The organism is Streptomyces sp. NPDC016640, from assembly GCF_043076215.1.
Lineage (GTDB): Bacteria > Actinomycetota > Actinomycetes > Streptomycetales > Streptomycetaceae > Streptomyces.
On sequence record NZ_JBIBRG010000002.1, the window covers coordinates 1 to 57,671 of the forward strand.

Here is a 57,671-nt window from a genome sequence, read left to right on the forward strand (position 1 = left end):
GCGGTCAGCTTCGCCCGCGCGAAGGCGACGATGAAGTGCCGCCGCCCCCACAGCTGACGGACGTACTCGACGAGGGACGGGCGGGCGCCGCTGACCGTGAGGCCGTGGCGGGCGGCGAGGGCCGCGAGATCGTCCTCGCCGGGTGCGGGGGGTGCGGGGGGCGGTGTGTGGAGGACCTGACTCACATCCGCTGCTTTCGCTAGGGGGAGGGGGTGGCAACGGTTCTCCGCGCCGGAACGGGGGTTCCCCGCGCCGGAACGGTGTTTCACTACGTCGGAACGGGACCGTATCGTCGCAACGGGAGCGTAGGCGGAACGTACGTCGGAACGCAACCGTTTCGTCGTGACGACGGCGGCCTATGCTGTCCGCATGACGAACGCCGACGAGCCCCAGCCGCGTCCGCGCCGCCGGGCCCCCGCCGGGGCCGCCGTACTGCGGGAGGACGTGACGGAGGCCATCCGGGCGGCCGTCTTCGAGGAACTCGTCGCCGTCGGCTACGCGCGGATGTCGATCGAGGGGATCGCCCGCCGCGCGGGCGTCGGCAAGACCGCGGTGTACCGCCGCTGGCGCTCCAAACTGCACCTGGTCCTCGACCTGGTGTCCGTGATCGCCGTCCAGAACCTGCCCGCGCCGGACACCGGCTCGCTGGAGGGCGACCTGCGGCTGCTGTACGAGGTCACCTCCCGCGCCCTGCGCCATCCCGTCGCCTCGCAGATCCTCCCCGATCTGCAGGCCGAGGCCGCCCGTAACCCCGACATCGCCGAGGCGCTGCAGAAGGCCCTGCGCGAGGGCCAGGACGGGGTCGCCAAGGGCATCGTGACGGCGGCGGAGAACCGCGGTGAGATGCGCCCCGGCACCGACCACGCCCTGGCCCTGGACCTGATCTCGGGCCCCCTGTACTGGCGCTCGGTGGTCATCCGCCGCCCCAGGCTCCCCAAGGACTACCTGGCCGCCCTGGCCCGGGCGACGGCCCAGGCCCTGAAAGCGCTCTGAGGGCCGTCCGCGCAGGTCAGCCGCGTGCCGCCGCCGGGTGGAGGCGGAGCCAGCCCTGCCAGGCGGAGGTGATCATGTCGTCGATGCCGTGGCGGGCCTTCCAGCCGAGTTCGGCGGCTGCGCGGTCGGCGGAGGCCACGACCCGCGCCGGGTCGCCGGGACGGCGGGGGGTGGTCACGGGCGGGCGGGCGTGTCCGGTCAGGGCGTTGACGCGGTCGATCATCTCGCGGACCGAGACGCCCTCCCCGCGGCCGATGTTGAGGGTCAGGTGCCGGCCGGGCGAGGAGCGCAGCGCGCGGGCCGCCGCCACATGGGCCTCGGCCAGGTCGACGACGTGGATGTAGTCCCGGACGCAGGTGCCGTCGGGGGTCGGGTAGTCGTCGCCGAACACGCGCGGGGGCAGGTCCGCGGTCAGCTTCTCGAAGATCATGGGGACCAGGTTGGAGACGCCCGTGTCGGCGAGGTCCGGGCGGGCGGCGCCGGCCACGTTGAAGTAGCGCAGGCAGGCCGTGGACAGCCCGCCCGCCCGGCCCGCCGCGTGCACCAGCCACTCGCCGGCCAGCTTGGTCTCGCCGTAGGGCGACATGGGCGCGCAGGGGGTCTCCTCCGTCACGAGGTCCACGTCCGGCATGCCGTACACCGCCGCCGAGGACGAGAAGACGAAGGAGCGCACCCCGGCCGCCGTCACCGCGTCGAGCAGGACGCGCAGGCCCTCGACGTTCTCCCGGTAGTAGTGCAGGGGCCGTTCGACCGACTCGCCCACCTGCTTCTTCGCCGCCAGGTGGACCACTCCGGTGACCTGGTGGCCGGCGAGGGCGCGCGCCACCCGCTCCTCGTCCAGGGTCGAGCCCACCACCAGCGGCACCCCGTCCGGCACCCGGCCGGCGAGCCCGGTGGACAGGTCGTCGTACACCACCGTCCGTTCGCCCGCCTCGGTCATCGCCCGTACGACGTGCGCGCCGATGTAGCCGGCGCCGCCGGTGATCAACCAGGTCATGGAAGGCCGTCCCCTCGTCGTTGCCCCGCGTGTCCGCGCTCTCAGTGAAGCAGGCGCCACAGCCTTCCGCGCAGCACCGGGACGACACCGCGTACGCCGGTCGCCACGCGCAGGGCGAGCGAACCCGAGTGCGTGGCGTACGGCCGCACCAGCACCACGCCGTGCCGGGGGCTGGGCACCGCGCGGCGGCGCAGCAGGCCCGGACCGGTCGGCGCGTGGGCCGTGACCCGGCGGCTCGACCCGTCCCGGAAACGCACCCGCAGCCGCAGGTCCCAGGCGCCGGTGCCGAGCGTGGCCAGCCGGTCCGGCCGGACCGTCGTCTCCGCGGCCCAGGTGTCCGGGCCGGACGCCCGCAGCGGCACCGTGCGGCGCAGGGCCACGCCGTCCCGCTCCCGGTGCCGCCACTCCACCTCCACCGTCTCCGGTCCCGCCTGCGCCACCCGGCCGTACAGCTCGTGCAGGCGCAGCCGCAGCCGCAGACCGCGCGCGTGCGGGCGCGGCTCCGCGTCCACGGCGAGCGGCAGGAAGGGCACCGGACGGGTCAGCAGCGGCTCCAGGGTGATCCCGGGCAGGCCGGCCGACCAGCACGGCGTGCCGTCCCGCGCGCGGGCGTACGGCGGGCACAGCCGCGCCGGCCGGGCCGCCAGCTCCCGCAGGCGGGGCAGGTCGCACGGCTCGGGGGAGGCCAGCACGACCCGCCCGATCAGCCGGCCCGGCGCGAGCGGGTCGCGGGCCCAGTCGGCGGCGTCGTAGTCCGCGAGGAACGCCCGGGTGTGCGCCCACCAGCGGCGCCGGTAGTCCTCGTCGCGCAGCGGCAGCTCACGCGCGTACATGCGCAGCTCGTGGTCGAGGAACTTGGCCCGTGCCCTGCGCGCCAGCCGCTTCTGGCCGGCGCCCAGCAGGATGTCGTGGGCGGTGCGGCACGCGTGTGTGCGGGCGTGCCAGTTGTCGATGCCCGCGCGGTCCAGCGAGATCGACAGCCGCCGCGCGGACCGGCGCACGTGCCAGACGTACACCCGGTCCGGCACCAGGGCGACGCGCGGGGCGGCGGCCCACACGCGCGCGGTGAACACGAAGTCCTCGTAGGGGAACCGGCCGTCGGGGAAGCGGATGCCGTGCTCGCGCAGGAGGGCCGTGGCGTAGAGCTTGTTGACGCACAGGGTGTCGTGGACCAGGCGCGGGCGGTGCGCCGGGCGGTCGAGCACGGCGGGCGCGGCGTACAGACCCGGTTCCCAGGGCACCTCGCGCCCCGACGGCAGCTCGCGGCGCACACACAGGCCGGCGGCGACCTGCGCGTCCGCCCCGGTCGCGGCCGCGAGCAGGGCGTCCACCGCGCCGGGCGGCAGTACGTCGTCGCTGTCCAGGAACATCACGTACGGCGCGGTCACCGCGTCGAGCCCGGTGTTGCGCGGGGTACCGCAGCCGCCGCTGTTGACCGGGTGCCGGATCACCCGCACCCGCGGTTCGCCGGCGGCCAGCCGGTCCAGCAGGCCGGCGCTGCCGTCCGTCGAGCAGTCGTCGACGGCGACGACCTCGCGTACGGCGGGTCCCTGCCCGAGTGCCGAGCGCACCGCGTCGGTCACGTGGGCGGCGTCGTCGTGGCCGATGACGACGACGGCCACGGGGGAGTGGTGGGAGTGCATGGACGTCCTCGGGGCGCGGCACGGGCTGTCTTTACCCTTTGCCCGCATACAGGCGTTTTGTACACGTGATGCGCCCCGGGGTGTCGTCACGTCCCTTCCGCTGCCGCCGCCTTGTCCAGTGCCGTCGTCAGTTCCTGGAGCCGGGTGCTCAGGCCGCGGATCTCGCCGATCTCGAAGCCGGTCGCGGCCATGATCCGGCGCGGCACCTCCAGGGCCCGCCGCCGCAGCGCGACGCCCTCCTCGGTGGGCTGCACCTCCACCGACCGCTCGTCGCGCGCGCTGCGCTCCCGGCGCACCAGGCCGGCCGCCTCCAGCCGCTTGAGCAGCGGCGACAGTGTGCCGGAGTCCAGTCGCAGGTGTTCGCCGAGCTTCTTCACGGGCAGGGTGCCGTGCTCCCACAGCACCAGCATGACCAGGTACTGCGGGTAGGTGAGCCCGAGATCCCTGAGGACCACCCGGTAGACGCCGTTGAAGGCGCGGGAGGCGGCGTTCAGGGTGAAACAGATCTGCTGGTCGAGGCGGAGCCAGTCGTCCGCGGCGCCCGGCGGCGGGGCTGTCGCGGGGCTCGCCGGCGGTGGGGTGGGAGTCGCTGTCATGTCTCCAGGGTAGCTCTGGTGAACCATTAAGTTGTGGACAATTGAATTGTGTGCTCTAATCGTACTCGCACGGTGCCGGGGCCACCACGGGCCCGGCCAGGCCATGAATCGAGAGGGAAGGTCTTCCCATGGACGCGCTCTACACCGCTGTCGCCACCGCCACCCACGGCCGCGAGGGCCGCGCCGTCACCTCCGACGGCAAGCTGGACGTCGGCCTGAGCGCCCCGGCGGAGCTGGGCGGCGACGGCAAGGGCACCAACCCGGAGCAGCTCTTCGCCGCCGGTTACGCGGCCTGCTTCGGCAGCGCCCTCGGGCTGGTCGGCCGGGCGGCGAAGGTCGACGTCAGCGATGCCGCGGTGACCGCGGAGGTGGGCATCGGCAAGCAGGGCGAGGGCTTCGCACTCGCCGTGACGCTGCGCGTCGAGCTGCCCGACGGCGTGGACGAGGCGACCGGCCGCAAGCTGGTCGAGCAGGCCCACCAGGTCTGCCCCTACTCCAACGCCACCCGCGGTAACATCCCGGTCGACCTCGTCATCGAGTAGTCACGCGGGCCCACCCCCCCGATCCGCGCCAGCACCTCCCCCGTCCGCCGGCTCCACGCCACCACCACCGCCTCCTCGGGCACCTGCTGCCAGGGCGTCAGCAGCAGCCAGCGCGCGCGGTACCGGCGGACGATCGCGGACCGCTCGGCGCGGGTCGAACCCGGGTCGAGGTACGCGCGTACGTCGGCCCGCCGCCGCAGCCGCTCCCGTTCGTCCAGCGAGGCGTCCGGCCAGGCCGGCGCGGCGAGGTTCGGCCCGTACCCGGCGAGCGCGTGGACGGCGTGGTAGCCGTCGGTGATCACGACCTCGCCCGGGCCGATGTGCCGCGCGGCCCACGCGTACGTCGGCCAGTCGGGCGGCTGTTCGAAGCCGACCGGGTCCAGCGCCGGCGGCACCACCGCCCCGGCGTGCACGGTCAGAAACCCGGCGCAGGCGCCCGCCGCCGCGGCCCGGCCCAGCAGTCGCCGCCACACCGGCCACGGCCGGGGCGCCGCCAGTTCCACGGCCAGCGCGCACTGCAACGGCACCAGAGTGAGCCCGAGGATCCTGCCGTAGGTGTAGTGGCCGCTGATCCAGCCGTACGCCACCACCAGGCAGTCCAGCGTGAACATCAGCACGAGCGGATCGCGCCACGAGGTGCGCCGCGCCCGCAGCCACAGCGCCGGCAGCCCGAGCGACGCCAGCCCGAACTGTCCGGCGAGGTCCAGGTACAGCCGCCGGTGCATCGCGTCCACGCTGGCGTCCCCGGCCAGCGCGAACACGTCGAAGTACGGCCAGCACGCGGCCACCGTCAGCGCCACCGCCCCCGTCAGCGCCCACCGCCCGGCGACCGCCGGCCCCCAGCGCCGCTGCCACCCGGCGGCCAGGGCCACCGCCCCCAGCGCCGCCGCGACCGCGGTGATCGGGTGCACGAGCAGGACCAGCCCGTACAGCGCGCCCAGCGCCGCGTACCCGGCCGGCCGGCGCGGCCCGCCCGGCCCCGTGTCCCGCCGGGCCGCCCCCGTGTTCCGCCGGGCCGCCCCCGCGTCCCGGTCCCGTGCCCGCGCCCCCGTCAGTGCCCAGGCCCAGAAGGTGAGCCCGATCGCGCACGTCGAGGGGTAGGCCAGATTGCCCGTCAGCGACATCAGGTTGGTGTAGCCGCTCCACCAGGCCCGCTCCACGCCCCACAGCAACGCCGTCGCGGCGAGCGCCAGCACCGGCGCCCAGGGGCGCGGGGACAGCACGCGGACGAAGCGGCCGAGCCCGGTCAGCAGCACCAGCAGGTTCAGCGGCCCGCCGAGCCTCAGCACCTCCCAGCCGCCCAGCCCGGTCAGCCGGGCGACCGCGCCCTGCGCCACGGCGAACGGCGAGTAGTACGGGCTGCCCGCGCCCGGCAGGTCCGCCATCGGGTGCCGGGGCCGCAGCAGATCGTCCTCGAGGCGTTCGACGACCGCCGCGTGCTGTCCGGCGTCGCAGCACAGCGGCACCCTCCAGTACGCCAGGCACATCACGAGCCAGAACAGGAAGCCGAACAGCTGGTACGGGGTGGGACGCCAGGCCCCGCCGCCGCGCAGCGCGCCGGCACCGTCCACGGCCCGCCGGACGAGGACGCCGGCGCTCATCGGGCGGTGCGGAAGGGAAGCGTCTGAGGCATTTGCCGTATGTTCCCGGTGCCGTCTGTGCCATGGCCTCGCGTCACCTCATCGAGTGACTCACCGCGGCCCCCCGCGCCGGCACCGCCGTCCGCCGCACCACCGGTTCCAGCAGCAGCGGCACCCCCAGCACCGGCAGCAGCCAGGCCGACGTGATCAGCCGGTCGCCCCAGATGTTGATGTCCGGGTGCCCGGCCTGGTTGAGGATCCCCGTGAAGGCGGCGGCGACCAGGAACGCGCCGAACCCCGGCCGCCGCCGCGCCCCCAGCGCACCGGCGGCCAGGAACGCCGGGAACAGCGGCTCCCACAGCTGCCGCCGCAGCCACTCCGTCCAGAAGTTCCCCTGGAGCTGGAGGAACTCCTGCCACGGACGCTCCCGGTCGGGGCGGGCGAAGTGATCGGTGAGCAGGTCCTGCACGCTCTCCGACGCCGACGGGTAGTGCAGCAGCCGGGCCAGCAGCACCGTGCCGAGCGCGCCCGCGCACCCCGCCCCGGCGAGCGCCGCCACCCCGCGCACCCGCGGCAGGCCCCGCCACCGGCGCCGCAGGGCGACCACGGCGCCCGCGCCCGCCAGGCACACCCCGAGGAACAGCGCCTGCGCGTGCTTGACGGTGAACAGCGCGAGCAGTGCGGCGGCCACGACCGCCACGCCCTCCCGGGCGGGCCGTCCCCGAAGCACCAGCGCGCAGCCCCACAGGGCGGCCAGGGTGAGGGCCAGCAGCAGCCCTTCGGTCATCGGGCGCATCGCGGTCGTCCCGCACGGCAGGACGCAGAACAGCGCCTGCCCGGTGAGCGCGAGCGGCACGGACACCGACAGCGCGCGCAGCACCAGGAAGACGAGCACCCCGCCCGCGCAGGTGACCGCCACGCCCGCCGCCCACACGCCCCAGGTCACCCCGAGCACGCTCACGAACGGCACCAGGAACACCGGATAGCCGGGCCGCACCTCGAAGATCCGCATGAACCGCTCCGGCATGAACGGCACCGTGTGCCCGCCCCCTTGCCCGGCCGCCAGCCGCGCCTCCACCTGCCGCCACTCCCGCTCCCGGCACTCCCGCGCGACGGCCGGGGCGGGGTCCGGGGCGTGGAAGCGCACCACGTGCACGTTCTGCTCGCGGTGCGCGATCGCCGCCCGGCCCGCGCAGACGTAGTCGATCGTGGCGGCCGCCGCCTCCCGCTTGTCCGCGCCGCTCAGACTCAGGGCGTACGACAGGTAGTTCTTGCTGTCGGGGGTGTCCCGGCCGGTGACGTTGGCGAGTTGCAGCACCGCGAAGAGCACGGCCAGGAGCAGGACCCGGGTGCGCGGCCTCACGAGGGGATCAGCGCGTCACGGCTCACGGCCTGGGACGGCACCCCGGCCGGTCCGGCCGCCGGCTCGCGGTTCCCCTCGCCCAGCATCAGCGCGCGCACCACCCGCTCGGCGGCGCGGCCGTCGTCGAACTCGCAGTACCGCTCCCGGAAGGCGGACCGCAGCCGCGCCGCCTCCGCGTCCCGCCACGTCCCGGAGTCGAACAGCCACGCCAGTTCGAGGGGGGAGCGCGACACGTGACCGGGCGCCTCGGCCGTGATGTCGACGTAGGTGCCCCGGCTCGCCCGGTAGGCGTCCCAGTCGTCGGCGTGGATCACGATCGGCCGGTCCAGGAGGGCGTAGTCGAACATCAGGGACGAGTAGTCGGTGACCAGGGCGTCGGAGGCGAGCAGCAGGTCCTGCACGTCCGGCTCGTCGGTGGCGTCGACCAGCACGCCCCGCCGGTGCAGCTCCGACAGGCCGAGCCCGCGCGCGGGTCCGGTGGCCAGGGAGGGGTGCAGACGGACGACGAGGGTGCGGCCGGGGCCCAGGTCGGCGGCGAACCGGGCCAGGTCGATCCGCTCCACCAGCCCGTCCCTGCGGTAGTCGCGGCGGGTCGGCGCGTACAGCACCACCGTGTCGCCGTCCGGGATGCCGAGCCGCGCGCGGACCGCGCGGCCGCTGTCCGGGCCGGCGCCGACCAGGACGTCGTTGCGGGGGCTGCCGGTGCGCAGGGAGGTGAAGTGGCAGGGGAAGGCCCGCTCCCACACCAGCTCGGAGTGCCGGCTGGCGACCAGGCTGTAGTCCCAGCGGTCGGCCCTGCGCAGCATCCGCGGTACGTCGAGGCCGTGCCGGGCGCCGGGCCTGTCCAGCAGATCGGCGCCCGTGTACTTCAGCGGGGTGCCCCGGTGGGTGTGGATGTGCACGCTGCCGGGGCGTTTGACCAGTGCCCCGGGCCAGTTGACGTTGTTGACGAAGTACGTGGCCCGCTCGGTCACCCTGCGGTAGCCGGGCGAGTCCAGGAGCACGTACTCGGTGTCCGGCGGCAGCCCGGCGGCCCGGTCCTCACCGGCCAGCACCCATACGCCCCGGATGTGCGGGGCGAGCGCGCGGGCCGCGCGGTGGATCGCCGCGGGGTCGCCGAGCACGCCCCGGTGCGAGAACGCCGAGTACACGGCGAGGCCGGGATCCAGCGGCCGGCGCAGGTTCAGCGCGGACCGGCTCCGGGCCGCCCGCGCGGCCGTCGCGGTCCGTGCCTGCCGGGCCCGCCGGCCCAGCTCCCGGCCCGCCCGCCCGGCCCCCCGGCGCAGGACGTACCCGGCGTAGCCGCCCTCCAGCACCCGCAGTCCGGCCGGGACCGGGACGCCCTCGGGCCGGTGCGCCCGGAACATCTCGGCCGTGCGGCGGAAGAACTCGCCCCGGTCGGACGGGGGCAGACGGTCCGGCTTGGCGAGGACGTCGAGACAGTGCTCGCCCATCTTGGCGTGCAGGAAGGGACGCCAGTGCGCCAGCGCCGGGCGGGCGTCGACGAACCGGAACACCCGCGCGTACTGCTCGTGGATGTCGAAGTGCTTGCGGCTGGTGGTGGACAGGATGCTGCCCCGGCGGCGCTGCCGGTAGTACAGGCAGATCCGGTCCAGGGTGGCGATGCGCTCCGCGGCGAGCAGCACCGGGAAGGTCCAGGGCGTGTCCTCGTAGTAGCCCGGCGGGAAGGTGAAGCCCTCCCGCTCGACGAAGTCGCGGCGGTAGACCTTGTTCCACACCACCATCAGCAGGTCGAGGATCCCGGGCCGCTCGGCGGCCGTGAAGGCGGCGTCGGTCTCCGCCAGCAGCGGGGCCAGCGCGTTGCGGCGGGTGCCGCCCCACCAGTGGGTGCGGGCGTAGTCGAAGACCAGCACGTCCGGGTCGCCGGCCTCGTCGAGGCGGTCGGCGATCGCGCGCAGCGCGCCCGGGGTGAGGGTGTCGTCGCTGTCGAGGAAGAACAGGTAGTCGCCCCTCGCGTGCGGCATCCCGGCGTTGCGGGCCCGGCCCAGGCCCACGTTCTCCGGCAGGTGCAGCACCCGGAGGCGCTCGTCGCGGGCCGCGTACGCGTCGAGGATCGCCCCGCAGCCGTCGGGCGAGCGGTCGTCGACGGCGATCACCTCGATGTCGCGGTAGGACTGCCCGAGCACCGAGTCGAGGCAGGCGTGCAGGTAGGCCTGCACCTTGTGGACGGGGACGATGATGCTGAAGCGGGGCACTGCTTCGTCAGCTCCTCACCAGGGTGGCGGCGGCCGCGGGGGCGGGGACGCGCTCCGCGAGCGGGATCACGGGCGGCAGCGCCTCGGGGGGCTCGCCGAGCAGCACCCGGCGTACGACCCGTTCGGCGGCCCGGCCGTCGTCGAAGGCGCAGAACCGCTCCCGGAACCGGGCCCGCAGCGCGGCCGACCCGGCGTCCGCGTACGAGCCGTCGCGGAACACCCGGGCCAGTTCCCCGGGGGTGCGGGCCACCGGCCCCGGCGGCTGCGCCATCAGGTCGAAGCAGACGCCCCGGATCTCCCGGTAGACGTCCCAGTCGTCGGCGTACACGACGATCGGGCGGTCCAGGTTGGCGTAGTCGAACATGATCGACGAGTAGTCGGTGATCAGCGCGTCGGCGGCCAGGCACACGTCCTCCGAGGAGTGGTGCGCGGTGACGTCGATGACCCGGCCGCCCGCGCGCGGACCGCCCCGGTCGTAGAAGTAGTGGGCGCGCAGCAGGACCACGACGTCCTCGCCGGCCGCCGCGCAGAACGCCTCCAGGTCGAGGCCGGGCTCGAAACCGGTGTGGTGGTCGCGGTGGGTGGGGGCGTACAGCACGGCGGTCGCGCCCTCCGGTACGCCCAGCTCCGCGCGGATCCGCAGCACGTCGCCGGCACCGGCCGTGCAGTAGACGTCGTTGCGCGGATACCCGTACTCCAGCTGCTCGTAGGAACCGGGGAAGGCGCGCTCCCACACCCGGGTGGAGTGGGGATTGGAGGACAGGTTGTAGTCCCAGCGGTCGACCCGGCCCAGCAGCTTGGCGAAGCTGCCGGTCGCCGCGGCGACCACCGGGTACGTCGACTGGTCGACGCCCATGGTCTTCAGCGGGGTGCCGTGCTGCGTCTGGAGGTGGACGCTGCCGGGGCGTTTGACCACGCCCTCCGCGAAGTTGGCGTTGTTGACGAGGTACTTCGCGCGGGCCAGGACCTCCCAGTACCGGCGGCTGCCGATGACCGCGTGGTCGACGCCGTCCGGCACCGTGTGCGCCCGGTCGGCCTCCACCAGGAACACCGAGCGGATGTGCGGGGCGAGTTCGCGGGCCTTGGCGTGGATCGCGGCCGGGTTGCAGGCGTAGCCGCGGCCCCAGTACGCGCAGTACACGGCGAGGTGCGGATCCAGCGGGCGGCACAGGTGCGTCCGGTACAGCAGGCGGGTGCGCAGACCCCGGGGCCGCGGCACTGCCGCCACCGCCCGGGTCACCGCGCGGCGGGCGCCGCGCAGGGCGGCGAAGGCCGGGTAGGAGCCGGCCGCCAGCAGCCGGTGCTGCACACCGAGGCTGCCGCCCGGGGCGCGGTAACCGGCGGGGCGGTGACGGCGGTAGAGGACGCCCGCCCGGCGGAAGAACGCGCGGCGGCCCGACGGCAGCCGCCGGGGATGGGCGGCCGTCCTCAGGACGGCGGCGAAGAGCTGCTCGAACAGCGGCCCCGACCGTTCGGCGGACAGGCCCAGTTCGGCGGCCCGGACGAGCACCAGCTCGACCTGGTCCAGCAGTTCGGCGTGATGCTCCCCGGGCAGGTTCAGCCGGCTGCCCTGCCGGCGCGCCCGGTGCCGTACGACGACCGAGCGCAGCACCGCCACGCGCTCCGCGGCCGCCATCGCCGGTCCGCCCCAGCCGACGTCCGTGAAGTGGCCGGCGGGGAAGGCCAGGTGCCGCTCGGCGACGAAGGCGCGGCGCCAGGCCGCGCTCCACGCCGGGAGCAGTACGCCGGTGAGGTGCGGGGCGCGGTCGGGGGCGAAGGCGCCGTCCGGGGTCCGCGCCAGCAGGGCGGCGGCCGGGTTGGCGGGCTCGCCCTCCCACCAGGGGGCGCGCTCGTGCTCGAAGTGCAGCACGTCCACCGGGCCGGTCTCCGTCAGACGGGCGTCCAGGGCCGCCAGGGCGCCCGGCACCAGGACGTCGTCGCCGTCGAGGAACAGCAGGTACGTCCCCGTCGCCGCCCGCATCCCCGCGTTGCGTGCCCCGGCCAGCCCGTCCGACGGCGGCGCGTGCACCGGCGTCACCCGGGAGTCCCGTTCGGCGTGCCGGGCGGCGACGTCGGCCGCCGGGACCCCGGGCGCGTCGCAGACCGGGATCAGCTCGAATTCACCGAAGGACTGGGCGAGGACCGAGTCCAGCGCCCGGCCCAGCCGGCCGGCGACCCCGTGGGACGGGACGATGATGCTGAAGCGGGGCATTCTGCTCTTTCCGTGGAGGTGTCGTGGCGCCGGGCGGGGCGCCGGCCGGGTCGAGGCGGGAGGACAGGGGGACTCCCGAAGGGGAAACGGCGGTCAGACGGGGTCGGTGACGGTCGGATCGGTGACGGCCGGGAGGGGGCGGCCGGGCTGCTGCGCGGGCACCGTCGCGAGCGTCGACGGGGTGATCCCGGCGGCCGACGGCACCGGCCGGCGGTCGGCCGGCGGGATCGCCGGGGCAGGGGAGGTCTCCCCGAGCACGACGCGGCGGACGACCCGCTCGGCGGCACGCCCGTCGTCGTACGGGCAGAAGCGGGCCCGGAAGTCCGCCCGCAGCCGGGCGGAGCGGGCGTCGCACCAGTGACCGGTGGCGAAGAGGTCGATCAGTTCGTCCTCGCTGCCCGCGACCGCGCCCGGCGGGAAGACCCGCGGGTCGAAGTAGAGGCCGCGGGCCGCCTCGTAGGCCTCGAAGTCGTCGGCGTGCAGGACGACCGGCCGGTCCAGGGCCGCGTAGTCGAACATCAGCGGCGAGTAGTCGGTGACCAGGGCGTCCGAGGCCAGGCACAGCGACACGGCGTCCGGGTGGCCGGTGACGTCCACGACCCGGTCGGAGGCGGCCTCCGGCGGCCCGTCGTGCGGGGGGTGGGCGCGTGCCAGCACGACGAACCGGGGGCCGAGCCGGCGCGCCACGCGCTCCAGGTCGAGCGGGCGCCGCTGGGTGCGCCGGTAGTCGCGGTGGGCCGGGGCGTAGAGGATCGCCACCGACCCCTCGGGGACGCCCAGCGACTCCCGCAGCCGGGCCACGTCCGCCCCGGTCGCCGTGTGGAACCGGTCGGTGCGCGGCCGGCCGTACTCCAGGGTGGTGTAGCGGCCGGGGAACACCCGCTCCCAGGTCAGGGTGGAGTGACGGTTGCCGGAGACGACGTAGTCCCACCGGTCGACGCCCCCGAGGAGCCGCGCGAAATCGGTGTCCCGGGCGGCCGCCGGGCGCTCCAGCAGGTCCAGCCCGGTGTGCCCGAGGGGGGTGCCGCGCAGCGTCTGGACGACGGTCTGGCCCGTTCGCTTGACCAGCCCGGGAACGTCCTCGGCGTCGGTCACCAGGTACGCGGACCGGGCGAGCGCGGTCCAGTGGGCGGCCGTGCCCGGGGTGAGCCGGCGGATGCCCGGCGGGACGGTGTGCTGGTGCTCGGGCCGGGCCACCCAGGCGGTGCGGATGTGCGGGGCGAGGGCGCGCGTCGCCGCCTCCAGGGCGCCCGGGTCGCCGCCGTACCCGCGGTCCGCGTGCGCCGCGAAGACGGCGCGGTCGGTGCGCAGCGGAAGCAGCCGCTGGAGGCGGTAGTGCGCCCGCAGGGCGGCGTGGCGCAGGACCCGGGGCAGCCTCCCGGCGTGCCGGACAGTCCTGCGGCGCAGGCCCGCCGCCAGCCTCAGGGCCCGGTAGGTGCGGTGCAGGCCGAAGCGGACCAGCGTGTGGTGGACCCGGGCGCGCGCGGGGAGGGACGCGCCGGGCGTCCGGTGGCGCCGGTAGTGGGCGCGGGCCCGGCGCAGGAAGGCGGCGCGCGTACCGCGCGGCAGCCGGTCCCGCCGCGCGTACACCGTCACCAGGTGGTCGACCATGCGGCGGAACAGCACCGGACGCCAGTGCTCCAGTCCGGGCCGCCCGTCGAGGAACGCGAAGACCCGGTCGTACTGGTCGAAGATCTCGAAGTGGCGCTCACTGGTGGTGCGCAGGATGCCGCCGGCCCGGCGCTGCCGGTAGTGCACGCACACCCGGTCCAGGGTGGCGATCGTCTCCGCCGTCATCAGGACCGGGTACGTCCACGGGGTGTCCTCGTAGTAGCCGGGCGGGAAGGCGAAGCCCGCCCGCTCCACGAACTCCCGCCGGTACGCCTTGTTCCAGGCCACCATCAGCAGGTTCAGCAGCCCCGGCCGGTCCTCCAGGCGGAACGGCGCGGGACCGTCCTCGGTGAGTTCGGCGGCGGCCCGGTTGCGCACGGCCTCGCCCGACCAGTAGGTGCGCGCGTAGTCGTGGACCAGGACGTCCGGGTCGCCCGTCTCCTTCAGCCGGTCGGCGATCGCGAGCAGCGCGTCGGGGGTGAGGGTGTCGTCGCCGTCCAGGAAGACCAGGTAGTCGCCCCCCGCCCGCTCCATCCCGGCGTTGCGGGCCGGTCCGAGGCCGGTGTTCACCGGCAGGTGCACGGCCCGCACGCGCGGGTCGCGGGCCGCGAACTCGTCGATCACCGCACCGCAGGCGTCCGGCGAGCCGTCGTCGACGGCGATCAGTTCGAGATCGGGGTACGACTGGGACAGCACCGATTCCAGGCACTCGTGGAGATACGCCTGGACCTGGTACGCGGGGACAATGACACTGAACCTGGGCAAGGGGCATCCAACGGTCGGTGCGGGCGTTCGGCCCGGCAACGGCCGCTGGGCCGACTTGGTTACGCCGCCTGCGGCATCCGGGGGAACCCGGTCGCACGAGGGGGCGGACCCGGCCCGCCCCCTCGAACCCGTGCCCCGCGGGGCTCACTTCACCGCGCCCGCCATCACACCGGAGACGAACTGCCGCTGGAACGCGAAGAACACGACCAGCGGGATCACCATCGAGATGAACGCGCCGGGCGCCAGTACGTCGATGTTGTTGCCGAACTGCCGTACCTGCGTCTGCAGGGCGACCGTGATCGGCTGGTTCCCGGAGTCGGTGAAGATCAGCGCGACCAGCATGTCGTTCCACACCCACAGGAACTGGAAGATGCCCAGAGCCGCGACCGCCGGCCCGGCGAGCGGCATCACCACCCGCACGAACAGCCGCAGCTCGCCGGCACCGTCCAGCCGGGCCGCCTCCAGCAGCTCCTTGGGGATCTCCGCGAAGAAGTTCCGCAGCAGGAACACCGCGAACGGCAGACCGAAACCGACGTGGAAGAGGACCACCCCGGTCAGCGAGCCGAAGACGCCCAGCCTGCCGAAGAGTTCGGCGATCGGGATCAGCGCCACCTGCACCGGCACCACCAGCAGCCCCACCACGGCCAGGAACCACCAGTCGCGGCCCGGGAACTCCATCCAGGCGAAGGCGTAACCGGCCAGCGAGCCGATCACCACCACCAGCACGGTCGCCGGGACGGTGATGTACACCGTGTTCAGCAGGGAGCCCGTGATGTCGTCGTTCCCCAGCAGTGTCCGGTAGGCGCCGAAGGTGAGCTGCGACGGCTCGGTGAACACCGTCCACCAGCCGTCGGCGGCCATGTCCCGCGGGGTGCGCAGGCTGGCCAGCAGCAGGCCGATCGTCGGGACCAGCCAGAACAGGCCGACGACGACCAGGAAGACGCGCACCAGGCCGCCGCTCACCCAGCCGCCGAGCCGCGCGCCGAGCGACTGCTCCGCCCTGGCGGTGACGGGGGGCGCCGTGCCGCCCTTCGTGCCGACGCCGTCGACGTCCGTGCTCATCGCCGCACCTCCCGCCTCAAGCGACGCACGTTGAACCACATCACCGGGATCACCAGCAGCAGCAGGAACACCGCGATCGCGCTGGCGATGCCCGGCTGGTCCTCGGAGAAGCCCTTTCGGTACAGCTCCAGCGCGAGGACGTTCGCGTCGTCCTGGGTCGAGCCCGGGGCGATGATGAAGACCAGGTCGAACACCTTCAGCACGTTGATCATCAGGGTGACGGTGACGACCGCGAGGACGGGGGCCAGCAGGGGCACCGTGACCCGTCTGAACACCTGCCACTCGTTGGCGCCGTCCACCCGGGCGGCCTCCAGCAGCTCCCGGGGCATGCCCGCGAGCCCGGCCGCGATCAGCACCATCGCGAACCCCGCCCACATCCAGATGTACGAGCCGATGATCGCGGGCGTGACCAGCGACGGGCCGAGCCAGTCCAGGCCGTTGTACGGCTCCTTGAAGTTGTCCGCCGGGAGCCGCAGGTGCGCGCCGTCGGCCTTCGCCGACAGGGAGAAGGTGCCGTCGTCACCCGCCGTGGCCGTCTCCACCACCGTGCCGTCCCTGACGGCCTCGATCTTCATCCCGGGATAGCCCAGCTCGGCGGCGTCGACGCCGTTCAGCGTGCCGACGCCCCTGCCGCGGGTGAAGTCCTGCCAGGTGGTGCCGGTGATCCGGTCGCCCTCCGGCCTCGGTGCCGCCGCCGGTTCCGCCTCGTCCGGCATCAGGCCGGGGGCGACACCGACCAGCGGCAGCACGACCGTGTCACCGGCGCTCACCGTCGCCCTGGTGACGAAGGCGCCCCCGCCGGCCGGCTCCAGCGGCGACTCGCGGCCCGGGTGGGCCTTCGGGAACGCCGAGGACCGGGCGAAGGTGTCGTGCACGCCCACCCACACCGCGTTCGCCACGCCCTTGTCCGGGTCCTGGTCGTACACCAGGCGGAAGATGATGCCGGCCGCCAGCATCGAGATCGCCATCGGCATGAAGACGACCAGCTTGAACGCCGTACCCCAGCGCACCCGTTCGGTCAGCACCGCGAAGACCAGACCGAGCGCGGTCGCGACCGTGGGCGCGAACACCACCCAGATGATGTTGTTCTTCAGGGCGGTGCGGATGCCGTCGTCGGTGAACAGGGCCCGGTAGTTGTCGAATCCGGCGAAGCCGTCACCGGACTGGTCGTAGAAGCTGCGGACGACGGAGTACCCGATCGGGTAGACCACGAGCGCACCGAGCAGGACGAGCGCGGGCAGCAGGAACAGCGCCGCCACCGTCCCGCGCGTGCCGGTGACGCCCTTGCGCGACTTGGGAGGGGCAGGGGCCGTGTGCGGGGCCCCCGCCGCGGTGTCCGACGCCATCGCCGGCTCAGTCCCCGTACGCCGCGGCCGCGTCGGCCTCCAGCCTCGCCTGAGTACCGGCGATGTCCTGCGGGTTCTTCAGGAAGTCCTGGAGCGCCTTCCACTCGCCCTTGCCGGGCGTGCCGCCGAAGGCCTGCGGGGCCTGGTCGGACATGTCGAAGCGGAAGTCGTCCCCGGCGTCGACGAGCGCCTTGGCCATCTTCCGCTGGACCTCGTTGGGATAGGCGGAGTTCGGCACGTTCCTGTTCGGCGAGAGGTAGCCGCCCAGCTTCGCCTGGACGCCCGCCGCGTCCGGGGAGGCGAGGAAGGTCGCCAGCGCCTGCGCCGCCTCGGAGTCCTCGAGGATCACCGCCGCGTCGCCGCCGGACACCACGGGCGGGGCGTCACCGACCGCCGGGAACGGGAACACCTTCGCGTCCGTGCCCACCTCCGCGTCGGTCTCGCCGATGTTGACCTGCACGAAGTCGCCCTCGTAGACCATGCCGGCCTTGGGCTGGTCGCCGCCGGTGAAGGTCTGCGTCACGGACGCCGGGAACTCGGTCTGCAGCGCGCCGGACGCGCCGCCCGCGACGTAGTCCTTCGTGCCCCAGATCTCGGCCAGCGTGGTCAGCGCCTCCTTGACCGACGGATCCGTCCACTTGATCTCGTGCCGGGCCAGCTGGTCGTACTTCTCCGCACCCGCCTGGGACAGATAGACGTTCTCGAACCAGTCGGTCAGCGTCCAGCCGTCGGCGCCGCCGATCGAGAACGGGGTGACACCGGAGTCGTAGACCGTCCGCGCGGCGGTGAGCAGCTCGTCCCACGTCGTGGGCTCGGTCACGCCGGCGTTCTCGAAGACCTTGGTGTTGTACCAGATCAGCGACTTGTTGGCGGCCTTGTAGTAGACGCCGTACGGCTTGCCGTCGACCGTGCCGATGTCCTGCCAGCCCTGCGAGTAGTTCTCGGCGAGCTCCGCCCGCGCCTCGGCGCCCAGCGGCTTCGCCCACTTCCTGTTCACGGCCTGCTCGATGGCGCCCGGCTGCGGCAGCAGCGCCACGTCCGGCGGGGCGCCGCCCGCGATCTTCGAGCCGAGGAAGTTGATGATCGGGTCCTGGGCGGGGACGAAGGTCACCTCGGCGCCGGTGCGCTTCTCGAACTCCGCGAGGACCTTCTTGAAGTTGGCCTGTTCGGCGCCGGTCCACACGGCGGCGACCTCCAGGCTCGCGCCGTCCAGCCGGGGAAGGGTGACGGTGGTGCCGGTGCCGCCGGTCCCGCCGCCCTTGTCCTCGTCGCCGCCGCTGTCGTCGTCGCCCCCGCACGCGGTGAGCGAGACCGCGAGCACCCCCGCGGCGAGCGCCGCGGCGGCCCGTACGGCCGTGCGGGAGCGGGGAACCGTCATGTGGTGGTCGGGCGACCTGCGTGTCCGGATGGTCCTGATCGTCCTGCGCATCACTGCCCCGTTCTTCGTACCTCGTCGAACGTCGAGCACTGTCCCGTGCGCTCTGGTCTACGCCCGGGGGGTGGGGGTGGCAAGACCGCGTCCCGCGTCAACTCCGGTATTGTGACCGCGTCGTGACCATGCGTCACCGGCCGGGGTGATCGTGTCCACGGCGTGGCCGGCGCGGGCGGGGCCGGGCGGCGGCCGTCCCGCACCCCCGCTCCCCGTCCGGGGTGCGCGCGGTCCGCCGGGCTGCCCGGGGGCGTGCCCTCCTCATCCGCTCCGGGCACGTCCGGCCCGCCCTGGGAGCGGAACGGGGAACCGGACCCGGTGCCGGGGAGGCCGCTGACCGGGCCGCCTCCCCGGGGACACGTCAGAGCAGGGACGGCACCTCGGCCGCCGAGACCTGCCGCGCCGCCCGCTCCAGGGCGCTGGCGAGCAGGGCCAGGTCGGTGGGGCCGTTGCCGAGCTCGCGGACCTGGCGGCGGGCCGGGGGATCGCCCATGCGGTGCCATTCCAGCGGGACGACCGTGGGCCGCAGGGTCGCCGTCCGGGGGATGCGGCCGGTGACCCGGCCGCCCTGGAACGCCGTCACCCGGCCGTCCGGGCGGGTCAGCCGGCCCCGCCCCGGCGCCGGTTCGTCCGGGCCGCCGCCCGGCGCGGGTGCGTCGAGGGTGACGCGCAGGCCGGCCTGCCGTGCCGGTTCGGTCCGGGCCGTCCGGGCACAGGGGCCGGTGGCCGCCACCAGATGCACGCCCAGCCGCTCGCCGTCCCGTGCCACGGCCTCCAGCGCTCGCATCACCGACCCGGCGGCGGGCCGCCCCGGCGAGCCGAGCGCCGGGGAGACCAGCGCGTCCAGGTCGTCCACGACCACCACCAGCCGGGGCAGCGGCGGCGGCGCCCCCGTCTTGCGGCGGTCCGCTCCCGGCCGCAGCCGCAGCGTCGAGCCGGACAGGGTGTCGAGGTCGCCGTCGTGCTCCGGGCCGGTCGCCGCCGGCGCGCGTGACGCGGCCGTGCGCTGGGCGACCATGCGGTCCGACAGCTCGCGCCCGGTGTGCCACTCCGTGAAGTCCGAGCGGCCCAGCAGCTCCGCCCGCCGCTTCAGCTCGGCGCTCAGGGACTGGGCGAACTCCCGCATCCGCACCGGGTCGTTGGCGGACAGGTGCGTGGTGACATGCGGTACGTCCGTACACACCAGCAGGCCCTCGCCGTGCCCGGCGCCCGTCGTGGGCGTGCCCCGGCCGTCGACCAGCACGATGCCGAGCCGGTCGGGACGCTCGGCGGCGGCCAGCGAGGCGACGACCGCCCGCAGCAGTTCCGTACGCCCGCTGCCGGGCGGTCCCTCGGCCAGCAGGTGGGGGCCGTCGGCGGCGAGGTCGGCGGTGACCGGGCCGCGCGGTCCGGCGCCCAGTATGGCGGTGACGCGTCCGCCCAGCGCCTCCGTGTCGTCGGCCGCGTCCGCCCAGCGGGCCATCAGGGAGGCCGGGGTGGCCCGGGCCAGGCCCAGTTCGTCCAGGAGCCGCGCCGACTGGGGCAGCGGCGCCGACACGCGCGCGTGCCGTTCGGCGCCGCCGCCGTCCGTGCGCAGCGGTGCCAGGGCCCGTGCGAACCGCTCGGCCCAGGCGGGGGAGACCGCGTCGACGGTGGCGAGGGTGCCGTGTCCGACGGGGCCCGGGTGCGTCCCGGACCCGGTCGCGGCCACCCGCAGCAGCCGCAGGGCGGTCGCCACGTCCCCGCTGAGCAGGGCGACCGCCCCGCACCGGCGGAACGCCGGCGCCACCGCGCAGGCCGCCGCGTACGTCTCCGTCACCGGGGAGGCGGGGGAGGCGGCGGCCGTCTCGGCGAGGCACAGCAGGTGGATCCCGGCCCGCGGGCCCTCCAGGGCCAGCCGCGCCAGCGCCTCGTGCAGTTCGTCGCCCCCGGGATCGCCGTCCACGACGACCACGGTGTACGGCCCTTCGGCCGGCCCGGCGTCCGGTACCCGGGCGGCCGGCCCGGCCGGGTCCGGGTGGCCGTGCTCGTCCAGCCGGCGCAGCAGTTCCTCGGCGCGGGCCGTGGCCTGCTCCCGGTCGTGGGCGAGGAGCAGGCGGCAGTCCTGGGCGTGCCCGGGACGCACGTGCGGCAGCCAGCCCAGCCAGGACCACTCGGCGGTGCGCTCGGCCAGGGGGCGGGAGGGGTCCGCGGAGATCAGGACGATCTCCAGGCAGTCCGGCGAGTGCAGCGTGGCGAGCTGGGCCAGCACCGCGCGGGCCAGCCCGGCGAGCCGCTCGCGCGGCCCGGCCAGACCCAGTGCGCCCACCTCGCGCAGCCCCGCGGTCACCGGTACGGCGGGCAGCAGGGCGGAGCCGTCGGGGGTGGGCCGGTCCGCCGTGCCGAGCCGTACCGCGAGCGCCTCCGGGTGATCCGGACCGCGCTCCCACAGCCGGGGCCCGGGCCCCAGCGCGGTCAGCAGCAGCGTGGCGGGATCCGGCCAGGTCTCGGGCGCGACGGGGCCGGTCGCGCCCGCCGCGGACGGGATCCCGGGGCCCGCCGCGCCGTGGGCGGTGTGCGCGGCCTCCGGTTCCTGCCGCCCGCCGGTCAGCCGCCGTGCCCAGGCGGTGAGTCCGCCGCGCCTGCGGCCCGACGGGGGCTGAGGGAGATCGGTGCCGCGCAGGGGGGTGCCCTTGCGGGTGCCGGGGGGCGGGGCGGCGGGTGCGCCGGCGGGCATGTGGCCGGTGGCGGGGCCCGTGGTGGGGCCGGTGGGACGGCCGGGTGCGGTGCCGGGGACCCCCTCGGACGCCGGAACGGCCGTCCCGCCGGCCGCCGCTTCCCGGACCTCCTCGGGAGCCGGCGCGGCGGGGTGGTCGGCGGCGGGCTGTGCGCGGCGCGGGCCGGCTCCGGAGCGGCCCCCGTGCGTGTCGGCGCCGGAGGACGGCGGCTGCGGCGCGCGGTGGCTCCGGGGGAGGTGCGGCACGTCTCCCCGGGCGACCGTGTGCAGCGCGCGCCCTGCGGGACCGGCGCCGCGGCGCTCGCCCTCCGGCGCACCGGCCTGCCCGGTCACCCGCGGCGACGTCCGCGCGTGGCCGCCCCGCGTGTCCTGGGTGTCGCGGGCGCCCTGCGCGGCGTGCGCGTCCGCTGCGCCCTGGGCGGCCCGCGCACCCTGCGTGTCCGGTGTGCCCTGCGCGTCCCGCGCGGGGCCGGTGTCGTGGCCGGTCCGGGTGGTGTGCGTGTCCCGGACGGGCCCGGCGCCTCGGGTGTCCGGCGCGGCTCGTGCGTCCCGTGCGGGCCCGCCGCTCCCCGTGCCCTGCGCGTCCGGTGCGTCCGGTGCGCTCGGCGCGGGCCACGCGTCCCGTGGCTCCCGTGCCTCCCATGCGGGCGTGACCCAGTCGGCCGAACCGTAGGTGTGGTGGGTGGGCGCCAGCGGCGCCGGCCCGCGCGCGGGGGTGTTGTCGTCGGCGGCCGGCCCGCGCCGCGGCCCCGGCACCCGGACGTGCCCCTCGCCGTCCGGTGTCGTGGCCGCCCGCGCGTGCGGTCCCGCCGCCGGAGTCAGGCGCAGCGCCGACTCGCCGATGCGCAGCAGGGCGCCCGGGGCCAGCCGGACCGGGCGGGGGCCCACCCGCCGGCCGTCCAGCGTCGTGCCGTTGGTGGAGCCGAGGTCGGCGACCGAGACCCGGCCGTCGGAACCGACCGTCACCGCGCAGTGCAGCCGGGAGACGTCCGGGTCGTCGAGCGGCACGTCGGCGTCGGCGGAGCGGCCTATGCGGATCTCGCCGCCGTGCAGCAGGTGCACCCCGCCCGCGTCGGGACCGGCGACGACATGCAGCCGGGTCGGGGCCTCGTCCAGCTCGGGATGCGGCTCGGGCTCGCCCGGGGCGCCCACGGCCAGCACCGCGCCGTCGATCAGCGGCGGCTCGCCGAGCGTGCACCGCTGGGCGTCCAGCCGCTGGTCACCGGCGTACAGCACCGGCGTGCCCGAGGAGCCGGAGGCGGCGTCGCCGCCGGGGACCGCCGAGGCGAGCGCGGAGGCGACCGCTGCCAGGGCGGTGCCCGCGGGCGCCGTGACCAGCACGTCGCAGCTCGCGGCCCGCTCCCGTGCGGGGGAGGAGGGGCCGAGCGGGTCTACGACGGTCAGCCGGATCTGCATCGCCGTCAGCGGTCCCTTCTGCACGGGCGCCCGCGAGACGGGGGACGAAGCCGACCCGCGGTCCCCCACCGCGGACTTCCCCCACCGCCACACGCGCACGTACGGCCAGTACTGGGAGGCATCCTTGCACCTGCCGCTGACAACGCGCCCGCCTCCGGGCAGCAAATGATCTTGATTGGTCGGCTCTGCCCGCAAAAGTGCCTGACCGGTGATTGGCCGATGATCGTTCCGGTTCCACTTGAGATCGGTCACGTCCGTCATGCGGCAACCAACGGACCGGGTCGGGCGTCTTTCCCCCAAACCTCCGAACAGGGGCGGGAGCCGGTACGCGGGACCGGGGGAGGGACGACGCCGAAGTCGACCGGCCGGTATCCCGCGCGGCGGCACTACAGTGGGTCGGAACATCCGTAGCACGGTGGACCACGGTGTACGCCAAGCAATCAGCAGGGAGCGCATGACGTGCGGCCGGTAGGCAGCAAGTACCTGCTCGAGGAGCCGCTCGGACGCGGCGCCACGGGCACCGTCTGGCGAGCCCGCCAGCGCGAGACCGCGGGCGCCGAGGCGGCCGTGCCGGGACAGCCCGGCGAGACCGTCGCGATCAAGGTCCTCAAGGAGGAGCTCGCGAACGACGGCGACGTCGTGATGCGGTTCCTGCGCGAGCGCTCCGTCCTGCTGCGGCTCACCCACCCCAACATCGTCCGGGTGCGCGACCTGGTGGTCGAGGGCGATCTGCTGGCCCTGGTCATGGACCTCGTCGACGGCCCCGACCTGCACCGTCACCTGCGCGAGAACGGTCCCTTCACCCCCGTGGCCGCCGCGCTGCTGACCGCCCAGATCGCCGACGCGCTGGCCGCGAGCCACGCGGACGGCGTGGTGCACCGTGATCTGAAACCGGCCAACGTCCTGCTCAAGCAGGAGCACGGCGAGATGCACCCGATGCTGACCGACTTCGGCATCGCCCGCCTCGCCGACTCCCCGGGCCTGACCCGCACCCACGAGTTCGTCGGCACGCCCGCGTACATCGCCCCCGAGTCCGCCGAGGGCCGCCCGCAGACTTCCGCCGTCGACGTCTACGGCGCCGGCATCCTGCTGTACGAGCTGGTCACCGGTCGTCCGCCGTTCTCCGGGGAGTCCGCCCTCGAGGTGCTGCACCAGCACCTGAGCGCCGAACCGCGCCGCCCCTCCACGGTCCCCGACCCGCTGTGGACGGTCATCGAGCGCTGCCTGCGCAAGAACCCGGACGAGCGGCCCGGCGCCGGGAACCTCGCGCACGGCCTGCGCGTCGTCGCCGAGGGCATCGGCGTGCACGCGAACTCGGGGCAGATCGCCGCCGCCGAGAACGTCGGCGCGCTCCTCGCCCCCGACCCGGCGCCCGCGCCGGTGCCCGGCGCGACCGGCGACGCCGACCCGACGCAGGTGCTGCCGCACGGCGCGGGCGCCTACGACCCCAACGGCGCGACCAGTGTCCTGCCGCACACCGGCGGGCCGGCCGGCGCCGCCGACCCCACCGCCGTACTGCCGTCCGTCCCGCCGGGACAGCCCGGCGGGCCCGGGCCCGAGGACCCGCACCCCTGGCAGAACCAGCTGCGCGCGGCCCGCGACCGCAACGAGCAGACCCAGGTCCAGTACCTCGACCCGAGCCAGGACCCGCTGCGCCGCCGCCCCCAGCGACAGGTCGCGCGCCCGCAGCAGCAGCCGCAGCAGCGGCGCCCGCGGCCCCAGCCCCAGCCGCAGCCCGGCCAGGGGTACGGCCGTCCGCAGCAGCAGCCCCAGCCGTACGCCCCGCCCCCGCCGCAGCCCCAGCGGCCCCGGCAGCCGCAGCCCCAGCGCTACGCGCCGCCGCCGGAGCCGCAGCGTCCGGCCCGTGAGCCGAGGCAGCGGCAGCGCAGCGCCAACCCGATGCGGATCCCGGGTCTGGGCTGCCTGAAGGGGTGCCTGTTCACGATCCTGATCCTCTTCGTCGCGGGGTGGCTGATCTGGGAGCTGAGCCCGCTCCAGAGCTGGATCGGAACCGGCAAGGGCTACTGGGAGCAGCTCACCGACTGGTTCGGCGCGGCGACCGGCTGGATCGAGGACCTGGGCGGCTCCGGGGACTCCTCGGGGACCTCCGGTTCGAACTGAGCGGCTTGTTTGCCGCTTTGTCGACATCTGAGGGCTGATTTCCCCGTCCGCTGTGAAGCCCGGCTCCCGGGACGCGTAGCTTTGGCGACAACACGCGTCGGTAGGAGCAGCCTTGGCACGGAGAATCGGCAGCCGGTACACCGCCCATCAGATCCTCGGGCGGGGAAGCGCCGGCACGGTGTGGCTGGGCGACGGCCCCGAGGGGCCCGTCGCCATCAAGCTGCTGCGTGAGGATCTCTCCTCGGACCAGGAACTGGTCGGCCGCTTCGTGCAGGAGCGGACGGCACTGCTCGGTCTGGAGCACCCGCACGTCGTCTCCGTACGCGATCTCGTGGTCGACGGCAACGATCTCGCGCTGGTCATGGACCTCGTGCGCGGTACGGATCTGCGCACCCGCCTCGACCGGGAGCGCAGGCTGGCGCCGGAGGCCGCGGTGGCGATCGTCGCCGATGTCGCGGACGGGCTGGCGGCGGCGCACGCGGCGGGCGTCGTGCACCGGGACGTGAAGCCGGAGAACGTCCTGCTGGACATGCAGGGCCCGCTCGGCCCCGGCGGTTCGCACCGGGCCCTGCTCACGGACTTCGGTGTGGCGAAACTCATCGACGCCCCGCGCCGGACCCGGGCCACGAAGATCATCGGGACGCCGGACTACCTGGCCCCCGAGATCGTGGAGGGCCTGCCGCCGCGCGCGTCGGTCGACATCTACGCGCTGGCCACGGTGCTGTACGAGCTGCTGGCCGGCTTCACTCCGTTCGGCGGCGGCCACCCCGGCGCGGTCCTGCGCCGCCACGTCACCGAGAGCGTCGTCCCCCTCCCCGGCATCCCCGACGAGCTGTGGCAGCTCCTCGTCCAGTGCCTCGCCAAGGCCCCGGCGTCGCGGCTGCGCGCCTCCGAGCTGGGCGCGCGGCTGCGGGAGCTGCTGCCGATGCTGGCGGGGATGCCGCCGCTGGACGTGGACGAGCCGGACACCGGGCCGGCGGAGGACGCGGGGGAGGACCTCCCGCCCAGCGCGCCGCTCCCGGCCGGCGGGCGGCAGGTGCGGCGGCGCGGCGCGGTCCCGCTGGTGCCGGGCGCGAAACCGGCCGACTCCAACCGCGACACGCACACGTCGATGAGGGTGCCCACCCCCGACGAGCTCGCCGGCGGTGCCCGCGGCACGGCCCGCGCGCCCCGTGCGGCGGGCGCCCCCCGCCCCGGCTCCGCCCGCAACCGCGCGGTCACCCGTCGCCGCCGTCTGACCCTCGCCGTGGCGGCGGCGGTGCTGGCGGCGGCGGGCGTGGGCACCTGGCTCGCCGCCGCGGCGGACGACGACACCGCGCCCCCGCGGGACACGAACGACTCCGCCCCGGCCACCCCCTGACGCCCGGCCCCACCCCCTGCCCCCGCCCCTGCCCCGCCACCCCCGCCCGGAGCGCCGCCGTGTGCCGCGCCCGGTCCACGCCCTGCGTGGGCCGGGCGGCGGAGCCGTTACGCTGGAGGCGTGGCAGTCGTCGATGTATCCGAAGAGCTCAAGTCCCTCTCCTCGACCATGGAGTCGATCGAGGCCGTTCTGGACCTCGACAAGCTGAGGGCAGACATCGCCGTGCTCGAGGAGCAGGCGGCCGCGCCGTCCCTGTGGGACGACCCGGACGAGGCGCAGAAGATCACCAGCAAGCTCTCCCACCTCCAGGCCGAGGTGCGGAAGGCCGAGACGTTGCGCGGCCGGATCGACGATCTCGCCGTGCTCTTCGAGATGGCCGAGGAGGAGGACGACCCGGACACCCGCGCGGAGGCCGAGTCCGAGCTCACCGCGGTCCGCAAGGCGCTGGACGAGATGGAGGTCCGGACGCTGCTCAGCGGCGAGTACGACGCGCGTGAGGCGCTGGTCAACATCCGCGCCGAGGCCGGTGGCGTCGACGCCGCCGACTTCGCCGAGAAGCTCCAGCGCATGTACCTGCGCTGGGCCGAGCAGCACGGCTACAGGACCGAGCTGATCGAGACGTCGTACGCCGAGGAGGCCGGCATCAAGTCGACCACCTTCGCCGTCCAGGTGCCCTACGCCTACGGCACCCTCTCCGTCGAGCAGGGCACCCACCGCCTCGTGCGCATCTCGCCCTTCGACAACCAGGGCCGCCGTCAGACCTCCTTCGCGGGCGTCGAGGTGCTGCCCGTCGTCGAGCAGTCCGACCACGTCGAGATCGACGAGTCCGAGTTGCGCATCGACGTCTACCGCTCCTCCGGCCCCGGCGGCCAGGGCGTGAACACCACCGACTCCGCGGTGCGCATCACACACCTCCCCACCGGCATCGTGGTCTCCTGCCAGAACGAGCGCTCGCAGATCCAGAACAAGGCCACCGCGATGAACGTCCTCCAGGCCAAGCTGCTGGAGCGGCGCCGCCAGGAGGAGCGGGCCAAGATGGACGCCCTCAAGGGCGACGGCGGCAACTCCTGGGGCAACCAGATGCGTTCGTACGTGCTGCACCCGTACCAGATGGTCAAGGACCTGCGCACGGAGCACGAAGTGGGAAATCCCGAATCCGTGTTCAACGGTGAGATCGACGGCTTCCTGGAGGCCGGAATTCGCTGGCGCAAGCAGCAGGAGAAGTAACTCCCGGATCCGGACAGCGTTTTATCGACAAGGCAACCACCGCCCATGAGGCGGCGGTTGCCTTTTCGCGCCGGGGATGTCTGGGTTCTACATCACACTCACGTCTTCCATTTTCCGCAAAGCATGCGCAGTCGGACATCGCGCGCGCAACGGCCTTGACGTCCCTTTGAAAAATGGGAAGGGTGAAGGATGGCATGCGTATCTCCGGGGCGCATGTGAACCGGGGGGCTTCGCATCGCAGTTACCTCCGTTGATCACGGCTCCGGGCGCCGCCTCATTGACGATGAGCTACTGGGGGTAGCAACCACATGACCAAGAAGACGCGGATCCGTGTCGCTCGGATCGCGGCCGGCGCCGTGATCGCGGCCGGTGCCTCGCTGACGGCAGCCGGCGCGGCCTCCGCCCTCGACCTCACCGGAAGCGCCTCGGCGGGCGAAGGGGGTCTCGGCCTCGGTATCAGCGCGGAACTCGGTGACGACGAGCCCACCGACCCGCCGACCGAGATCCCCGAGGAGCCGGAGGAGCCGGAGGAGCCGACCGACCCGGAGCTCCCGACCGACCCGGAGCTCCCGACCGACCCGGAGCTTCCGACCGAGCCGGAGGAGCCCACCGAGCCGGAGGAGCCGGAGGAGCCCACCGAGCCGGAGGAGCCCACCGAGGAGCCCTCCGAGGAGCCGACCACCCCGGGCAACGGTGGCGGCAACGGCAACGGCAACGGCAACGGTGGCGGTGGCGGTAACGGCGGCGGCAACGCCGCCGACCCCGACGGTGGCGCCTCGATCCAGGAGCAGGGCTCCTCGGCCCTCACCGACACCGGTGAGGAGGTGCCCGCCACCTCGGCCCAGGGCAGCGGCGAGGAGCTCGCCGAGACCGGTGCCGCCGAGACCACCTTCCTGGTGATCGGCGCCGCCACGATGATCGCCGGCGGTATCGGCTTCCGGGTGCTGCCGCGCCTGATGGCCGGTCGCGGCGCCGCCGCCTGACGGTGGCGGTGCGTGTACGCACCGTACGCGTGACATAGGGTGCAGGGCCCGGAGCGCAACCGCGCTCCGGGCCCTGCGTCACGTCCTCGTGCCCGCCGTCAGGCGGTCTGGTGGGCGAGCAGCGCCAGCGCCGCGACCAGTACCGCCAGCAGGGCGATCAGCGCCATGGGGTTCAGCCCCGAGAAGAAGTTCTCCTGCTGCAGCCGCTCGCGGTTCGCACGGCACACCGGGCACCGGCCCTCGCTCACGGGCGCGGCGCAGTTCGCGCACACCAGCCGGTCGTACGTCATGCGCTCGCCCTCCTCGCACCGATTCCAGATGAAACAACGCCCGCGAGCCCGCGAACGTTCCCCTCCACTGTGCCAGGTTCGGCGGCGATCGGCGCGGCCCCCCGTACACTGCCCCCGGACCCTGCCCCGGCGGCGGGCCGGACCGGCCCGCCGAGGCGCCGTACATCCGTCACATAGGGCGCAACTGCCGCGCAACCCCGGACGGTGACTGCGGGCGTCCTCCCGCTTCGCGTATGGTCACGCTCATCTACCCCCGGCTACCCGTGGTGCATCCGTGATCCGATTCGACAACGTGTCCAAGGTCTACCCCAAGCAGACCCGCCCCGCACTCAGGGACGTCTCCCTGGAGGTCGAGAAGGGCGAGTTCGTGTTCCTCGTGGGGTCCTCCGGCTCCGGAAAGTCCACCTTCCTGCGGCTGGTCCTCCGCGAGGAGCGGGCCAGCCACGGGCAGGTGCACATCCTGGGCAAGGACCTCGCCCGCGTCTCCAACTGGAAGGTGCCGCAGATCCGGCGCCAGCTGGGGACGGTCTTCCAGGACTTCCGCCTGCTGCCGAACAAGACGGTCGCCGAGAACGTCGCCTTCGCGCAGGAGGTGATCGGCAAGTCGCGCGGCGAGATCCGCAAGTCCGTGCCGCAGGTGCTCGACCTCGTCGGGCTCGGCGGCAAGGAGGACCGGATGCCCGGTGAGCTCTCCGGCGGTGAGCAGCAGCGCGTCGCCATCGCGCGGGCTTTCGTCAACCGGCCCAAGCTGCTCATCTGCGACGAGCCCACCGGCAACCTCGACCCGCAGACCTCCGTCGGCATCATGAAACTGCTCGACCGCATCAACCGGACGGGCACCACCGTGGTGATGGCGACGCACGACCAGAACATCGTGGACCAGATGCGCAAGCGCGTCATCGAGCTGGAGCAGGGCCGTCTCGTCCGCGACCAGGCACGCGGCGTCTACGGCTACCAGCACTGACGCTCCACGGAAAGGCTTGATCAGACGCCATGCGCGCCCAGTTCGTCCTGTCGGAGATCGGCGTCGGTCTCCGCCGCAACCTGACGATGACCTTCGCGGTCGTCGTCTCCGTCGCCCTGTCGCTCGCCCTGTTCGGCGGGTCGCTCCTGATGAGCGACCAGGTCAGCAGCATGAAGGGCTACTGGTACGACAAGGTCAACGTCTCCATCTTCCTGTGCAACAAGAGTGACGCCGAGTCCGACCCCCACTGCGCCAAGGGCGCGGTGACCGACGACCAGAAGAGCCGGATCAAGACCGACCTGGAGAAGATGTCGGTCGTCGACACGGTGTCGTACGAGTCGCAGGACCAGGCGTACAAGCACTACAAGGAGCAGTTCGGCGACTCCCCGCTGGCCAGCTCCCTCACGCCGGACCAGATGCAGGAGTCGTACCGCATCAAGCTGAAGGACCCGGAGAAGTACCAGGTCATCGCGACCGCCTTCGACGGCCGGGACGGTGTGCAGTCGGTGCAGGACCAGAAGGGCGTCCTGGACAACCTCTTCGAACTGCTGAACGGCATGAACTGGGCCGCCCGCGCGGTGATGGCGCTGATGCTCGTGGTCGCCCTGATGCTGATCGTCAACACGGTGCGCGTCTCCGCGTTCAGCCGCCGGCGCGAAACCGGGATCATGCGGCTGGTCGGCGCCTCCGGCTTCTACATCCAGGCGCCGTTCATCATGGAGGCCGCGGTCGCCGGACTCATCGGCGGCACGCTCGCGTGCGGATTCCTGCTGATCGGGCGGTACTTCATCATCGACCACGGACTGGCCCTGTCCGAGAAGCTGAACCTCATCAACTTCATCGGCTGGGACGCCGTGCTGACGAAGCTGCCGCTCATCCTCGCGACCAGTCTGCTGATGCCCGCGTTGGCCGCTTTCTTCGCGTTGCGCAAGTATCTGAAGGTGTGACTCTTGCCAAGAGAGGCGTACGGCCAACCCGCCGTGCGCCCCTTCGCGTTGTCCTAGACTCACCGGCATGTCAGGTCGTGACCCGTTCTGTCAGCCCCGCCGCACCGGCCGCGGGGCCGCCCTGGCCCTGGTGTTCGCGAGCGTGCTCGTCGCCGGTGCCGCCACGGGCGGCCTCCCCGGGGCGGGCCGCGGGACCACGCCGGACGCCGCCCGTCCGGCCGCACCCGTCGGCCACGACGCGGACGTCGCCAGGGCGGCCGAGGAGGCCGCCGCCGACGGAGCGTCCCCCCTGGAGGCCGCCCGACGCGCCGTCAGCCGCAGCGGCGACCGCTGGGACGCCGTCTACTCCCCGGGCGAGTACCAGGAGTTCGAGGACGCCCTGGACGGCCGGTACACCGGCGTCGGCCTGTGGGCCCGCGAGCGGGACGGGCGGATCGAGGTGACCAGGGTGGGCGGCGGCACCCCCGCGGCCGGTGCCGGGATCCGGGCGGGCGACCGGCTGCGCAGCGTCGACGGCGAGCGGGTCGACGGGCGGCCCGTCACCGAGGTCGTCGCCCTGCTGCGCGGCGAGACCACCGGCGAGTCCGCCGGCACCACCGTCCGCCTCGGTCTGGAGCGCGGCACGCGCGCCTGGAGCGAGACCCTGCGCCGGGCCCGGCTGTCCCGGGACACGGTGACCGTCCGCGCCCTCGGCTCCCGTGTCTCCGTCATCAGGGTCGGTGCCTTCACCAAGGGCTCCGGCGAAGAGGTCCGCACCGCCGTCCGGCGGACCCCGGCCGGCTCCGGAATCGTCCTCGACCTGCGGGGCAACCCCGGGGGACTGGTCGCCGAGGCGGTCACCGCGGCCTCCGCCTTCCTGGACGGCGGCCTGGTCGCCACCTACGACGTCGACGGCGAACAGCGCGCCCTGCACGCCGAGCCCGGCGGCGACACCGCCAGACCCCTGGTCGCGCTGGTCGACGGCGGCACGATGAGCGCGGCCGAGCTGCTCACCGGGGCCCTGCGGGACCGGGGGCGGGCGGTCGTCGTGGGCTCCCGCACCTTCGGCAAGGGCTCGGTCCAGATGCCGACCCCGCTGCCCGACGGCTCCGTCGCCGAACTGACCGTCGGCCATTACCGCACCCCCTCCGGCCGGGGTGTCGACGGCCGCGGCCTCACCCCCGACCTCGAGGCCGGCGAACAGGCCCTGCAGCGGGCCGGGACGGTCCTGAGCGGACTGGGACGGTCCTGAGCGGACTGGGCCCGCGGACGCCCCGACCCGTGCCCGGCCGCCCCGCCCGGTCGAAAACGGCTTCCCGCGGACCCCTCGTGCAGTGCGAAAATGGGCGGCACTATGGCTAAGGAAAAAGGGCGCAAGCTGATCGCGCAGAACAAGAAGGCGCGGCACGACTACCTCATCATCGACACCTACGAGGCGGGTCTGGTCCTCACCGGCACCGAGGTGAAGTCCCTGCGCCAGGGCCGGGCGTCGCTGGCGGACGGCTTCGTCCAGCTGGACGACCACGAGGCGTGGCTGCACAACGTGCACGTCCCCGAGTACAGCCAGGGCACCTGGACCAACCACAGCGCCCGGCGCAAGCGCAAGCTGCTGCTGCACCGCGCGGAGATCGACAAGCTGGAGTCCAAGTCCCAGGAGACGGGGCACACCATCGTGCCGCTCGCCCTGTACTTCAAGGACGGCCGCGCGAAGGTCGAGATCGCGCTGGCCAAGGGCAAGAAGGAGTACGACAAGCGCCAGACGCTGCGGGAGAAGCAGGACCGGCGCGAGACCGAGCGGGCGGTCTCGGCGGTGCGCAGGAAGCAGCGGGCGTAGGTCCCCTCGGGACCGCGGGAATACGCTGGCACCGACCCGCGTTGGTCACGTACGATGGCGGCAGCACCTCACAGCGGGTGCGTGCCCTCCTCCGGGGGGTTGAAAAAACAACATGGGGATGATCGGTTTCGACAGCGGCTGTCGAAGCAGGGGAAGCGTGTCGAGGAAGCGGCCATGATCTCGTAAACCACAGGCCGAAAAAATAATCGCCAATTCCAAGCGATCCATCTCCCAGGGCGAGCTCGCCCTCGCTGCCTGATCTTCAGGTAGCGAGCAGCGGCTCCCCTACTTAAGGGAGTGTCAGCCCGGGGGTGTTCCCGACCCGGATCCTGGCATCATCTAGGGAACTAAACCTTGATCCTGGTCACGGGGTGAAGAGGGAAAACACACAGTGACTGAGCCCGTCGGAGACTTGTCGGCGTGATCTCCGGGGCCGAGAAAAGCACAGCCGACTGCACACGGAGAAGCCCTGATTCCGCACCGTTGGACGCGGGTTCGATTCCCGCCATCTCCACTCACCCCATGTGGGCACAGGCCCCGTCGCCTCGAGCGTCGGGGCCTTTGTCATGCCGGACCACACTTTCGGGTGGCGCGATGTGGTGGCCGCACCCCTGTCGAGGGGTGGTGCACGCTCCTGCCTTCCCTCCCCCCGCCACGGACCCGGGCCGCGACCCCGCTCACCGTCCTCGCGGCACTGCTCGCCCCGGCCCCGGCCGCCGGGGCCGGCGACACGGTCGCCGGGCATCCGCGCCGGGTCTTCCCGGGGGCCGGGCGGGGCGGCGGGTGCGTCCTTCCCGGACGTGAACCCGCGCGCCGCGTACCGGCCGGGCAGGCCCGGGGACCGGGGAACCGGGACCGGTCGTCACACCCCGCGCGGTGCCGTGCTGGCCCGTTCCGTCAGCCGGGGCGGCAGCAGGGTGGCCCCCGGTACGGCGGCCCCCGACAGCTTCCGCAGCAGCAGGTGCACCGCGCGGGTGCCCAGTTCCGCCGACGGCACGGCGACCGAGGTGACCGGGACGCGGGCCGACGCGGCCACCGGGGCCGGACAGACGGCGGTGAGGGACAGATCGCCGGGGATGCGCAGCCCGAGGTGCTCGAAGGCGTCGATCAGCGGGTCGAGGAGCGGCTCGTTGTGCACGACCACCCCGGTCAGCGCGGGCAGCTCGCGCACCAGCCGCTCGGCGACCGTGCGGGCGGCGCCGGGGCCGGTCCCGCACGGGTGCACGGTGGAGGCGAGCCCGTGCCGGGCGGCGGCCGCCGTGAAACCCTCGACGAGCCGCCGCGCGAACGCGGTCCGCCGCACGTACACCTCCGGCGGGGAGCCGACCAGCGCGACCACCCGGTGCCCGAGCCGCGCCAGATGGTCCACGCACAGCTCACCGGCCGCCCGGAAGTCCAGATCGACGCAGGTCAGCCCGTCCGGCTCGGCGGGCAGGCCGATCAGCACGGACGGTAAGGAGCGGCTGCGCAGCAACGGCAGCCGGGGGTCCTCCAGCTGCACGTCCATCACGATCACCGCGTCCGCCAGCCCCGTGTCCGCGACCCGCCCGATCCCCTCCTCGCCCTCCCCCTGGGTGAGCAGCAGCACGTCGTGGTCGTGGGCGCGGGCGGCGGCGACCACCGACACCGCGAACTGCGTCACCACCGGCACGTGGATGCCGGAGCGGATCGGGACCGCCAGGGCCAGCACCTTCGATCTGCGGCCCGCCGCCGCCCGGCCGGCGGCGTCCGGGAGGTAGCCGAGCTCGCGCACGGCCGCCTGCACCCGGCGCCGGGTCGCGTCGGAGATCGGGCGCTTGCCGCTGAGCGCGTACGAGACCGTGCTGGGGGAGACCCCGGCACGCCGGGCCACGTCCGTGATCTTCACCATCGGGGTCCTCGTCCGGCACTGTCCGCGGGAAGTGGAAAGCGGTTTCGAAGCGCTTCGACGGGTGAAGGTATGCGCGGGGCGTGGGGCCGTCAATGGGGTGCGCGGGAATCGGTGGGGCGGTTCGACGACCCGAACGGCGCGAGGGTGATCAGCGCGACGAGGAGGGCGGTCGCGGCCGCCGCCACGGGGACGCCGAACCCGGCCGCCGCCGAGACGTGCTCCACCGTCCAGCCGCCGGCCGCGCTGCCGCAGGCGATCCCGCCGAGCAGGCCGGTCACCGCGAGCGTCATGCCCTCGTTCAGCCGGCCCCCGGGAGTGCGGTGCTGGACCAGCGTCATGGTGGTGACCATGGTGGGGGCGGTCGCCATCCCGGCGACCAGCAACGCTCCCGCCAGCATCGGGAGCGAGCCGGTGAGCCCGGCCGCGAGCAGCGGCAGGGTCATCAGCGCGGCCATCGCGGCCAGGCACCACGGCAGCCGGGAGCGCGCGGACCCCGCCGGGCGCATCGCCCCGTACAGCAGCCCCGCCGCGCAGGAACCGGCCGCCTGCAGCGCGAGCACCGCGCCGGCCGCCGAGCGGTGCCCCCGCGCGTCCGCGAACGCGATGGTCACCACCTCCAGTGAGCCGAATACCGCTCCCGTCGCCAGACAGACGGCCAGCAGCGGGCGCATGCCGGGCGCCCGGAAGGGGGCCCGTGCGGAGGAACGCCGCTCGACCGGCGGCTCGGTGGACCGCTGGGCGGTGAACAGCAGCACCCCCGTCAGCAGCAGCACGGCCGCCACGAGGGTGCCCGCCTCCGGGAAGAACGCCGTGCACAGGAAGGCCGCGAGTACCGGGCCGAGCATGAAGCACAGCTCGTCCGCGGCCTGTTCGAAGGAGTTGGCGGTGTGCAGGGCCCCGGCGTCCCCCTTCAGCAGGTGCGCCCAGCGGGCCCGGGACATCCCGCCGGTGTTGGGGGTCGTGGCGGTGGCGGCGTAGGAGGCGAACAGGGTCCAGGCGGGGGCGCCGTGACGTACGCAGAGCAGCAGCGCCAGGGAGCCGAGCACGGCGATCACCGTGGCCGGCAGGGCGACGCGGGCCTGCCCGTACCGGTCCACCAGGCGCGCGGTCCACGGGGCGACCACCGCGGTCGCCGCCAGGCCCGTCGCGGTGACGGCGCCGGCGAGGGCGTACGACCCCCGGGTCCCGGCGATCATCACGACCGCGCTCACGCCGAACATGCCCATCGGCAGCCGGGCGACGAGGTTCCCGGCGGTGAACGCGCGGGCGCCGGGCAGCGCGAGGAGACGGCGGTAGGGGCCCTTCGCGCGGGGCTCGCCCCGCGTGCGCGGGCCGAAGTCGACGGCGACCAGGGTGTCGGCGGTGACCGTGAACAGGGGAGTGTCCCGGGAGCGGGGGGTCGGCTGAGGCATGGCCCCACCGTCGCCCGGGGCCGCCCGGCCGGTCCAACACCTTCCCGGTGCGGATTCACGCACCGGCGTTGTAGGTTCGCGGGATGCCCACCCCAGCCCACCTCGAACCCCGGCTGCTGCGCGCCTTCGTGACCGTCGCCGAGGAACTGCACTTCACCCGTGCCGCCGTGCGCCTCTACGTCGCCCAGCAGGCGCTCAGCCGGGACGTACGGCGGCTGGAACGGGAGTTGGGCAGCGAGCTGTTCGTCCGCACCACCCGGCAGGTGACGCTCACCGCCGACGGCGAGCGCCTGCTGCCGTACGCGCGCGCGGTGCTCCAGGCGCAGGACGACCTGCTCGCCGCCGCCGGGCGGACGCGGCCCCTGCTGGTGGACCTCAACTCCCCGGGCCTGGAGACCCCGCGCCGGGTGCTGCACCGGGCCCGCGAGCTCGCTCCCGGCCAGGAGCTGATGGCCCGCTACGAGAGCGGGCTGACCTGGGCGGCGGGGGAGGTGCTCGCGGGCCGGCTCGACGCGTCGTTCGGACGGTTCGCGGGGCTCGCCCCCGCGCTGCGGGCCGGGCTCGACCAGCAGCCCGTGCGGTACGAACCGATGGCGGTCGTGCTGCCCGGGGACCACCGGCTGGCCTCCCTGGCCGAGGTGCCGCTGGCCGCGCTGGCCGGCGAGACGGTCTACGCCGGGGCCGGGAATCCCCGCACGCCGGAGTGGACGGACCTCGCCCGGCTGCTGTTCGCGGACCGGGGGATCACGCTCGCGCCGCCCGCGCCACTGGCCGTCGGCGAGGAGGAGTTCCAGCGGGTGATGGCCCGGACGCGTCACCCGATCCTCGTCGTCGTCGACTTCCCGCCGCTGCCCTCGACGGTGCTGCGGCCCCTCGTGGAGCCGGTTCCGCTGTCGCCGGTGTCACTGGTGTGGCGAAGGGGCCTGATCCACCCCGCCCTGGACGCGCTCAGGAGGGCCGCGGCGGCCGTCGCGGCCGATGAGGGCTGGCTGCGGGCACCGGAGGAGGGGTGGATTCCAGCCAGTGATTCCGTGGTGATGGCATCCCGGTGATGTCCCACGACGGGAACAGACGGGCACACAGCCGACACCGAACCTCCTCATGCGCTACATTCGACGCTCGAGTACGGCGTGATAGACGGGGTGCTCGGAGCGGGTGGGGGCCTGGTCCGGCGGCGAGTGCTCGGATCGAACGCGCACCCGAAACCGTTCCGTGGGGGGGAAGAGCGTGCGCGTGGGGAAATGGCGAGAAGACGCCCAACCGGAACGGCCCTCGGCCGTGGGGGCGATCGATCCGCTCGCGGAGGACGACGAGGACCGGGGCCTGCCCTCCACGCGCGTCCTTCCGCTGAGCGCGAGGTCCGCCGGGTCCGGCGCGCGGGACGGGGCGGAACCGCGCGGGACGTCGTCCGGTGACGGCCGCCGCGCCCGCTCGGCGCCGGGCCGGGCGGACGCCGCCCGGGACGCCGGCTGGGACGCCGAGCGCACCGCGGCTCTGCGGATCCCCCGTCCGCCGGCCGGTACCCCGAGTGCCCGGGGCGCCGGCCCCGTCGCCGGCGCGGTTGGGGCGCGTCCGCCGAGGGACCGCTTCCCGGCAGTCGGTCCCCCGAGGGACACGGCCCGGGTGGCGGGTTCCTCCCCGGCCGCCCCCGGTGAAGCCCGCGCGGAGGCGACGCGGTCCCGCACCCCCGTCCGTGACCCCTGGCAGGAGGAGGCCGGCGGGCCCGTCGCGGCCACCCACGACCCGCACGAGGTGACGGTCCAGCTCGACGCCGTGCGGATAGGGGACGGCGGCCTCCTGCACCGGTCTCCGGCCCGGGCGGGCGGTGCGCACGACGCCTCCGGCGGGCCCGTGTTCGTCGACGAGTCGGGGCGGCGCAGCCGGCTCTACCGCCGTATCGGCCTGGCTGTCGGCCTCGCCTGCGCGGGGTACGCCGTCGTGATGGCCGCCACCCTGCTGTCCGGCAACTCCGACGCTCCCTGGATGCCCGTCCCCGGCCAGGAGCAGAAGCCCGCGGGGAAGGTCGGGACCACCCGGCAGCCCGCGGACACGGACGGCACCCCCGCCTCCGGCACCACCCCCGCCCCCGCCGGCACCCCGACCACCGGCGCCCCCACGCCGCCCGCCCCCGGGGCCACCGCCCCGGCGACCGGCGCCACCGGCACCGCGGACCAGCCGGTCCTCACCGACCCGGCGCCGACGCCGACCGGGGACGGCACGGCGCCGGCCACCGGCGACGACGGGACCACCCCCGCCGTCCCGGACGAGACCCTCGGCACGCCGCTCCCCGACCCCGAGGTCACCGGCAGCCCGGACCCCGTGACCACCGCCCCCACGGACGGCGGTGACGTCGTGGACACCGACGACGTCGCCGGTGCTCCCGCCGGCCCGGCGGTGCTCGCCGAGGACTCCGGCGAGCAGCCGGAGCCGTCCACCACCCCCGCCGCACAGCCCCCGGAGAACGTCGTCTGATGGCATCCCGCACCCACCGCCGGCGGGCCGCCCGGCCGGCCCGCGGCGGCTCCCCGCGCCGGCGCGTGCCCCTGCGCCTGCTGCTTCCGCTGCTCGTCCTCGTGGCCCTGGCGGCGATGCTCATGCTGCGCGGCTACGTGCACAGCGAGATCCTCGCCGACCACCGCGTCCAGAAGCCCGCCCCCACCACCCGGGTGCCCGAGGAGATCCTCGAGGGCGGCCCGGTCATCGACGCCCGCGCCGGGAACGCCAAGAGCCTGCGGGTGCCCGACCACCGGCTGGTCCTCACCTTCGACGACGGCCCGGACCCCGTCTGGACGCCGAAGGTGCTCGACGTGCTGAAGAGGCACGACGCGCACGCCGTCTTCTTCGTCACCGGCACCATGGCCTCCCGCTACCCGGACCTCGTCCGGCGCATGGTCGACGAGGGCCACGAGATCGGCCTGCACACCTTCAACCACCCCGACCTCGCCCTCCAGTCCACCGAGCGCATCGACTGGGAGCTGTCGCAGAACCAGTTGGCGATCACCGGCGCGGCGGGCATCCGCACCTCGCTCTTCCGCCCGCCCTACTCCTCCTTCGCCGACGCGATGGACAACGAGACGTGGCCGGTCACCCGGTACATCGGCAGCCGCGGCTACCTCACCGTCGTCAACGACACCGACAGCGAGGACTGGAAGCGGCCCGGCGCCGACGAGATCATCCGCCGGGCCACGCCGGAGGGCGGCGAGGGCGCCATCGTCCTGATGCACGACTCCGGCGGCGACCGCAGCCAGACCGTCGCGGCACTGGACAGGTTCCTGCCCGGCCTGAAGGAGAAGGGCTACGCGTTCGACAACCTCACCGAGGCCCTGGACGCGCCCGGCGCGCACAGCCGGGTCACCGGTGTCGACCTGTGGAAGGGCAAGGCGTGGATCTTCCTGGTCCAGGCCGCGGAGAAGATCACCGACGTCCTGGTGGTGGGCCTGGCGGTCATCGGCACCCTGGTCATCGGCCGCTTCCTGCTGATGCTCCTCCTCTCCGGCGCCCACGCCCGGCGCGTCCGCCGCACGGGGTTCCGCTGGGGCCCGCCGGTCACCGGACCGGTGACGGTGCTGGTGCCGGCGTACAACGAGGCCAAGTGCATCGAGAACACCGTCCGTTCCCTGATGGCGAGCGACCACCCGATCGAGATCCTCGTCATCGACGACGGCTCCACCGACGGCACCGCCCGTATCGTCGAGGCGATGGGCCTGCCCAACGTGCGGGTGATCCGCCAGCTCAACGCCGGCAAGCCGGCCGCGCTCAACCGGGGCCTGGCGAACGCCCGGTACGACATCGTCGTGATGATGGACGGCGACACGGTCTTCGAACCCTCCACCGTCCGTGAGCTCGTCCAGCCCTTCGGCGACCCGAGGGTCGGCGCCGTGGCGGGCAACGCCAAGGTCGGCAACAAGGACAGCCTCATCGGCGCCTGGCAGCACATCGAGTACGTGATGGGCTTCAACCTGGACCGCCGGATGTACGACGTCCTCGGCTGCATGCCGACCATCCCGGGCGCGGTCGGCGCGTTCCGCCGCTCCGCCCTGGAGCCCATCGGCGGCATGAGCGACGACACGCTCGCCGAGGACACCGACGTCACCATGGCGCTGCACCGCGCCGGCTGGCGCGTGGTCTACGCCGAGAACGCCCGCGCCTGGACCGAGGCCCCGGAGACCGTCCAGCAGCTGTGGTCCCAGCGCTACCGCTGGTCGTACGGCACCATGCAGGCCATCTGGAAGCACCGCCGTGCCGTGATCGAGAAGGGCCCCTCGGGCCGCTTCGGCCGCGTGGGCCTGCCCTTCGTCTCCCTGTTCATGGTCCTGGCCCCGCTGCTGGCCCCGCTGATCGACCTCTTCCTGCTCTACGGCATCGTCTTCGGCCCGACCGGGAAGACGATCGTGGCGTGGCTGGGCGTGCTGGCCATCCAGGCGGTCTGCGCGGCGTACGCCTTCCGCCTCGACCGCGAACGCATGACCCACCTCATCTCGCTGCCGCTGCAGCAGATCCTCTACCGCCAGCTCATGTACGTCGTGCTGCTCCAGTCCTGGATCACCGCCCTCACCGGCGGCCGCCTGCGCTGGCAGAAACTGCGGCGCACCGGCGTCGTCGAAGCACCCGTCGGCGGCTCGGTGCCGCCTCGGCGCGCGCGGCGCGGCGAGGACCGGAGGCCCGTGGCATGACCCACGGACACACGACCGGTGCGGGGACGAGCCCGGAGCCGGCCGGCCCGTACGGAACGCCGTACCCGGGCAACGCCGGCGGGGTTCCGGAGACGCCGTACCCGGTCTCCCGGCAGCGCACGACCGGGCTCGCGTTCGGGCCCGGCTTCGAGCCCGTACCCGAGGCCGCGCCCGCTCCGGCGCCCAAGGAGGCGGGGCGCGACCGGTACCTGGACCTGCTGCGCTCCATCGCCCTGGTCCGCGTCGTGGCCTACCACCTCTTCGGCTGGGCCTGGCTGTCGGTGCTGTTCCCGTCGATGGGCGTGATGTTCGCGCTGGCGGGCTCGCTGATGGCGCGTTCGCTGAAGCGTCCGGCGCCGAGCGTGATCCGCGGGCGGGTCCGCCGGCTCCTGCCGCCCCTGTGGGTGTTCGCGGCAGTGGTGCTGACGCTGCTGTTCGCGGGCGGCTGGGATCCGTCGGAGGACCCGGACCACGGCGGCACCTGGGGCTGGATCGAGCTGGTCGGCTACATCGTCCCGATCGGGGCGCCGCCCTACCCCCAGGACACCGGCGCCCCGCTCGGCTGGCTGGAGGGGTCCTGGGCGGAACAGGCAGCGGGACCGCTCTGGTACCTGCGCGCCTACCTGTGGTTCGTCCTCGCCTCCCCGCTGCTGCTCCGGCTGTTCCGCCGGGCGCCCTGGCCGACGCTGCTGGCCCCGCTGGGCCTGACGGCGATCGTCGGCACGGGGCTGGTGACCGTCCCCGGTGAGACGGGCAACGCGCTCACCGACTTCGCGGTCTACGGTTCCTGCTGGGTGCTGGGCTTCGCGCATCACGAGGGCCTGCTGAAGCAGATCCCGCGCTATGTCTCCGTCTCCTGGGCGTCCCTGGTGATGGCCTTCGGCCTGTGGTGGGCCTCGGGCCACCCGGGCCCCTCGGGCTGGGATCTGAACGACATTCCGCTGGCCCAGGCCACCTGGTCGTTCGGGTACGTGGTGATCCTGCTCCAGTACTCCCCGTCCTGGCGGGAACTCCCCGGCCGCCTGGCGAAGTGGGACCGGCTGGTCACGCTCTCCAACAACCGTGCGGTCACCATCTACCTGTGGCACAACCTGCTCATCATGGCGACGGTGCCGATCTGCGACCTGCTGTACCGGCTCCCGTTCATGCAGAGCGACCGCGCGGTGAACGCTCTCGACAGCACGAGCATGTTCTGGTCGTTCGCCCTGGTCTGGCCGCTCATCGGGCTGGTGGTCCTCGCGGTCGGCTGGGTCGAGGACCTCGCGGCGAAGCGGAAGCCGCGCCTGTGGCCGGACGGAAGCAGGAGCAAGCGGCCCCAGCCGAGTGGCGGGGCGCACCGGGGCTGACGGGCGGGTGTCCGGCCCGTCTCCACGGGACACTTCGCGGCCCGCCGCTTTCCTGTTCCTGGGGGTGGTCACGGCCCTCGTGCCGGGAGGCGAACGGCTTGGCCGTCCGCGCCACGTCGTGGGGCGTGGCTCTTCGCCGCAGTGCCGGGAGGCATGTGGTGTTCTGAAAAGCGGGAGCATCTCAGCCTGCGGTGTTCACGATCCGCTCATATGAGTGCGTAAGGTGCATGTGTCCACCGGATGCTCACCGTTTTCGGCAAGGTGAGGGGACATGGGCCCCCGGAGAGATCGTGTCCTGCCGGGTGGTGCAGCCGGTTGCGTACGTGAAAGGTGCGGGTCACCGCCGCATCGGCGCGGTTCAGGGGCCGCCGGCAGCGCTGGCGGCAGGCCGGCCGCGCGCGATGCCGGGGGCGCTCACCCCCCGGAGCGGGACACGCTCCGGGGCGCAGCCACCCACTCGGCGCGCCCCGACCACCGACCGCTCGCCGCTGAGTTCTCCCGGCGTGCAGGCGGGGCGCGGACGCGCCGCGAACCCCGTCGGCCAGCGCGGCGTCGGGGCAGGCGCAGGCGTGTGCCATGGAGTGGATCCGGTCGGCGCCGACGGGCGTGCGGCCCGTCCCGATCATGCTGATGCGTGCCTGGTTGACGCCGAGCAGCTCACCGGCGCCGTTCAGCGGCGACGACTCCGTCCCGCTCGCTCCCGCCGATGCCGGCACCGCATCCGGGCGTGGGCTGCGTCTCGTCCAGGAGTACGCCGGTTCCTGGGGAGGGTGGGCCCTCGGCGACGGCATGCTGGGGCGAGGAGCCGGAGAGCTGCTGTGGTTCGACGTGGGCGGGCGTGCCACACTGCCCCTGTTGCGGAAGTGAACGGTGTGGCCAGGGGGGGCGGGGGCGGATGAGCAAGCGGCAGACGCGGAAGATGCTGCAACTGATGGCGAGCGGGGAGCCGGTCGAGCTCACCAGTGCGATGGCATCCGTGAAGAAGCTCGCCCGACTCGCCTTCGTCGCCCAGCAGTTCGGGTACGAGTACGCGGACGTACGGCAGGGCGGCGGGAACAACAGCCGGCTGAGGATGCTGATCGTGCCCGACCCGAGCCCGCACGCCCGCGCCCGCGCCGCGCAGAACTGGGCGCAGTACCCGAACGCCGGCGACGGGGTGTCCCTGCCGCCGCTCGTGCCGGACGCCTTCGAACTCCTCAAGGCCCGCATCAACTTCGACCTCACCGGCAAGAGCGCCGAGAAGCGGATGGGCTACGGGGCGATCGGCGTCTCCGTCGGCGCCGTGGTCATGGCCTACCAGGCCGGGGGCAGATCCTCCGACTTCGTCATCGCGGCCGTGGTGTGGCTGGCCCTCATGGCGGTCCTCGGCATCGGCTTCGTCGTCACCCGCAAGCGCAACGCCAAGTTCGCCGCCCGGTTGCGGGCGGCCGGTTTCGCCCCGGTGACGGACGGGACCGGCCGGGTCCGCTACCTGCCCCCGGGCGGGCAGATACCGGGCCACGGCAACCCCTTCGGCGGCGGCCCGTACGGGGCCCCGGGCGCGGCCCCCGGCTACGGTCACCAGCCGCAGCAGCCCCCGATGCCGTACTCCCCGCCGGCCCCCGGTCCGTACGTCCCCCAGGCCCCGGCCGGCTACGGCACCCCGCCCGGCCCCTACGGCACCCCGCCCCGGGCGCCCGGGGTCCACGCCCAGCCGCAGGCCCCGTACGGGCAGCCCGCCCAGCCGCCCCACCCCCAGCAGAACCCCCACTGGCAGCCCCCGCAGCGCTAGGGGCTCACGGCGTCGCGTCCGGCCGGTGCCGGACACCTCTCACCCCGGCCCGGCCGGAGGTGAGAGCAACGTTCCCTGGCGGTCACTGTGCGCCACAGACCGGAAACGCCCCCTCCCTACCTTCGGGACCAGCCCCTCGCGGCACCGTCCGCACCCCGGAGAACAGTGGAGGCGTCATGACAGCCAGCCCGGCCCCCGCACCGCCGACGACCAGGGGCGGCCGATGGATCCAGCACTGGGATCCGGAGGACGAGACCTTCTGGCAGCAGTCCGGCGAGAAGACCGCCCGCCGCAATCTCCTCTTCTCCGTGCTGTCCGAGCACATCGGCTTCTCGGTGTGGACCATGTGGTCCGTGCTGGTGCTGTTCATGGGCCCGGAGTACGGGCTCACCCCGGCCGACAAGTTCCTGCTGACCTCGATGGTGACGCTGGTCGGCGCCGTGGTCCGGGTCCCGTACACCTTCGCGGTCGCCCTCTTCGGCGGGCGGAACTGGACGATCGTCTCCGCCGGGCTGCTGCTCGTCCCCACCGTCGCCGCGTTCGCCGTGATGGAGCCGGGGACGTCCTTCTCCACCTTCCTGCTGGTCGGCCTGCTGGCCGGCATCGGCGGCGGCAACTTCGCCTCCTCCATGACCAACATCAACGCCTTCTTCCCGCTCCGCAAGAAGGGCTGGGCGCTCGGTCTGAACGCCGGCGGCGGCAACATCGGCGTCCCGGTGATCCAGCTCGCCGCCCTCGCGATCATCGGCGCGGGCGGCGGACCGCGGGTGCTGCTCGGCATCTACATCCCGCTGATCGTCGTCGCCGCCGTGCTCGCCGCGCTGTACATGGACAACCTGGCCTCGGTGAAGAACGACACCGGCGCCGCCCGGGACGCCGCCCGCGACGCGCACACCTGGATCATGTCGTTCCTCTACATCGGCACCTTCGGCTCGTTCATCGGCTACAGCTTCGCCTTCGGGCAGGTGCTGCAGAACCAGTTCGACCGCACCCCGCTGGAGGCCGCGTACGTCACCTTCGTCGGCCCGCTGCTCGGCTCCCTGATCCGCCCGGTGGGCGGCCGGCTCGCCGACCACTACGGCGGCTCGCTGATCACGCTGTGGAACTTCGTCGGCATGGGCGCGGCGACCGCGGTGCTGATCGCCGCCTCCATGGCGGAGTCGCTGGCGCTGTTCACCGTGGCCTTCGTGGTGCTGTTCGTGCTGACCGGGCTCGGCAACGGCTCGACGTACAAGATGATCCCCGGCATCTTCCAGGCGAAGGCGCTGGCCAAGGGGTTCGAGGGCGAGGAGGCGGCCGCGTACGGGCGGCGGCTGTCCGGTGCCTCGATGGGGCTGATCGGCGCGGTGGGCGCGCTCGGCGGGGTCGGCATCAACCTGGCCTTCCGCCAGTCCTTCCTCTCCCACGGCTCCGGCACCGGGGCGTTCGTCGCCTTCCTCGCCTGCTACGCCGTCTGTTTCGCGGTCACCTGGGCGGTATACCTTCGCCGTCCCGCGGCCGGGCGGGCGGACACCGCCGCGGCCCCGGAGGAGAAGCCGCAGCTCAGCTACGCCAGGGTGTGACGTAACACTGGTGACATGAAGCCGAACCGAGCCTGTCACGGATCGTTGACAGGCTCGATCGGCATGAAGGCGGAGCCGCGCCTTCGTGCAGGACGCCGACTCGAGTGCGGGACGAGAGCCATGGACGACGAACGACAGCTACCCGACCACGGGCCACTCGCCGGTTTCACCGTGGGGGTGACCGCGGCGCGCCGTGCCGACGAGCTGGGCGCGCTGCTGGAGCGGCGCGGAGCCGTCGTGCAGCACGCCCCGGCCCTGCGGATCGTGCCGCTCGCCGACGACAGCGAGCTGCTGGCCGCCACCGAGGACATCATCGGGCAGGCCCCGGACATCGCGGTCGCCACCACCGCCATCGGTTTCCGCGGCTGGGTGGAGGCCGCCGACGGCTGGGGGCTGGGCGAGGACCTGCTGGCGAAGCTGCGCGGGGTGCGGATCCTGGCGCGCGGGCCCAAGGTGAAGGGCGCGATCCGGGCCGCCGGGCTGACGGAGGAGTGGTCGCCGGCCTCCGAATCGCTGGCCGAGGTGCTCGACCGGCTCCTCGAGGAGGGCGTCGACGGGCTGCGCATCGCCGTACAGCTGCACGGCGAGCCGCTGCCCGGGTTCGTCGAGTCGCTCCGGGCCGCCGGAGCGGAGGTGGTGGGGGTGCCGGTCTACCGGTGGCTGCCGCCGGAGGACATCGGCCCCGTCGACCGCCTCCTCGACGCGACCGTCGCCCGGACGCTGGACGCGGTCACCTTCACCAGCGCGCCCGCCGCCGCGTCCCTGCTGTCGCGCGCCGAGGAACGCGGACTGCTCGACGACGTGCTCGCCGCCCTGGGCCACGACGTGCTGTCCGCCTGCGTCGGCCCGGTCACCGCGCTGCCGCTGCAGGCCCGCGGCATCGGCACGGTGCAGCCGGAGCGCTTCCGGCTCGGCCCGCTCGTCCAGCTGCTCTGCCGGGAACTGCCCGCCCGCGCCCGCTCGTTGCCGGTCGCCGGGCACCGGGTGGAGATCCGGGGACACGCGGTCCTGGTGGACGGCGCGCTCCGGCCCGTACCGCCGGCCGGGATGTCCCTGCTGCGGGCGCTGTCCCGGCGGCCCGGCTGGGTCGTCGCCCGCGCCGAACTGCTGCGCGCCCTGCCGGGGGCGGGACGCGACGAGCACGCGGTGGAGACCGCCATGGCCCGCCTCCGCTCCGCCCTCGGCGCCCCCAAACTGATCCAGACCGTCGTCAAACGCGGCTACCGCCTCGCCCTCGACCCGGTGGCCGAGTCGAAGTACGCCGCCGACTGACCGGGGCGGCCGCGCGGCGGGCGGGCGCGGCGCGAGGGGTTCCGGGGGCCGTGACGGGCAGGCACTGTGGGAGGGCAACGGTTTCCCGGATCGCTCACCGGCCCCACCGCGGGGCCAACCTAGGCGGTGGCAGGAACATGGCACTGGGTACGGTCACGGCTTCCTGCGAGCTGCGGTTCGACACCGGGCGGGTCTGCCTGGACCTGCTCGCGACCACCCATCCCGAGGAACGGCTCGACTCCGTGGCGGTGCTGCGCGCCTGGATCACCGGCTCCGGGCTCGTGCCCGCGGACACCGCGCTGGCCCACGCCGGCACCTCCTGGCTGGTGGCCTTCCGCGAACTGCGCGGGCAGCTCGTCCCGTTGGTGCGCGGCAGGCCGTCGCCCGGCGTCCCCGCCTACGACCGCGCGCTCGCCCGGGTCAACGAACTCGCCCGTGCCGCGCCCCCCGCGCCCCGCGCGGTCCCCGGGAAGGACGGCGCGCTGGTGCGGCGGCTGGACGGCCCGCCCGGCGGGGCCGCGCTGCTCGCGGTGGTCGCCCGGGACGCGGTGGACCTGCTCACCGACCCCGTCGCGCGGGCGGGCCTGAGGCAGTGCGCGGGGCACAACTGCCCGATCGTGTACGTCGACACCTCCCGGGGGCGCCGGCGGCGCTGGTGCTCCAGCGAGGTCTGCGGCAACCGCGAACGCGTGGCCCGCCACCGCCGCCGCGCGGCCCTCGCCCGCGCCTGAGCGCGTGAAGTGACCTGCCTCGCAAGCCGTTTGCCGTTCGCCTCCCCGGGCGGCGCGACCGCTCCCGCCCCCGTGTCGGACACGTGAAGGAGTTGCGGTGGGAATGTGACCTCATGTCCCGGTCGTCACCTCACTCCGCAGAAAACTGCCACCTCGCTTTGAACACCCCGCCCCCTCCGTCCGTACCGGTTGTCGAGCGACCGACGGGGGGATCCCCCGGACACCGGAGGTGGGCGTGCGCAAGGATGCGGCCGTGGCCAATGAACGTGGGGCGAGGGCCCGACATCGCATGTCCTCACAGCCCTCGGGGCCCGACGAGGAGCTGATGCGCGCGCTGTACCGCGAGCACGCCGGCCCCCTGCTGGCCTACGTCCTGCGGCTGGTCGCCGGAGACCGGCAGCGCGCCGAGGACGTCGTGCAGGAGACGCTCATCCGTGCCTGGAAGAACGCCGGTCAGCTCAATCGGGCGACCGGTTCGGTACGCCCCTGGCTGGTGACGGTCGCCCGGCGCATCGTCATCGACGGCCATCGCAGCCGGCAGGCCCGGCCGCAGGAGGTCGATCCGTCGCCGCTGGAGGTCATCCCCGCGGAGGACGAGATCGACAAGGCGCTGTGGCTGATGACGCTGTCGGACGCGCTCGACGACCTGACCCCGGCCCACCGGGAGGTCCTCGTCGAGACGTACTTCAAGGGGCGTACCGTCAATGAGGCGGCGCAGACACTCGGCATACCCAGCGGCACCGTCCGCTCCCGGGTGTTCTACGCCCTGCGGTCGATGAAACTGGCTCTGGAGGAGCGGGGGGTGACGGCGTGATGAGTGTGTACGGGGGAAATCAGGGATTCGGTACGGGCGGTACGGGTATGTCTGGAGCCATGCAGGGATCACCGGTGCCGAACGAACACGAGACCGTCGGTGCCTACGCCCTCGGCATCCTCGACGACGCCGAGGCGACCGCCTTCGAGGCACACCTCGCCTCCTGCGAGTGGTGCGCCCAGCAACTCGACGAACTCGCCGGGATGGAACCGATGCTGGCCGCGCTCGCGGACCTGCCCGGCACCGGCACGCCCGCGCTGGGCGAGTCGCTGTCCGCCAGGCCCTCCCCGCGCGTGGTGGAGAAGCTGGTCGACGAGGTCGCCGAGCGCCGCGCGCGCAAGCGCCGCCGCAACTTCTACATGGTGGCCGCCGCGGGCGCGCTGATCGTCAGCGGTCCGTTCGTCGCCGTGGCGGCGAGCGGCGGGGGCGACGAGAGCGGGCGCGGGAGCGGCACCGGGCAGACGCTCGCCGCGAACCCGGCCAAGGAGGCCTTCGACGGGGCCTCCGACAAGATCTCGGCCACCGACCCCGGCACCGGGGTCACCGCGACCGTGGCGCTGGAGGAGAAGACCTGGGGCACCGGGACGGTCCTCGAACTGAAGAACGTCACGGGTCCGCAGAAGTGTTCGCTGGTCGCCGTCGGCAAGAACGGCGAGCGGGAGACCGTCACCTCCTGGTCCGTCCCGGACTGGGGCTACGGACTGCCGGACGCCAAGACGGACAAGGCCAGGCAGCCGCTGTACATTCAGGGCGGTGCCGCGTTCGAGCCGAACGACATCGACCATTTCCAGGTGATGACCTTCGACGGCGAGCTGCTCGTCGAGGTCGACGCGTAGCCGCCGTAGCTTTGCCGGGTCCCCTTCGCGTACGGTTGACGGCTGCCCAGCACGTCAGAAGGGGGCCCGGTGGCCGCTCAGGCTCAGCAAACCGCGGTCGACCCGGTTCACGACTCCGTTCGTGACCGGGAGATCAGCGTGGAACAGGAACACCTGGACCGGGTGTACCGGCGCCTCGAGGAGAAGATCCACGAGGCGGAGTTCCTCATGCGCGACGCCGCCCGGCGTGGCCAGGTCGGCACGCCCGGCGCCCTCGCCGAACGGGACGCGCAGGTCTTCCGGGCCGGCATCCACCTCAACCGGCTGCACCACGAGTACGAGGACTTCCTCTTCGGCCGCATCGACCTGCTGCCCGGCAAGGACGGCAAGAAGGGACCGGACGGCGCCTACACCGCCGTCGAGCCCGCCGAGGGGGCCGTCCGTCCCGACAACACCGCCGACATCGCCGAGACGCTGCACATCGGCCGGATGGGCGTCCTGGACGCGGACTACGCCCCGCTGGTCATCGACTGGCGGGCCCCGGCCGCCGCCCCCTTCTACCGCTCCACCCCGGTCGATCCCGGCCGGGTCGTGCGCCGTCGCGTCATCCGCTCCAAGGGCCGCCGGGTCCTCGGCGTCGAGGACGACCTGATGCGACCCGAGCTGACGGCGTCCCTGGACGGCCACGAGCTGCCGGTGATCGGCGACGGCGCCCTGATGGCCGCGCTCGGCCAGGCCCGTACGCACACCATGCGCGACATCGTCGCCTCCATCCAGGCCGAGCAGGACCTGGTGATCCGCGCCCCCGCCGCCTCCGTGACCTACGTGGAGGGCGGCCCCGGCACCGGCAAGACGGCCGTCGCCCTGCACCGCGCGGCCTACCTGCTCTACCAGGACCGGCGCCGGTACGCGGGCGGCATCCTGATCGTCTCGCCCACCCCGCTCCTCGTCGCCTACACCGAGGGCGTGCTGCCCTCCCTCGGCGAGGAGGGCCAGGTCGCCGTCCGCGCCATCGGCTCCCTGGTCGACGGCGCCGAGGCCACGCTCTACGACTCCCCGTCGGTGGCCCGCGCCAAGGGTTCGTACCGCATGCTCAAGGTGGTGCGGAAGGCCGCGCGCGGCGCGCTGGAGACGAACGGCTCACCGGCCCGGCTGCGGGTCGTCGCCTTCGGCCGGCGGCTGGAGCTGGAGGCAGGGGAGCTGGCGGAGATCCGCCGCACCGCCCTCGGCGGCACCGCCCCGGTCAACCTGCTGCGCCCCCGCGCCCGCAGGCTGCTGCTCGACGCGCTGTGGGAGCGCTCCGGCGCCGGCCGCCGCCACACCGACCCGGAACTCGCCGCGGAGCTGCGCTCCTCCTTCGACGAGGACATCACCGCCGAGGACGACTTCATCGCCTTCCTCGACGCCTGGTGGCCCGAGCTGACCCCGGCCGCCGTCCTGGACGCCATGGCCGACGAGAGGCGCCTGGGCCGCTGGGCCCGCCGCGTCCTCAACCCGGGCGAGATCCGCAAGGTCGCCCGCTCGCTGAAGCGGGACGGCCGCTCCGTGCACGACATCGCGCTCCTGGACGAACTCCAGGCGATCCTCGGCGTCCCGGCCCGTCCCCGCAGGCCGCGCGAGATCGACCCGCTGGACCAGCTCACCGGCCTGCAGGAGCTGATGCCGGTGCGCGAGGAGACGCAGCGCGAGCGGGCCGAGCGGCTCGCCCAGGAGCGCGTCGAGTACGCCCACGTCATCGTCGACGAGGCCCAGGACCTCACCCCGATGCAGTGGCGCATGGTCGGCCGGCGCGGGCGGCACGCCACCTGGACGGTCGTCGGCGACCCGGCCCAGTCCTCCTGGTCCGACCCCGACGAGGCGGCCCAGGCCCGTGACGAGGCCCTCGGCACCCGCCCCCGCCGGCGCTTCGAACTCACCGTGAACTACCGCAACCCGGCGGAGATCGCCGAGCTGGCGTCGAGGGTGCTCGCCCTCGCCATGCCCGGCTCGGAGTCGCCGAGGGCGGTGCGCTCCACCGGCGTGGAGCCGCGGTTCCCGGTCGTGACGGACTCGCTGGGCGGGACCGTACGCGCGGAGGCGGCACGGCTGCTGGACCGCGTGGACGGCACCGTCGGTGTGGTCGTCGCCATGCAGCGCCGTGAGGAGGCCCGGCGCTGGCTCGACGGGCTCGGCGACCGGGTGGTGGCGCTGGGCAGCCTGGAGGCCAAGGGCCTGGAGTACGACGCCACGGTCGTCGTCTCCCCGGCGGAGATCGCCGACGAGTCCCCGGCCGGCCTGCGGGTGCTGTACGTCGCGCTGACCCGGGCGACCCAGCAGCTGACCGTGGTCTCCCAGGAGCGCGACGAGCCGGACGCGGCGGGGGTGCCGGATCTGCTGAGGGACTGACGCGGCAGGGACCGCGCGGGGCGGAAAAGCAGGTGCGCCGCGGGAATGGCCTTACGCGATCCGTTTGTTAGCCTGGGTGACGGCACCGGCCCGATCCAAGCCCCCGGGCCCAACCTTAGTCGCTACGAGCGACCACTTGCCGCGAGGCGAGCATGGCGGGTCGGTGCCGCCACACCTCGGAGGGGCCCACGTCACGTGAAGTGACGTGGGCCCCTCCGTCATGGGTCCGCCGTGGGCCCCTGCCCGGGCCCGGCCGTCTCTCGTATGATGGAATTCCTATTCCGGAGATCATGTGGGCGCTCGTGCTTACCCGTCCTCGACGCGAACAAAACGTTCTCAATCCGGGGCGGCTACCGCGTACTCGGCGGTAGGTGCGACGATCGGACGGCACAGCGCTGTGACACACAGCGACGCAGCGACACGGTGAAAGCAGAGGAAGTCGGCCATGGCAACGGCGCCCAGCGTCTCCTACTCGATGACCATCCGGCTGGAGGTGCCCGCCGGTGGAACCGCGGTCTCCCAGCTCACCGGGGCCGTCGAGTCCCACGGCGGCTCGGTGACCGGCCTCGACGTCACGGCGTCCGGCCACGAGAAGCTCCGCATAGACGTCACCATCGCGGCCACCTCCACCGCCCACGCCGACGAGATCGTCGAGCAGCTGCGCGGCATCGAGGGCGTCACCCTGGGCAAGGTCTCCGACCGTACGTTCCTGATGCACCTCGGCGGCAAGATCGAGATGGCGTCGAAGCACCCCATCCGCAACCGTGACGACCTCTCCATGATCTACACGCCGGGTGTGGCCCGGGTCTGCATGGCGATCGCCGAGAACCCCGAGGACGCCCGCCGCCTCACCATCAAGCGCAACTCCGTCGCGGTCGTGACGGACGGCTCCGCCGTGCTGGGCCTGGGCAACATCGGCCCCAAGGCCGCGCTGCCGGTCATGGAGGGCAAGGCGGCCCTGTTCAAGCGGTTCGCCGGCATCGACGCCTGGCCGCTCTGCCTGGACACCCAGGACACCGACGCGATCGTCGACATCGTCAAGGCCATCGCCCCGGGCTTCGCCGGCATCAACCTGGAGGACATCTCCGCGCCGCGCTGCTTCGAGATCGAGGCCCGGCTGCGCGAGGCCCTCGACATCCCCGTCTTCCACGACGACCAGCACGGCACCGCCATCGTCGTCCTGGCGGCCCTCACCAACGCCCTGCGTGTCACCGGCAAGGCGATCGAGAACATCCGCGTCGTGATGTCCGGTGCCGGCGCGGCGGGTACGGCCATCCTGAAGCTGCTGATCGCCGCGGGCGTGAAGAACGCCGTGGTGGCCGACATCCAGGGCGTGGTGCACGCGGACCGCGAGGACCTGGTGAACGCCGCCCCCGGTTCCGCCCTGCGCTGGATCGCCGACAACACCAACCCCGAGGGACTGACCGGCACGCTGAAGGAGGCGGTGCGCGGCGCGGACGTCTTCATCGGCGTCTCCGCCCCCAACGTCCTCGACGGCGACGACGTCGCCGCCATGGCCGAGGGCGCGATCGTGTTCGCGCTCGCGAACCCCGACCCCGAGGTGGAGCCGGTGATCGCCCGGCAGACGGCGGCCGTCGTGGCCACCGGCCGCTCCGACTTCCCCAACCAGATCAACAACGTGCTGGTGTTCCCGGGCGTGTTCCGCGGTCTGCTGGACGCCCAGTCCCGCACCGTCGACACCGGGATGATGCTGGCCGCCGCGCAGGCCCTGGCCGACGTGGTGACCGAGGACGAGCTGAACCCGAACTACATCATCCCGAGCGTGTTCAACGACAAGGTCGCGGGCGCGGTCGCCGGAGCGGTGCGGGACGCGGCCAAGGCGGCGGGCGCGTCGGCCTCGTGACCGCCCGGACGCCACGGGGGCTGTGAGGATCGCCACGGGCGATTGGAACCGGCGCGTCGTGGAACCCGTACGTCCTGGCAGCCCTCTAGGGTGGCGGCCAGACCCGGGCTCGGGCCCCTGCTGTCTGCTGCCGGAAGCGGACGGAGCGTCACCGCGTCGGAGGCCGTGGCGCTCGTCGTGTGACTCCCTCGGGTGCTCTCACGGACTCCTGCGGGTTCCGGATTGGCTTTACCGCCGCAGGTAGAGGCAGGATGCGTCTCTGGGCGCGAGGGTCTGACGACGGACCCGGGTCCGGGGACTCACCGAGGAACCTGGCAGCATCGGCTTCGCCGTGCCCGACACGCGGCCTGGCCGCGTGGCACGCCGCAATGGCAAGAAGAACACGGGAGTAACAACATGAACCGCAGTGAGCTGGTGGCCGCGCTGGCCGACCGCGCCGAGGTGACCCGTAAGGACGCCGACGCCGTGCTGGCCGCGTTCGCCGATGTCGTCGGCGACATCGTCTCCAAGGGCGACGAGAAGGTCACCGTCCCCGGCTTCCTGACCTTCGAGCGCACGCACCGTGCCGCTCGCACCGCGCGCAACCCGCAGACCGGTGAGCCGATCCAGATCCCGGCCGGCTACAGCGTCAAGGTCTCCGCGGGCTCCAAGCTGAAGGAAGCCGCCAAGGGCAAGTGATCCTGCTCTTCGCGCACCCCGGGAGGGCGCGCGAGGCACGATGACAGCGAAAGGGGCGGCCACCCCGGTGGGGGTGGCCGCCCCTTTCGGCGCTTCCGGCACCCCGCGTCAGGCCAGGGCCCTGCCGGGGAGTTCCACCTTCGCGCCGAGCTTCATCAGCTTCTCCATGAAGTTCTCGTAGCCGCGGTTGATCAGGCCGATGCCGTGCACCCGGGACGTGCCCTGGGCGGCGAGGGCGGCGATGAGGTAGGAGAAGCCGCCGCGCAGGTCGGGGATGACCAGGTCGGCGCCCTGCAGCCGGGTGGGTCCGGAGACGACCGCCGAGTGGAGGAAGTTGCGCTGGCCGAAGCGGCAGTCGGAGCCGCCCAGGCACTCGCGGTACAGCTGGATGTGCGCGCCCATCTGGTTGAGCGCGGAGGTGAAGCCGAGACGGGACTCGTAGACCGTCTCGTGGATGATGGACAGGCCCGTCGCCTGGGTCAGCGCGACCACCAGCGGCTGCTGCCAGTCCGTCTGGAAGCCGGGGTGGACGTCCGTCTCCAGCGCGATGGACTTCAGCTGCCCGCCGGGGTGCCAGAAACGGATGCCCTCGTCGTCGATCTCGAACGCGCCGCCGACCTTGCGGTAGGTGTTCAGGAACGTCATCATCGAACGCTGCTGGGCGCCGTGGACGTAGATGTTGCCCTCGGTCGCCAGCGCCGCGGACGCCCAGGAGGCGGCCTCGAGGCGGTCCGGGAGGGCGCGGTGGGTGTAGCCGCCGAGCTTGTCCACACCGGTGATGCGGATGGTCCGGTCGGTGTCCATCGCGATGATCGCGCCCATTTTCTGCAGGACGCAGATCAGGTCCTCGATCTCCGGCTCCACCGCCGCGTTGGACAGCTCGGTGACGCCCTCCGCGAGCACCGCCGTCAGCAGCACCTGCTCGGTCGCGCCGACGGACGGGTACGGCAGCTGGATCTTGGTGCCGCGCAGCCGCTGCGGGGCCTCCAGGTACTGGCCGTCCGCCCGCTTCTCGATCGTCGCGCCGAACTGCCGCAGCACGTCGAAGTGGAAGTCGATGGGCCGCCCGCCGATGTCGCAGCCGCCCAGACCGGGGATGAACGCGTGCCCGAGCCGGTGCAGCAGCGGGCCGCAGAACAGGATCGGGATCCGCGAGGAACCCGCGTGGGCGTCGATGTCGGCGACGTTGGCGCTCTCCACGTACGTGGGGTCGAGCACCAGCTCGCCGGGCTCCTCGCCCGGCAGGACCGTCACACCGTGCAGTTGCAGCAGGCCCCGTACGACCCGGACGTCACGGATGTCCGGAACGTTGCGCAGACGGCTCGGAGCGCTGCCGAGCAGCGCGGCCACCATGGCCTTCGGTACGAGGTTCTTCGCACCGCGGACACGGATCTCGCCCTCCAGCGGGGTCCCGCCGTGGACAAGCAGTACGTCTTCAGCGCCGTTGACGGTCATGAATCTCGCGTTCCGTATGGGGAGTGGGGCAAGGGCCAGAAGGGAAAGGGTAATCGCCTCCGGCCCTCCTTCCGTAAGCCCGCGGCGGGCGTGGGGACGTCAGGGCTCCGTCACAACACGAACCGTTCCGCGGCGGCCACGGAAGGTCACCGCCGCCCCCGTGCGCCGGGCATGCTCTCGTCCGCCCTGAGCTGCATTCACTCCCGTACCCCCATTGCCTCCCCATGCGCGCGGGAGATGCGGGATCATGTCTGGCATGACCGAGGTGTCCTCGCTCACAGGGCGGCTGCTCGTGGCCACGCCCGCCCTGGCGGACCCGAACTTCGACCGCGCGGTGGTGCTCCTCCTCGACCACGACGAGGAGGGCTCCCTCGGTGTCGTCCTCAACCGTCCCACCCCGGTGGACGTCGGCGACATCCTGGAGGGCTGGGCGGACCTGGCCGGCGAACCCGGCGTCGTCTTCCAGGGCGGCCCGGTGTCGCTGGACTCGGCCCTCGGTGTCGCCGTCGTCCCGGGCGGGGCGGCGGAGAAGACCGCGCCCCTGGGCTGGCGCCGGGTGCACGGCGCGATCGGACTGGTCGACCTGGAGGCGCCGCCGGAGCTGCTCGCCTCCGTCCTCGGTTCCCTGCGGATCTTCGCCGGATACGCCGGCTGGGGCCCCGGCCAGCTGGAGGACGAGCTGGTGGACGGTGCCTGGTACGTCGTGGAGTCGGAGCCCGGCGACGTCTCCTCCCCGTCCCCCGAGCGGCTCTGGCGCGAGGTGCTGCGCCGGCAGCGCAACGAGCTGGCGATGGTGGCCACGTATCCGGACGACCCTTCGCTCAACTGATGGGCGTGAGCTTCAGTACCCTTGGCTGTTATGAGCACTCTTGAGCCCGAGCCCGAGCGCGGGACTGGTACGGGGACCCTCGTCGAGCCGACGCCGCAGACCTCCCACGGCGACGGCGACCACGAGCGCTTCGCCCACTACGTCCAGAAGGACAAGATCATGGCGAGCGCCCTCGACGGGACCCCCGTCGTGGCGCTGTGCGGCAAGGTGTGGGTGCCCGGCCGCGACCCGAAGAAGTACCCGGTGTGCCCCATGTGTAAGGAGATCTACGAGTCCATGGGCGCCGGTGACGACAAGGGCGGCAAGGACGGCAAGGGCGGCAAGTAGCCCCCTCCCCTCCGCCGGACCCGTGCGAAGGCCTCCGGGGTGCGTTTTGCGCACCCTGGGGGCCTTTTGTGTCGTCCGTGCGCCGTGCGGGCCGCGTCCGCCGGTCACAGAGTGGTTGAGACCTCTTGTGGCGCGGTTCACCCAGTCCTTAGCCTCCGGTGTGTTGTGCACAGCGAAACCGCCATTGCGTATGTTGCAACGCGCCTTCGGAGGAGCAACTCCATGAAGCTGTCCGCCCGCCTGGTCGCCGTCGCGGCCGTCCTCGCCACCGCCGCCTGCGCGCCCCAGACCTCCGGGACCTCCTCCTCCGACAAGGACGAGAAGACCGGAACCCTGCGCGTCTGGCTCTTCCAGGAGGTCGACAACGGGCCCAAGGAAAAGGTCGTCGACTCCGTCCTGGCCGCGTTCGAGAAGGCGCACGAGGGCACCGAGGTCACCGTCGAGTACATACCCGTCGAGACCCGCGCCCAGCGCATCAAGGCCGCCTTCAACGACCCCGGGTCGGCGCCCGACCTCGTCGAGTACGGCAACACCGACACCGCCGGCTATGTGAAGGACGGCGGACTCGCCGACGTCACCCGGGAGTTCGCGGCCTGGGACGAGGCCGAGGACACCGATCCGACCGCCAGGCAGTCGGTCACCGTCGACGGCAAGGTGTACGGCGTCCCGTACTTCGTCGGCGTCCGCGCCCTGTACTACCGCACCGACGTGTTCGAGGAACTCGGCCTCGACGCCCCGAAGACCCAGGCGGAGCTGATCTCCACGGCCAAGGAGATCCGCGCCGCGAAGCCGGGGATGTACGGCATCGCCGTCGGCGGCGCCTACACCTACGGCGCGATGCCGTTCATCTGGGCCCACGGCGGCGAACTCGCCACCGGAAAGGGCGGTTCGTACGCCTCCGCCATCGACGGCGCGGACGCGCGCGCGGGCATCGAGGCGTACACCTCGCTCTTCGGCGACGACAACTGCCCCGCCGCCAAGTGCGCCGGGATGGGCGGCAACGACACGGTGACCGCCTTCGCCTCGGGCAAGGCGGCGATGGCGATCGGCGGCGACTTCAGCCACGCCGCCGTGGAGGCCGGCACGGTCAAGGGCAAGTACGCCGTCGTGCCGCTGCCGGGCGTCGAGCCCGGCTCCGTCGCCCCCGCGTTCGCGGGCGGGAACAACCTCGGCGTGCTGAAGTCCACTTCGCACCGCACCCTCGCCGTCGACCTGATGAAGCGGCTCGCGTCGAAGAAGGCACAGGGTGAACTCTTCGCGGGCATGGGCTTCCTGCCCACCTTCTCGGACGTACGGCAGCAGGTGGCCGCCGAGGAGCCCTTCGTGAAGCCGTTCGTGGAGACGCTGGCCGCCGGCACGAAGTTCGTGCCGGCCTCGCCGGCGTGGGCGCGGATCGACTCCTCGCTGGTGCTGCCGACGATGTTCCAGGAGATCGTCAGCGGCAGGAAGGACGTGACGGCCGCCTCGCGGGACGCCGCGAGGAAGATGAACGAGGCGTTCGGCGCCGCCGGATGACGGCGCCCGTGACCCCGGGGGCCGTGGAGCGGCGGCGGGTGCGGATGGGCCGTGGTCTCCCGCGCCCGCGCGGCGGCAGCCGTGGATCCGACACCGCCCCGCGCCCCGCGGGACGGCCCTCCGGCACCCCCTGGTTGTACCTGGCGCCCGCGCTCGTCGTCCTCGGGGGACTGCTCGCCTA

General features: G+C 73.7%; 44 protein-coding genes, 1 other RNA gene and 1 pseudogene (1 of these 46 running past the window's edge). 29 read left to right on the forward strand and 17 right to left on the reverse strand.

Annotated features, from left to right (window positions below; translation table 11 throughout):
- A pseudogene (locus ACF07S_RS03655) lies at positions 1-185 on the reverse strand (ABC transporter permease); the annotation flags it as partial.
- Positions 186-369: 184 nt separating this feature from the next.
- Between ACF07S_RS03655 and ACF07S_RS03660 the strand changes: the two are divergent.
- Positions 370-993: a TetR/AcrR family transcriptional regulator gene (locus ACF07S_RS03660; RefSeq protein ID WP_391962465.1), complete on the forward strand. Its 624-nt coding sequence runs from the start codon at positions 370-372 to the stop codon at positions 991-993.
- Between the two features lie 16 nt (positions 994-1,009).
- Here ACF07S_RS03660 and galE read toward each other — a convergent pair whose 3' ends face one another.
- The 3 genes from galE to ACF07S_RS03675 form a co-directional block, all read right to left on the reverse strand.
- Positions 1,010-1,990 (reverse strand): UDP-glucose 4-epimerase GalE, encoded by a 981-nt coding sequence (gene galE / locus ACF07S_RS03665; RefSeq protein ID WP_391973336.1) that lies wholly within the window; start codon positions 1,988-1,990, stop codon positions 1,010-1,012.
- Positions 1,991-2,031: 41 nt separating this feature from the next.
- A complete protein-coding gene (locus ACF07S_RS03670; RefSeq protein WP_391962463.1) occupies positions 2,032-3,633 on the reverse strand; it encodes a glycosyltransferase family 2 protein in 1,602 nt (533 codons plus the stop codon).
- A gap of 86 nt (positions 3,634-3,719) precedes the next feature.
- Positions 3,720-4,229, reverse strand: a complete 510-nt coding sequence (locus ACF07S_RS03675; protein ID WP_391973337.1) for a MarR family winged helix-turn-helix transcriptional regulator — start codon at positions 4,227-4,229, stop codon at positions 3,720-3,722.
- Positions 4,230-4,357: 128 nt separating this feature from the next.
- Between ACF07S_RS03675 and ACF07S_RS03680 the strand changes: the two genes are divergently transcribed.
- Complete coding sequence (locus ACF07S_RS03680) at positions 4,358-4,771, forward strand: organic hydroperoxide resistance protein (protein WP_391962461.1); 414 nt, start codon at positions 4,358-4,360, stop codon at positions 4,769-4,771.
- On the opposite strand, the gene ACF07S_RS03685 is transcribed toward ACF07S_RS03680, so the two are convergent.
- From ACF07S_RS03685 to ACF07S_RS03725, 9 genes are all read right to left on the reverse strand, one after another.
- Positions 4,720-6,372, reverse strand: coding sequence for a hypothetical protein (locus ACF07S_RS03685; protein ID WP_391973338.1), 1,653 nt, complete (start codon positions 6,370-6,372; stop codon positions 4,720-4,722). The genes ACF07S_RS03680 and ACF07S_RS03685 overlap by 52 nt on opposite strands.
- 73 nt (positions 6,373-6,445) lie before the next feature.
- Positions 6,446-7,714, reverse strand: coding sequence for a hypothetical protein (locus ACF07S_RS03690; RefSeq protein ID WP_391973339.1), 1,269 nt, complete (start codon positions 7,712-7,714; stop codon positions 6,446-6,448).
- Positions 7,711-9,930, reverse strand: a complete 2,220-nt coding sequence (locus tag ACF07S_RS03695) for a CDP-glycerol glycerophosphotransferase family protein (protein WP_391962458.1) — start codon at positions 9,928-9,930, stop codon at positions 7,711-7,713. Before ACF07S_RS03695 ends, ACF07S_RS03690 begins: the two co-directional genes overlap by 4 nt.
- A 7-nt stretch (positions 9,931-9,937) precedes the next feature.
- A complete protein-coding gene (locus ACF07S_RS03700) occupies positions 9,938-12,142 on the reverse strand; it encodes a CDP-glycerol glycerophosphotransferase family protein (protein WP_391973340.1) in 2,205 nt (734 codons plus the stop codon).
- 93 nt (positions 12,143-12,235) lie between these two features.
- Positions 12,236-14,518 carry a CDP-glycerol glycerophosphotransferase family protein gene (locus ACF07S_RS03705; RefSeq protein ID WP_391973341.1) on the reverse strand — a complete coding sequence of 761 codons (2,283 nt, stop codon included), beginning with the start codon at positions 14,516-14,518 and terminating at the stop codon, positions 12,236-12,238.
- A 144-nt stretch (positions 14,519-14,662) separates the two neighbouring features.
- Positions 14,663-15,580 (reverse strand): carbohydrate ABC transporter permease, encoded by a 918-nt coding sequence (locus ACF07S_RS03710; RefSeq protein WP_391962455.1) that lies wholly within the window; start codon positions 15,578-15,580, stop codon positions 14,663-14,665.
- Positions 15,577-16,926: a carbohydrate ABC transporter permease gene (locus ACF07S_RS03715; RefSeq protein ID WP_391973342.1), complete on the reverse strand. Its 1,350-nt coding sequence runs from the start codon at positions 16,924-16,926 to the stop codon at positions 15,577-15,579. Before ACF07S_RS03715 ends, ACF07S_RS03710 begins: the two co-directional genes overlap by 4 nt.
- Positions 16,927-16,933: 7 nt before the next feature.
- Positions 16,934-18,355 carry an ABC transporter substrate-binding protein gene (locus ACF07S_RS03720; RefSeq protein WP_391973343.1) on the reverse strand — a complete coding sequence of 474 codons (1,422 nt, stop codon included), beginning with the start codon at positions 18,353-18,355 and terminating at the stop codon, positions 16,934-16,936.
- A 361-nt stretch (positions 18,356-18,716) separates the two neighbouring features.
- On the reverse strand, positions 18,717-22,466 hold the full coding sequence (locus ACF07S_RS03725) for an FHA domain-containing protein (protein WP_391973597.1): 3,750 nt from the start codon (positions 22,464-22,466) through the stop codon (positions 18,717-18,719).
- Positions 22,467-22,925: 459 nt separating this feature from the next.
- Here ACF07S_RS03725 and ACF07S_RS03730 point away from each other — a divergent pair, with 459 nt between their 5' ends.
- From ACF07S_RS03730 to ACF07S_RS03745, 4 genes are all read left to right on the forward strand, one after another.
- Positions 22,926-24,587: a serine/threonine-protein kinase gene (locus ACF07S_RS03730; protein WP_391973344.1), complete on the forward strand. Its 1,662-nt coding sequence runs from the start codon at positions 22,926-22,928 to the stop codon at positions 24,585-24,587.
- 112 nt (positions 24,588-24,699) lie between these two features.
- On the forward strand, positions 24,700-25,947 hold the full coding sequence (locus tag ACF07S_RS03735) for a serine/threonine-protein kinase (protein ID WP_391973345.1): 1,248 nt from the start codon (positions 24,700-24,702) through the stop codon (positions 25,945-25,947).
- A gap of 120 nt (positions 25,948-26,067) precedes the next feature.
- The gene (gene prfB / locus ACF07S_RS03740; RefSeq protein ID WP_391962450.1) at positions 26,068-27,174 is read left to right on the forward strand and encodes a peptide chain release factor 2; all 1,107 of its coding nucleotides are present in this window, start codon (positions 26,068-26,070) and stop codon (positions 27,172-27,174) included.
- A 308-nt stretch (positions 27,175-27,482) separates the two neighbouring features.
- The gene (locus ACF07S_RS03745; RefSeq protein ID WP_391973346.1) at positions 27,483-28,157 is read left to right on the forward strand and encodes a hypothetical protein; all 675 of its coding nucleotides are present in this window, start codon (positions 27,483-27,485) and stop codon (positions 28,155-28,157) included.
- 98 nt (positions 28,158-28,255) lie between these two features.
- Here the strand turns inward: ACF07S_RS03745 and ACF07S_RS03750 are convergent, their stop codons facing one another.
- On the reverse strand, positions 28,256-28,447 hold the full coding sequence (locus ACF07S_RS03750; protein WP_391962448.1) for a hypothetical protein: 192 nt from the start codon (positions 28,445-28,447) through the stop codon (positions 28,256-28,258).
- Between the two features lie 274 nt (positions 28,448-28,721).
- On the opposite strand from ACF07S_RS03750, the gene ftsE reads away from it, so the two are divergent.
- The 5 genes from ftsE (at position 28,722) to ssrA (ending at position 32,688) form a co-directional block, all read left to right on the forward strand.
- On the forward strand, positions 28,722-29,411 hold the full coding sequence (gene ftsE, locus ACF07S_RS03755) for a cell division ATP-binding protein FtsE (protein WP_391962447.1): 690 nt from the start codon (positions 28,722-28,724) through the stop codon (positions 29,409-29,411).
- Between the two features lie 29 nt (positions 29,412-29,440).
- Complete coding sequence (ftsX, locus tag ACF07S_RS03760; protein WP_391962446.1) at positions 29,441-30,358, forward strand: permease-like cell division protein FtsX; 918 nt, start codon at positions 29,441-29,443, stop codon at positions 30,356-30,358.
- Between the two features lie 67 nt (positions 30,359-30,425).
- Positions 30,426-31,589, forward strand: a complete 1,164-nt coding sequence (locus tag ACF07S_RS03765) for a S41 family peptidase (protein ID WP_391962445.1) — start codon at positions 30,426-30,428, stop codon at positions 31,587-31,589.
- A 102-nt stretch (positions 31,590-31,691) separates the two neighbouring features.
- Positions 31,692-32,171: an SsrA-binding protein SmpB gene (gene smpB, locus ACF07S_RS03770; protein ID WP_391962444.1), complete on the forward strand. Its 480-nt coding sequence runs from the start codon at positions 31,692-31,694 to the stop codon at positions 32,169-32,171.
- Between the two features lie 114 nt (positions 32,172-32,285).
- Positions 32,286-32,688: a transfer-messenger RNA gene (gene ssrA, locus ACF07S_RS03775) on the forward strand.
- A gap of 345 nt (positions 32,689-33,033) precedes the next feature.
- Here the strand turns inward: ssrA and ACF07S_RS03780 are convergent.
- A complete protein-coding gene (locus ACF07S_RS03780) occupies positions 33,034-34,041 on the reverse strand; it encodes a LacI family DNA-binding transcriptional regulator (protein ID WP_391962443.1) in 1,008 nt (335 codons plus the stop codon).
- An 89-nt stretch (positions 34,042-34,130) separates the two neighbouring features.
- The gene (locus ACF07S_RS03785) at positions 34,131-35,453 is read right to left on the reverse strand and encodes an MFS transporter (RefSeq protein ID WP_391973347.1); all 1,323 of its coding nucleotides are present in this window, start codon (positions 35,451-35,453) and stop codon (positions 34,131-34,133) included.
- Between the two features lie 83 nt (positions 35,454-35,536).
- Between ACF07S_RS03785 and ACF07S_RS03790 the strand changes: the two genes are divergently transcribed.
- The 14 genes from ACF07S_RS03790 (at position 35,537) to ACF07S_RS03855 (ending at position 53,364) form a co-directional block, all read left to right on the forward strand.
- Positions 35,537-36,505, forward strand: coding sequence for a LysR family transcriptional regulator (locus ACF07S_RS03790; protein WP_391962441.1), 969 nt, complete (start codon positions 35,537-35,539; stop codon positions 36,503-36,505).
- A gap of 181 nt (positions 36,506-36,686) precedes the next feature.
- Positions 36,687-37,925, forward strand: a complete 1,239-nt coding sequence (locus ACF07S_RS03795) for a hypothetical protein (RefSeq protein ID WP_391973348.1) — start codon at positions 36,687-36,689, stop codon at positions 37,923-37,925.
- The gene (locus ACF07S_RS03800) at positions 37,925-40,126 is read left to right on the forward strand and encodes a glycosyltransferase (RefSeq protein ID WP_391973349.1); all 2,202 of its coding nucleotides are present in this window, start codon (positions 37,925-37,927) and stop codon (positions 40,124-40,126) included. The genes ACF07S_RS03795 and ACF07S_RS03800 overlap by 1 nt, the downstream gene beginning before the upstream one ends.
- Positions 40,123-41,472, forward strand: a complete 1,350-nt coding sequence (locus ACF07S_RS03805; RefSeq protein WP_391973350.1) for an acyltransferase — start codon at positions 40,123-40,125, stop codon at positions 41,470-41,472. Before ACF07S_RS03800 ends, ACF07S_RS03805 begins: the two co-directional genes overlap by 4 nt.
- Before the next feature lie 576 nt (positions 41,473-42,048).
- Positions 42,049-42,339 carry a hypothetical protein gene (locus tag ACF07S_RS03810; protein ID WP_391973351.1) on the forward strand — a complete coding sequence of 97 codons (291 nt, stop codon included), beginning with the start codon at positions 42,049-42,051 and terminating at the stop codon, positions 42,337-42,339.
- A gap of 28 nt (positions 42,340-42,367) precedes the next feature.
- The gene (locus ACF07S_RS03815) at positions 42,368-43,243 is read left to right on the forward strand and encodes a hypothetical protein (RefSeq protein WP_391973352.1); all 876 of its coding nucleotides are present in this window, start codon (positions 42,368-42,370) and stop codon (positions 43,241-43,243) included.
- 176 nt (positions 43,244-43,419) lie between these two features.
- Positions 43,420-44,805 (forward strand): nitrate/nitrite transporter, encoded by a 1,386-nt coding sequence (locus ACF07S_RS03820; RefSeq protein ID WP_391962436.1) that lies wholly within the window; start codon positions 43,420-43,422, stop codon positions 44,803-44,805.
- A 120-nt stretch (positions 44,806-44,925) separates the two neighbouring features.
- Positions 44,926-46,077, forward strand: a complete 1,152-nt coding sequence (locus tag ACF07S_RS03825) for a uroporphyrinogen-III synthase (RefSeq protein ID WP_391962435.1) — start codon at positions 44,926-44,928, stop codon at positions 46,075-46,077.
- A 137-nt stretch (positions 46,078-46,214) separates the two neighbouring features.
- Positions 46,215-46,808, forward strand: a complete 594-nt coding sequence (locus tag ACF07S_RS03830) for a CGNR zinc finger domain-containing protein (RefSeq protein WP_391973353.1) — start codon at positions 46,215-46,217, stop codon at positions 46,806-46,808.
- A gap of 229 nt (positions 46,809-47,037) precedes the next feature.
- Positions 47,038-47,622 (forward strand): sigma-70 family RNA polymerase sigma factor, encoded by a 585-nt coding sequence (locus ACF07S_RS03835; RefSeq protein ID WP_391962433.1) that lies wholly within the window; start codon positions 47,038-47,040, stop codon positions 47,620-47,622.
- A 74-nt stretch (positions 47,623-47,696) separates the two neighbouring features.
- Positions 47,697-48,458 (forward strand): anti-sigma factor family protein, encoded by a 762-nt coding sequence (locus ACF07S_RS03840; RefSeq protein WP_391962432.1) that lies wholly within the window; start codon positions 47,697-47,699, stop codon positions 48,456-48,458.
- 69 nt (positions 48,459-48,527) lie between these two features.
- A complete protein-coding gene (locus ACF07S_RS03845; protein ID WP_391973354.1) occupies positions 48,528-50,822 on the forward strand; it encodes a HelD family protein in 2,295 nt (764 codons plus the stop codon).
- 445 nt (positions 50,823-51,267) lie between these two features.
- Entirely contained in the window at positions 51,268-52,686 is a 1,419-nt protein-coding gene (locus tag ACF07S_RS03850; RefSeq protein WP_391973355.1) for an NAD-dependent malic enzyme, read from the forward strand.
- A 396-nt stretch (positions 52,687-53,082) separates the two neighbouring features.
- Positions 53,083-53,364 carry an HU family DNA-binding protein gene (locus tag ACF07S_RS03855; protein WP_043372451.1) on the forward strand — a complete coding sequence of 94 codons (282 nt, stop codon included), beginning with the start codon at positions 53,083-53,085 and terminating at the stop codon, positions 53,362-53,364.
- 108 nt (positions 53,365-53,472) lie between these two features.
- Here the strand turns inward: ACF07S_RS03855 and murA are convergent, their stop codons facing one another.
- Positions 53,473-54,819, reverse strand: a complete 1,347-nt coding sequence (gene murA / locus ACF07S_RS03860) for a UDP-N-acetylglucosamine 1-carboxyvinyltransferase (protein ID WP_391962429.1) — start codon at positions 54,817-54,819, stop codon at positions 53,473-53,475.
- A gap of 256 nt (positions 54,820-55,075) precedes the next feature.
- Between murA and ACF07S_RS03865 the strand changes: the two genes are divergently transcribed.
- The 4 genes from ACF07S_RS03865 to ACF07S_RS03880 all read left to right on the forward strand — a co-directional run.
- Entirely contained in the window at positions 55,076-55,648 is a 573-nt protein-coding gene (locus ACF07S_RS03865) for a YqgE/AlgH family protein (protein WP_391962428.1), read from the forward strand.
- 30 nt (positions 55,649-55,678) lie between these two features.
- Positions 55,679-55,975, forward strand: a complete 297-nt coding sequence (locus ACF07S_RS03870) for a DUF3039 domain-containing protein (RefSeq protein WP_391962427.1) — start codon at positions 55,679-55,681, stop codon at positions 55,973-55,975.
- Between the two features lie 222 nt (positions 55,976-56,197).
- Positions 56,198-57,490, forward strand: coding sequence for an extracellular solute-binding protein (locus ACF07S_RS03875; RefSeq protein WP_391962426.1), 1,293 nt, complete (start codon positions 56,198-56,200; stop codon positions 57,488-57,490).
- Positions 57,487-57,671, forward strand: the 5' end (the start) of a protein-coding gene (locus ACF07S_RS03880; protein WP_391973356.1) for a carbohydrate ABC transporter permease. It continues 805 nt past the right edge of the window; the window shows 185 of its 990 coding nt (coding positions 1-185); the start codon lies at positions 57,487-57,489; its stop codon lies off the right edge, out of view. The genes ACF07S_RS03875 and ACF07S_RS03880 overlap by 4 nt, the downstream gene beginning before the upstream one ends.

Coding starts and splice junctions, on each gene's coding strand:
- ACF07S_RS03780 (WP_391962443.1), bottom strand. CDS start 34,041: ATGGTGAAGATCACGGACGTGGCCCGGCGTGCCGGGGTCTCCCCCAGC.
- ACF07S_RS03715 (WP_391973342.1), bottom strand. CDS start 16,926: ATGGCGTCGGACACCGCGGCGGGGGCCCCGCACACGGCCCCTGCCCCT.
- ACF07S_RS03670 (WP_391962463.1), bottom strand. CDS start 3,633: ATGCACTCCCACCACTCCCCCGTGGCCGTCGTCGTCATCGGCCACGAC.
- ACF07S_RS03700 (WP_391973340.1), bottom strand. CDS start 12,142: ATGCCCCGCTTCAGCATCATCGTCCCGTCCCACGGGGTCGCCGGCCGG.
- ACF07S_RS03875 (WP_391962426.1), top strand. CDS start 56,198: ATGAAGCTGTCCGCCCGCCTGGTCGCCGTCGCGGCCGTCCTCGCCACC.
- ACF07S_RS03725 (WP_391973597.1), bottom strand. CDS start 22,466: ATGCAGATCCGGCTGACCGTCGTAGACCCGCTCGGCCCCTCCTCCCCC.
- ACF07S_RS03790 (WP_391962441.1), top strand. CDS start 35,537: ATGCCCACCCCAGCCCACCTCGAACCCCGGCTGCTGCGCGCCTTCGTG.
- ACF07S_RS03865 (WP_391962428.1), top strand. CDS start 55,076: ATGACCGAGGTGTCCTCGCTCACAGGGCGGCTGCTCGTGGCCACGCCC.
- ACF07S_RS03745 (WP_391973346.1), top strand. CDS start 27,483: ATGACCAAGAAGACGCGGATCCGTGTCGCTCGGATCGCGGCCGGCGCC.
- ACF07S_RS03785 (WP_391973347.1), bottom strand. CDS start 35,453: ATGCCTCAGCCGACCCCCCGCTCCCGGGACACTCCCCTGTTCACGGTC.
- ACF07S_RS03750 (WP_391962448.1), bottom strand. CDS start 28,447: ATGACGTACGACCGGCTGGTGTGCGCGAACTGCGCCGCGCCCGTGAGC.
- ACF07S_RS03685 (WP_391973338.1), bottom strand. CDS start 6,372: ATGAGCGCCGGCGTCCTCGTCCGGCGGGCCGTGGACGGTGCCGGCGCG.
- ACF07S_RS03815 (WP_391973352.1), top strand. CDS start 42,368: ATGAGCAAGCGGCAGACGCGGAAGATGCTGCAACTGATGGCGAGCGGG.
- ACF07S_RS03805 (WP_391973350.1), top strand. CDS start 40,123: ATGACCCACGGACACACGACCGGTGCGGGGACGAGCCCGGAGCCGGCC.
- ACF07S_RS03830 (WP_391973353.1), top strand. CDS start 46,215: ATGGCACTGGGTACGGTCACGGCTTCCTGCGAGCTGCGGTTCGACACC.
- galE (WP_391973336.1), bottom strand. CDS start 1,990: ATGACCTGGTTGATCACCGGCGGCGCCGGCTACATCGGCGCGCACGTC.
- smpB (WP_391962444.1), top strand. CDS start 31,692: ATGGCTAAGGAAAAAGGGCGCAAGCTGATCGCGCAGAACAAGAAGGCG.
- ACF07S_RS03660 (WP_391962465.1), top strand. CDS start 370: ATGACGAACGCCGACGAGCCCCAGCCGCGTCCGCGCCGCCGGGCCCCC.
- ACF07S_RS03675 (WP_391973337.1), bottom strand. CDS start 4,229: ATGACAGCGACTCCCACCCCACCGCCGGCGAGCCCCGCGACAGCCCCG.
- ACF07S_RS03710 (WP_391962455.1), bottom strand. CDS start 15,580: ATGAGCACGGACGTCGACGGCGTCGGCACGAAGGGCGGCACGGCGCCC.
- murA (WP_391962429.1), bottom strand. CDS start 54,819: ATGACCGTCAACGGCGCTGAAGACGTACTGCTTGTCCACGGCGGGACC.
- ACF07S_RS03855 (WP_043372451.1), top strand. CDS start 53,083: ATGAACCGCAGTGAGCTGGTGGCCGCGCTGGCCGACCGCGCCGAGGTG.
- ACF07S_RS03720 (WP_391973343.1), bottom strand. CDS start 18,355: ATGCGCAGGACGATCAGGACCATCCGGACACGCAGGTCGCCCGACCAC.
- ACF07S_RS03870 (WP_391962427.1), top strand. CDS start 55,679: ATGAGCACTCTTGAGCCCGAGCCCGAGCGCGGGACTGGTACGGGGACC.
- ACF07S_RS03820 (WP_391962436.1), top strand. CDS start 43,420: ATGACAGCCAGCCCGGCCCCCGCACCGCCGACGACCAGGGGCGGCCGA.
- ACF07S_RS03680 (WP_391962461.1), top strand. CDS start 4,358: ATGGACGCGCTCTACACCGCTGTCGCCACCGCCACCCACGGCCGCGAG.
- ACF07S_RS03810 (WP_391973351.1), top strand. CDS start 42,049: ATGGAGTGGATCCGGTCGGCGCCGACGGGCGTGCGGCCCGTCCCGATC.
- ACF07S_RS03825 (WP_391962435.1), top strand. CDS start 44,926: ATGGACGACGAACGACAGCTACCCGACCACGGGCCACTCGCCGGTTTC.
- ACF07S_RS03765 (WP_391962445.1), top strand. CDS start 30,426: ATGTCAGGTCGTGACCCGTTCTGTCAGCCCCGCCGCACCGGCCGCGGG.
- ftsX (WP_391962446.1), top strand. CDS start 29,441: ATGCGCGCCCAGTTCGTCCTGTCGGAGATCGGCGTCGGTCTCCGCCGC.
- ACF07S_RS03850 (WP_391973355.1), top strand. CDS start 51,268: ATGGCAACGGCGCCCAGCGTCTCCTACTCGATGACCATCCGGCTGGAG.
- ACF07S_RS03800 (WP_391973349.1), top strand. CDS start 37,925: ATGGCATCCCGCACCCACCGCCGGCGGGCCGCCCGGCCGGCCCGCGGC.